Origin of the sequence: Bacteroides sp. AF25-38AC (genome assembly GCF_003602995.1) — a bacterium.
Lineage (GTDB): Bacteria > Bacteroidota > Bacteroidia > Bacteroidales > Bacteroidaceae > Bacteroides > Bacteroides uniformis.
The window spans coordinates 1-41726 of record NZ_QTMD01000035.1; the positions used below are offsets into that span (position 1 = coordinate 1).

A 41726-nucleotide genomic window follows, 5' to 3' on the forward strand; every position below is an offset into this window, starting at 1 on the left:
CGTTTTGAAGTCATAATAGTAACACATTTATTAGTTTGTAAATGTGTCTACCTATATCAAGATAAGACAGCTAAACATATTTACCGGATATTGAAGTCAAGTACTTTCCCTTCCCCAAGATAGCCCTGCAAGTGCTGTCCGATGCTGATGGGACCTACTCCCACAGGGGTACCCGTGAACAGCAAGTCACCGATTTTCAAGGTCATGAAGCGGCTGACATAAGCAATGATTTCATCTACCCGGAACAGCATGTCCGATGTATGGCCACGTTGCACCTCCTTATCATCAATCGTCAAATGGAAGTCCAAATTCTGTACATTGCCGCCCACTTGTTCCAAAGGGACAAAGGTGCCGATAGCTGCCGAATTGTCGAACCCTTTGCAAAGCTCCCACGGATTACCCGCCTCACGGAACTTACGTTGCAAGTCGCGTGCCGTGAAGTCGATGCCCACCGTCACCGCATCGTAATAGCGATGGGCAAAGCGAGGAGCAATATTCTTGCCCAAACGGCAGATGCGCACCACCACTTCCGTCTCATAATGCACCTCGTTGGAAAAATCGGGGATAAAGAAAGGCTTGCCATCTTTCAGAATGGCCGAATCGGGTTTCAAGAAAATAACCGGTTCCTTATTCTCGTGTGTATGTCCCAGCTCTTTGTTGTGCAGAGCATAGTTCATTCCTACAGCAATAATCTTCATTACTTGATCTCATTAAAGTTCAGTCTGTTAAACATCACGGCCAGATGGGCATAAAGGGAAGTGTTCTGCACGACAATGTTCTCGGGAACACGGATACGGAACGGGGTGAAGTTCCATACGGCCTTGATACCGCCCTCTACCATGGAATCCGTTATCTGCTGGGCTATTTCGATAGGTACCGTCAGCACGCCTATATTGACATCGTACTCCTGCATCTTCTGCTTGAACTTGTCCGAGTGATAGATGGGGATGCCGCTCAGTGTCGTACCCACCAGTTCGGGCTTCACATCGAAAGCAGCCACTATCTCCAAACCGAAATGGCTTAGGCCCGAGTCGCGCAGCAAGGCACCTCCCAAGCTTCCGACACCGAACAGAAAGGCTTTGTGTATATTGGTAAATCCCAGGAAGTCCTCCAGTACAGCTATCAGTGTGTCCACCTCATAGCCCACACGCGTACGCCCCGAGATATTGACATACGAAAGGTCTTTGGCAATTTGTGAAGCATCAATATTGATTTCCTTGGAAATCTGGGTGGATGATACGAATCGTTCCCCCTTTTGTTTCAGCAACTTTACATTAGAAAGGTACCACGGAAGCCGGCGCAAGGTAGGTTCCGGCACCTTCATGGTTTCTTTTTTCTGTAACGGACTGCTCATAGTTTCTTATTTAAGTTCTCAATATTGCGATTGGCAAAAGTAGTGCTTTTTTTCTAATCAGTAACACGGATGCAACAAAAGCTTAACATAATTTCTAATTGCATAATTCCACATAATATCGTACTTTTGGGAAGTTTAAAAGAAAGAAGTATGAAGAATAATGATTGGAAAGAACGGTTGAATATAGTCTATTCCACCAACCCGGACTACAACTATGAGATGAATGACGATGAGGAGCAAGCTACCCTCCCCCCTGCACAACAACGCCTGCGTGTACAGCTGGACCGCAAGAACCGGGGTGGCAAAGTCGTCACTCTTGTCACCGGTTTCGTGGGCACCGACAATAATCTGAAAGAACTGGGCAAATTGCTGAAAAGTAAATGTGGAGTAGGCGGAAGTGCCAAAGATGGAGAAATCATCGTGCAAGGCGACTTCAAACAACGTGTCATCGACCTCCTGAAGGCAGAAGGATACACGCAAACCAAGCCCGTGGGATAAACGCATCATCCGTCTCACTGCAACTGTAGAGGCATAAAAAAGTGACCGTTTAGGAATTCAACTCCATATACGGCCACTTCTTTTTATAGAATCGTTTCTAAGCGGAATTATTCAGCGCGCAAAGTAAAACGTTTGAAGTCAACAACCTTCAATTCAGGATCAGCCTCTTTCAAGACTTCTCTAACTGTCTTCTTGCCGTCCATGATGTCTTCCTGGTTTAGCAAGCAAACTTCTTTCAAGAACTTGCCAAGACGGCCCTTAGCAATATTCTGAATCATTTGTTCAGGCAGATGTGCAGCTTTCTCGGCAGAAACAGTAGCAATGATTTCCTTTGCCTTTGCCACGTCTTCAGCAGTAATCCAGCCTTTGGCCATGTTGCTTTCCATGTGGTCTTCGCTGTCCACGTGAGCCGGGTTGATACCAGCCTTCTTCAAAGCGGCCTCAACAGCCTTCTGTACCTGTTCAGCTTTTGTCTTCTCGATAGCAACATCTATTTCCTTCTGCTTGATTTCTTCAGATACGCCATCTTCGTCTACTGCAATCGGGTTCATGGCAGCAATCTGCATGGCAATCTGCTTAGCCAGTCCTTCTTCAACAGCCTTGTTGAAAGCAACAATAGTGCAGAGGCCATTTCTGTTCATGTGGTTATAAACCACAGTGCTTGCACCTTCTACAGTCATGTAACCATCCAACTCCATCTTCTCGCCAGTGATACCGCTACGGTCTGTTACAGCATCCTGTACAGTACCGTTGCCCATCGGCAGAGCTTTTACTTCGTCCAGAGTCTTGCACTTGTTAGCCACGGCAAGGTCCAGAATGTCCTGAGTCAATTTCACGAAATCAGCATTCTGAGCCACGAAGTCAGTTTCGCACTTCAGAGCGATGATAACGGCAAAGTCACCCGTAGTCTTAGCCAGCACACAGCCTTCAGAAGCCTCGCGATCTGAACGCTTAGCTGCAACAGCTTGTCCCTTCTTACGGATAATTTCCATTGCCTTGTCGAAATCGCCTTCAGCTTCAGTCAAAGCATTTTTGCAATCCATCATACCAGCACCGGTCATCTTGCGGAGCTTGGTTATATCAGCCATACTTACAGCCATAATATCTTTTTATTTTAATTGTTAATAATATCCTTATAAAGTAATTGAGAGTTGAGAATAGAGAATTGAGAATTGCCGTAAAGTAACTCTCAACTTTCAATTCTCAACTCTCAACAGTATGATTAAGCCTCTTCTTCCTTCATGAAAGCAGCAGCCTTAGCGGCATTGATTGCTTCCTCGTCGGACTTGTCGAGTCTTGCTTTTGTAGCTTTCTTCTTACCTTTGTTGGCAGGAGCTTCACCGGCAGCTTCCATGTCTACCTTTTCGGCCTTACGTTCTTCCAGACCTTCCTGCATAGCAGCGCAGCAAGCATCAAGAATAACTTCTACTGACTTAGTAGCGTCATCATTTGCCGGGATTACGAAATCGATATTCGTAGGATCGGAGTTTGTATCAACGATACCGAATACGGGAATCCCCAGACGGTTAGCTTCACGAACTGCGATGTTTTCCTTCATTACGTCGATAACGAACAGAGCAGACGGCAGACGAGTCAGGTCAGCGATAGAGCCCAAAGTCTTGTCCAACTTTGCACGTTGACGTGAAATCTGAAGAATTTCTCTCTTGGAGAGGTTTGAATAGGTACCGTCGCTTGTCAACTTGTCGATGGTAGCCATCTTCTTGACAGCCTTACGGATAGTCGGGAAGTTAGTCAACATACCACCCGGCCAACGCTCGATTACATAAGGCATATTTACAGATGCAGCCTTATCGGCAACCACCTGCTTAGCTTGTTTTTTAGTAGCAACAAACAGGACTTTCTTTCCTGATTTAGCGATTTGCTTCAAAGCTTCAGCAGCTTCGTCAATTTTAGCAACCGTCTTGTTGAGGTCAATGATGTGAATACCATTGCGCTCCATGAAGATGTAAGGAGCCATTGCAGGGTTCCACTTTCTTTTCAAGTGACCGAAGTGGCAACCGGCTTCTAATAATGTATCAAAATTTGTTCTAGACATTTTCTTTTAAATTAATCGTTTACTTTCTTTTTTGTTTCTTCTAAACCAACCGCCGGGTAGTCTGAATCTGAAGAGTCCCGGTAGTTTAGATACTAAACGCTTTTTCAGTTGAGAGTTGAGAGGTGAAAGTCGAGAATTAAGCAACTTGTCCGCCCCAACCGTTCTCCAACTCTTAACGTTTACTGAACTGGAATCTACGACGTGCTTTCGGTTGTCCCGGTTTCTTACGTTCAACAGAACGAGGATCACGAGTCATGAAACCTTCAGAACGGAGAGCAGCCTTGTCCTCAGCATTGATTTTCACCAGTGCGCGGGCAATTGCCAAACGCAAAGCCTGAGACTGGCCGGTGAAACCGCCACCGCAGAGATTAACTTTGATGTCGTACTTTTCAGCAACACCCAGCTTATTCAACGGCTGTTTAACTACATACTGAAGAATGCTTGATGGAAAGTACTCTGCGAGGTCTCTCTTATTAATAGTAATCTTTCCAGTACCTTCGCTTACGAAAATACGTGCAATTGCACTTTTACGTCTGCCTAATGCATTTACTACTTCCATTATCTCTTATTTAAGTACGTTAATATCAATCATTTTCGGGTTCTGAGCATCGTGTTTGTGCTCGCTGCCGGCATATACATACATATTGCCCAGCAATTTTGCGCCCAACTTGTTCTTAGGCAACATACCCTTTACTACTTTTCTCAGTAACTTGTCATCACCGTTCGGTTTTGCCTGCAAACGGGCAGGAGTGATTTCTCTCTGGCCGCCAGGATAACCTGTATATGACAGATATACCTTGTCATTCCACTTGTTACCGGTTAATTTTACTTTGTCGGCGTTGATAATGATTACATTATCGCCACAATCTACGTGAGGGGTAAAGTTAGGTTTATACTTTCCTCTCAACAGTTTCGCAACTTTTGCGCCCAGACGACCCAATACCTGGTCTGTAGCGTCAACAATGACCCATTCTTTAGTCACTGTAGCTTTGTTTGCAGAAATGGTCTTGTAACTTAAAGTATCCACTCTTAATTGTTTTTTAAAATGTTACTACTAAAATTTTTTCTTCACCGCAAGCCAGTCATCCCGGACAATGGAAGATTAACTCGCTATGAATTAAATGCTTATCCTTTTGAGATAATAATCGGCTTGCAAAGGTACGGTTTTTCTTAGAACTGGCAAAAGTTTTCCACTTTTTTTTAGAGAGCCACTTGGCTGATATACAACAGACAAAGTTATCCTGCGGAGAAAGGGAAGAATCTCCGCAGAACAACTCTTTATGATGCGGCCTTCATCGGTCGGTGCCGTCATAGAAGGCTTTCAAAGCTGCATGAGAAAGAAACGGGAAAGAGAAAGAAATATCAACGGACAAGGTCTTCGGGAAATTTTGCAGGCATGCCCACCCGCTTCCATGTTTCATGGAACCATGTATTCAGTTCATTACCATTCAAGTCCTTAGCTATAAAATACTTCAGGTACATTACCCCGTCGTCCCCTATTTCAAACTCCAGTATATTGTCTTTATGGTCCAACATGGGCAAATGGATGTTTTTCTCAATGCTTTCCTTATAGGAATTATCCGTCAGCTGCTGATAAGTCCCATATCCAGTGATGATGGCATCTTTGCCTGGAATAATTGTAAAATTGACAATACGGCCGTCATCACTCAGCACTTTAAAGGTGTTACTCGGTTTCAATATCCCGGGAACATCCGGGATTTCAGACACATAATGACATAACTGCCAAATTCCTGCCAGTTCCGCAGGCCTAAACTCTGCGCTCTCCTGCGCATTGGCTCCCGCTACCGCAAGCAGCACCGCTGCCAGCATGGTAAAGAAATAGTTCCGTTTCATATTCGTATGATGTTGGTTAACGTTATGTCGTTCCGTTAGACACAAATATAAAGATTTATTTTGAGATTATAACATTTTTGGGTATAAAAAAACCGCACAAACAACAGAATGTTTGTGCGGATGATTTTATCCAGTTTGTATATTCCGAAACTTAGAACTCGGCGTTGCGCGGCGTACGCGGGAACGGTATGACATCACGGATATTCGTCATGCCCGTAACGAACAGCAGCAAGCGCTCAAAGCCTAAACCGAACCCGGAGTGGGGACATGTACCGAACTTACGGGTATCGAGATACCACCACATATCCTTCATCGGGATGTGAAGTTCGTCAATGCGCGTCATCAGCTTGTTGTAATCCGATTCACGTTCGGAACCGCCAATGATTTCTCCAATCTTCGGGAAGAGTACATCCATGGCACGCACGGTCTTGCCGTCTTCGTTCTGCTTCATATAGAACGCTTTGATTTCCTTCGGATAGTCAGTCAGGATAACCGGACGCTTGAAGTGGTCTTCCACCAGATAGCGCTCATGTTCGGAAGCCAAGTCAACTCCCCAGTACACCGGGAATTCAAACTTATGCCCTTTGGCAACAGCCTCTTCCAATATCTTGATACCTTCCGTATAAGGCAGGCGCACGAAGCTTTCTTTCAAGACACCTTGCAGACGTTCAATCAAGCCCTTATCAAACATGTCATTGAGGAACTTCACATCGTCGGCACAGTTGTCCAAAGCCCACTGTACACAATATTTAATGAAATCTTCCGCCAGGTCCATATTGTCCGTAATATCATTGAACGCTACTTCCGGCTCAATCATCCAGAACTCTGCCAAGTGGCGGGGAGTATTGGAATTCTCGGCACGGAACGTAGGACCGAATGTATAGATGGCTCCCAATGCAGTAGCGGCAAGTTCGCCTTCCAACTGTCCGGAAACAGTCAGGCTGGCCTGCTTTCCGAAGAAGTCATCATCGTAAATAATGGAACCGTTCTCATCTTTCTTCAAGTCGTAAAGGTTCTTCGTAGTCACCTGGAACATCTGGCCTGCGCCTTCGCAGTCGGAAGCCGTGATAATCGGAGTATGAAAATAGAAGAATCCTCTGTCATGGAAGAACTTGTGGATGGCAATCGCCATATTATGACGAATACGGAACACAGCCCCGAACGTATTGGTACGGGGACGCAGATGGGCTATCTCACGGAGGAACTCCATGGAATGACCTTTCTTCTGCAACGGATACGTGTTATCGCAAGTTCCCAGCACTTCGATTTCGCGGGCCTGCACTTCGGCCTTCTGACCGGAACCGACAGATTCCGTCAGCACACCGTTTACGCTCAAACAAGCACCGGTAGTAATCTCTTTCAGCATCTCCTCATCGAAGTTACCCAAGTCTACTACAATCTGCACATTATTTATTGTAGAACCGTCATTCAGCGCGATAAAGTTTACTTGCTTACTACCTCTGCGGGTACGAACCCAGCCCTTCACGTTGACCATAGCGCCAAAATCTTCACGCTTCAGCAGGTCAACAATCTTTGTTCTACTAATCTTTTCCATAAAACAGTTATTATACCTTATTATATATATTACTCAAAAGAACCCATGCGCAGGAAGTTCACCTCTTGTTCCGTGAGGTAACGCCATTCGCCGCGGCGCAGGCCTTTCTTGGTTAAACCGGCAAAATACACACGGTCCAGTTTCATCACCTTGTATCCCAGCGATTCGAAGATACGACGCACGATACGGTTCTTGCCGGAGTGGATTTCAATACCGACATCATCTTTCTTGAAGTCATCCGTATAGCTGATGGCATCTGCATGGATTTCCCCATCATCCAGTTGAATGCCGGCTGCAATCTGCTCCATATCGGCTTTTGTCAGGTTCTTGTCCAAATGCACATGATATATCTTCTTCTTCAGATACTTGGGATGCGTCAGCTTGGAAGCCAGGTCACCATCGTTTGTCAGCAGCAATACACCTGTAGTATTGCGGTCCAGACGACCTACCGGATAAATACGTTCGTCGCATGCGCCCTTCACCAAATCCATCACCGTGCGACGTGCCTGGGGATCATCCGAAGTAGTCACTGTATCTTTCGGCTTGTTCAGCAGGACGTAAATCTTACGTTCGATGCTGACCGTCTGGTCGTGGAACTTCACTTCATCGCCACGCTTAATCTTGGTTCCCAATTCCGTTACCACCTCTCCGTTTACAGAAACGACTCCAGCAGTGATGAATTCATCAGCCTCGCGACGGGAGCAAACACCGGCATTGGCCAGGAATTTGTTCAGGCGGATAGGCTCGTTCGGGTCCACAAACTGCTCCTTATATTCTATCTGTTTCTTCTTGCTGTACTTAGCATTGGGGTCATAATCGGCCGAACGACGGACTGGACGGCTATAGCTGTCTCTGTTGCCGTATCCGCCAGGTCTTCCACCACCCGAATTGAAGCGTGGACGATAAGGACGGTCACCACCCTCATTATTGTAGCGAGGACGCTGCGGACGGTCGCCATCTTCGCTGTTGTAGCGCGGACGATAGGGACGGTCCGTATTATAAGAACGGTCGCTGTTGTAGGAGCGGTCGCCGTTATAAGGACGTTGCGGACGGTCACCACCCTCATTGCCATAACGCGGGCGCTGCGGACGGTCACTATTATAAGGGCGTTGCGGACGGTCGCCACCTTCGCTGTTATAGCGCGGACGGTAAGGACGGTCACCCGAATTGTTTCCATAAGGGCGTTGCGGACGGTCGCCGCCTTCGCTGTTATAGCGCGGACGATAGGGACGGTCGCCATTATCGTTATTGTAACGAGGACGCTGCGGACGGTCACCATTGTCCGCACCAGGATTAAAGCGCGGGCGATAAGGGCGGTCACTGTTATAAGGACGCTGCGGGCGGTCCCCGTTTTCACTGTTAAATCTGGGGCGATAAGGACGGTCGCCATTATCACGGTTGTAAGACGGACGGCTGTAGCCACCTTCCTTGTTAAATTGGTTACCATCGCGGCCGGCACCTGAGTTCTCCTCTGCGGAAGAAGCATCACGCCAAGTTTCGTTTTCTGTACTCATTGTTTTTTATTCGAATAAAATTAAACCTTGGCCTCACGGCCATTCATTGTCTCTATTATACCTTGAATTTTATATGTTTCTATAACAATTGCCGGAGTAAAAAGTTGAAATTCCTCCGGTACACTTCTGTGGTTGCTTAAATTCCCGTATAAGTATGGGGGGTAATCACCCGCAATTCTTTCTTTATCTCTTCACTTACATTCAGTCCCTCTATAAATTCCTTGATAGACGCTTCCGTAATGGCCTGATTGGTACGGGTCAACGCTTTCAACGCTTCATAAGGATGCGGATAGGCCTCGCGGCGCAGAATGGTCTGGATAGCCTCGGCCACCACGCTCCAGCAATTGTCCAGGTCACGGTAGATGGCCGGTTCGTTCAACAGCAACTTACGCAACCCCTTCAAAGAACTTTGTATGGCAATAATGATATGCCCGAACGGCATACCCACATTGCGGAGCACGGTAGAGTCCGTCAAGTCACGCTGCAAACGGGAAACCGGCAGTTTTACCGCCAAGTGCTCAAGAATAGCATTCGCCATGCCCAGGTTTCCTTCCGCATTTTCAAAGTCAATCGGGTTCACCTTGTGCGGCATCGCGCTGGAGCCCACCTCACCGGCTTTAATCTTCTGCTTGAAATATTCCATAGAGATATATTGCCAGAAGTCACGGTTCATATCAATCATCACCGTATTGATGCGCTTCATGGCATCAAAGATGGCAGACAGATTATCGTAATTGGATATCTGGGTAGTATACTCCTCGCGTTCCAAGCCAAGCTTTTCGGAAACGAACTTATTGCCGAATGCCTTCCAGTCATATTCCGGATAAGCCACATGATGGGCATTGTAATTACCCGTAGCGCCACCGAACTTTGCTGTCACCGGACAAGCCTTCAGCGTTGCCAACTGGCGTTCCAGACGGTAGACAAACACCATTACCTCCTTGCCCAAACGGGTAGGCGAAGCCGGTTGTCCGTGTGTCTTGGCAAGCATGGGGATAGCGGCCCACTCTTCCGCATAAGCACGGAGCTGCGCTATCAGTTCCTCTATTTGAGGATAGTACACCTGCTCCAGCGCCTCCTTTACAGACAAAGGAACAGACGTATTGTTGATATCTTGTGAAGTCAGGCCAAAATGGATGAACTCCTTATAGTCGTCCATACCACCCAACTTGTCAAACTCTTCTTTTAAGAAATACTCCACAGCCTTCACATCATGGTTCGTCACGCTCTCAATATCCTTGATGCGTTGCGCGTCGGCTTCGGAGAAGTTACGGTAAATGTTTCTCAAGGTTTCGAAAACGCCCTTATCCACCCCTTTCAGTTGCGGCAAAGGCAGCTCACACAGCGTGATAAAGTATTCTATTTCAACTTGTACACGGTATTTAATCAGTGCAAATTCTGAAAAATAGGCAGCCAAAACATCCGTTTTGCCTCTGTATCGACCGTCAATCGGAGAGATTGCGGTAAGTAAATCAAGTTTCATACGTCGTATTTATGATGATAATTATCGGACTGCAAAATTACTGCTTTTTTCTGAGTAACAAGACATAAAGGATAAAGATTTTAAGAAAAGGAAGTTAACGGATAAAAAAAATGGCCTTACAATCACTTGCAAGACCACCTTCGAATGAAAATTTCCAGTGGGCGTTGACGGATTCGAACCGCCGACCCTCTGCTTGTAAGGCAGATGCTCTGAACCAGCTGAGCTAAACGCCCTTTTGATGAACGAAAGTGCTTGGATTTTGTGTGGGCGTTGACGGATTCGAACCGCCGACCCTCTGCTTGTAAGGCAGATGCTCTGAACCAGCTGAGCTAAACGCCCGTACACTTCCGTTTCAAAAGCGATGCAAAGGTACAGCTTATTTTGACATTACCAAAACTTTTGCATAATATTTTTCGATATTTTTTTAGTCATTTAGCGACACGCTCTGTTTCTCAAGCATTTAGTACGTTCACTTTTTTGCCTCATTTTTCCGGATGACCTTTGCCGGATTACCAACGGCTATGCTATCGGATGGAATATCTTTCGTCACCACACTACCCGCACCGATGATACAACGGTCGCCGATGGTGACGCCTGGACACAAAATGGCACCGCCGCCAATCCAGCAATCCTCTCCTATCGTCACCGGATAGGCATATTCCTTTTCCGTACGACGCTCGATATAATCCATCGGATGATGGGGAGTGTATATCTGTACGCATGGACCGACCAACGTATGGGCACCAATCGTGATATATCCCCCGTCCAGGAAAGTGCAATTGGCATTGACAAAGACATGCTCACCCAGCCGGATACCATCCCCATGGTCGCAATGGAACGGCGGACAGATGACGGACGTGGCGGGAATGCCCGGTACCAGCTCCTCCAGCAAGCTCCGGTAATCCTCATCGTAAGTACTCATCACACGCATTTTTGCCAGCAAGCGCTTGGCATGCTCGAACTTCACCTGTATCTCCGGAACGGACATATCCGCCAACTGGGAGCTACGCATTTTTTCCACTTCATTCATATTGTTTCTTCTTTTGATTCATACAGAGACTCAGCCCCGAACAAAAATACGGAAATAAACGCAGTATACCAAAAGAGCGGAAAACCTTTCGGCTTTCCGCTCCTGCAATCGTTTATAGAGCAAACAATTTATTTGTACTCCTGCCAGCTCTTAATCTGGATATCTTCCAGCTTCATTTCGCAGAATGCCTCGATAAAGGCACTTGCCAGGCGGGCATTGGTAATCAACGGAATGTTGTGGTCGATGGCACCGCGACGAATCTTGTAGCCATTGGTCAGCTCGCGTTTCGTATGGTTCTTCGGAATGTTGACAATCAGGTCGAAGGCATGGTCGGCAATCATCGTCATCACGTTGTTTTCCGCATCCGGGCGTTCATCCGGCCAGTAAACGGCTTCCGTCGTCACGCCATGGGCGTTGAGGAAAGCGGCTGTACCTGCCGTAGCATAAATCTTATAGCCTTTGGCAAAGAGCATGCGGCTGGCATCCAGCAAATCCACCTTGGACTTCATGGCTCCGGAGGAGAACATCACGCCCTTCTCGGGACGGGGGATTCTGAATCCGGTAGCAATCATGGCATTCAGCAATGCTTCGGAGAAGTCGTCGCCAATACAGCCTACCTCGCCCGTAGACGACATGTCCACACCCAATACCGGGTCTGCCTTGTGCAGACGGGAGAAGGAGAACTGGCTTGCCTTCACACCGATACGGTCGATGTCGAATGCCGACTTGTCCGGTTGTGTATAGGGAGCGTCCAGCATGATGCGGGTAGCAGTCTCGATGAAGTTACGCTTCAGCACCTTGGATACGAACGGGAAGCTGCGCGATGCACGGAGGTTACACTCGATAACCTTCACCTCGTTGTTGCGTGCCAGGAACTGGATATTGAAAGGACCGGAAATATTGAGTTCCTTCGCAATCTGGCGGCTGATTTTCTTGATGCGGCGTGCCGTTGCAAAGTAAATCTTCTGTGCCGGGAATACCAGCGTAGCGTCACCGGAGTGTACACCGGCAAACTCTACGTGCTCGGAGATGGCGTATTCTACCACTTCACCGTTTTGGGCAACAGCGTCGAACTCAATCTCCTTGGTGTTCTGCAAGAACTGGGATACCACCACCGGATATTCCTTAGATACCTCAGCAGCCATCTTCAAGAAGTTTTCCAGTTCTTCTTCATCGTAGCATACGTTCATCGCAGCACCGGAGAGTACGTAAGACGGACGCACCAGTACCGGATAGCCCACCTTCTCTACAAAGCCTTTCACATCTTCCAGGCTGGTGAGTTCCTGCCAAGCCGGTTGGTCGATGCCCAGCTGGTCGAGCATGGCAGAGAACTTGTTACGGTTTTCGGCACGGTCGATGGAGATGGGGGAAGTACCCAACACGGGAACTGACTGGCGGTGAAGCTTCATAGCCAGGTTGTTAGGAATCTGTCCACCCACGGACACGATGACACCGCGCGGCTGCTCCAGGTCGATAACGTCGAGCACACGTTCGAAGGAGAGCTCGTCGAAGTAGAGACGGTCGCACATGTCGTAGTCCGTAGAAACGGTTTCGGGGTTATAGTTAATCATGATGGACTTGTAGCCCAGCTTGCGGGCAGTCTGGATGGCATTCACCGAACACCAGTCGAACTCTACAGACGAACCGATGCGGTAAGCGCCCGAACCAAGCACAACCACTGATTTTTCATTCTTATAATAGTTCACATCATAACCCTGAACGGCATACGTCATGTAGAGGTAGTTCGTCAGTTCCGGATGTTCGGAAGCCACCGTATTGATGCGCTTCACGGCGGGCAGGATGCCCAGCTCCTTACGACGGGCGCGTACGGTAAGGTTTTCCTTCTCCATATTGCCTTGCGGATTCAGCACGAAGCGGGCAATCTGGAAGTCGGAGAAGCCAAGCACTTTGGCTTCGCGCAGCACGTCGGCGGGGATGTCTTCCACCTTATTATATTGGGAAAGTTTCTGCTTGTAGTCTACGATGTTCTTCAGCTTGCCCAAGAACCAGGGGTCAATCTTGGTCAGCTCAAAGATGCGGTCGATGGCATATCCCTTTTCCAGAGCCTCGGCAATGGCAAAGACGCGCAGGTCGGTAGGATGTGACAGTTCGTAATCCAAGTCATCGAACTCCACTCCCTCATTGCCCACGAATCCGTGCATTCCCTGACCAATCATACGCAAGCCCTTCTGGATAATTTCTTCAAAGGAACGTCCGATAGACATGATTTCGCCTACCGACTTCATGCTGGAGCCAATTTCGCGGCTGACACCTACGAACTTTGTCAAGTCCCAACGCGGAATCTTGCAAATCAGGTAGTCAAGCTGCGGAGCTGCATATGCCGAGTTGGGAGTTCCCATCTCGCCGATTTGGTCGAGCGTATAGCCCAACGCAATCTTGGCAGCCACAAATGCCAGCGGATAACCGGTAGCCTTGGAAGCCAATGCGGAAGAACGGGACAGACGGGCGTTCACCTCGATGACACGATAGTCGTTTGTCTCGGCGTTGAACGCATACTGGATGTTACATTCGCCCACGATGCCCAGGTGGCGGATACATTTGGTGGAGAGCTCCTGCAACATTTTCACCTGCTCGTCGGTCAATGAGCAAGTGGGAGCCACTACGATGGACTCACCCGTATGAATGCCCAGCGGGTCGAAGTTTTCCATGCTTGCCACCGTGAAGCAGTGGTCGTTGGCATCGCGGATTACCTCGAATTCAATTTCCTTCCAACCCTTCAGAGACTCTTCTACCAGAATCTGCTTGGAGAAAGTGAAAGAGCTTTCGGCCAATTTAATGAAGGCTTCCTCGTCCGGACAAATACCGCTTCCCAGTCCACCCAGAGCATAAGCCGAGCGCACCATCACGGGGTAGCCAATCTCGCGGGCTGCCTTCAGTGCGTCTTCCATGCTCTCCACAGCGTGGCTCTTCGGAGTCTTCATCGGAATCTCGTCCAGCTTCTTCACAAAGAGGTCACGGTCTTCGGTGTACATAATCGCCTCAACGGAAGTACCCAGCACGCGCACGCCATATTTCTGAAGAATTCCGTTCTGATAGAGTTCCGTACCGCAGTTCAGCGCCGTCTGTCCGCCGAATGCCAGCAAAATGCCGTCGGGACGTTCTTTCTTGATGATTTCTTCCACGAAATAAGGAGTTACCGGCAAGAAATAAACTTGATCGGCGATACCTTCCGATGTCTGGATAGTAGCAATGTTCGGGTTTACCAAAACAGAACCGATACCTTCTTCGCGCAACGCCTTCAGCGCCTGCGAACCGGAATAGTCAAACTCTCCGGCCTGACCAATCTTGAGCGCACCAGAACCCAAGACAAGCACTTTCTTTAAATTCTTTTCCATATTCTCTTGTTGTCTATTAAGTTACGAGTTACAAGCTACGAACTACGAGTTGTAGCTATTTCACAAAAAAAATGCGTCACCCAATAAAGGATTAACGCATTACCAAAGAACTAAAAATATCTTTCTCGAAAAAAGAGAAACTGACGGCTCCCAAATGAAATTCATTCGAACGGAGGTTATATTTGCTTCTCATTTCCTGCGATTGCATAGTCTCTTTAAAATTTGTGCAAAGTAACGACTTATTTACGAAAAGAGCAAATTGTGGCATATTTTTTTGTATAAAAGAAACGTCATCCTCCATAATAGAAGAGCGGCCGTCGCCCGCAACCGAAATCTTTTTCCGAAAAATGCGATTCCATATAAAAAAGAAAGACTATATCTCAGTAAAGGCATTTGCGGATAAATATGAAGATTCTCCCCACCAAAACTTGCTTTTCTCGCCACGGAAACTTACCTTTGTGCCTATACAAAAATAGAACAAGGATTCTGTTTCTACAAACAAAGCCTTTATTCTTAAAAATAAAATTTCTATTCCTTGGAATAAAGGCTTTATTCTAAGATTTCTCCGCCACCAAAAGAACTTTGCTCCGCAGGGAAAAGGACTTTGCAACGAAGGAAAGAAAAGAAAGGAGAACGCAACAATGACCACACGCTACCAAATGAAAGAAATGCCCGACTTGCAAGGCACGGGCGAACCAATCACCTACCCCAAGATGGTGATGACCGGACAGACCGGCACGCGCGAACTGGCGGAATACATCGCCATGACCTCGGGATTCTCGAAAGGCGTAACCGAAGGAGTTATCTGCGAGCTGGGCGAAGCCCTGGCCCACGAAATGGGAATGGGACGCTCGGTGAAGATAGAAGGATTGGGCGTATTCACCCCCGCACTGTCCATCTACCCCGACAAAGAACGCGAACAGCCCCAAGAAAGCAGCACGAAGCGAAATGCACGGAGCATCTACGTAAGCGGCGTGAACTTCCGCACGGACAAGGCCTTGATTAGAGAAACCAACCATTGGTGCGAACTGGAACGTGCCTCCTGGAAACCCGCACACTCGTCGAAGAAATACACCCCCGAACAACGTCTGGCTCTGGCGCATCAGTATCTGGACAAGCACGCCTTCCTTACTGTCAGCATCTACCGGCAACTGACCGGACTCGTCCGCTCCACCGCCACCGTGGAACTGCGCAAATGGGCACATACTCCCGGCAGCGGAATCGATACAAGCGGCATCGGAAGCCATAAGGTATACGTGAAAAGGAAAGAAAGCGTCATCCCTTGAGGTTTCGATAATTATAGGTATCTTTGCCGGTCTTAATGGCTTTTATACAATGAAGAAACTAAAAAATACATAATATGGCAAAAGAAAAAATCATCCTTACGGGCGACCGCCCCACAGGACGCCTGCACATAGGACACTATGTAGGCTCATTGAGAAGAAGAGTGGAACTGCAAAACTCCGGCTTATACGACAAGATTTTCATCTTCATCGCCGACGCACAAGCGCTGACGGACAATATGGAGAACCCGGAAAAGGTGCGCCAGAACGTCATCGAGGTGGCATTGGACTACCTGGCTTGCGGACTGGACCCGACGAAGAGTACTATCTTCATCCAATCCCAGATACCGGAACTCTGCGAACTGACCTTCTACTATATGGACCTGGTGACCGTGAGCCGCCTGCAACGCAACCCGACGGTAAAGACCGAAATCCAGATGCGTAATTTCGAGACAAGCATCCCCGTAGGTTTCTTCACCTACCCCATCAGCCAGGCAGCGGACATTACCGCCTTCCGCGCCACTACCGTGCCCGTGGGCGAAGACCAGGAGCCGATGATTGAACAAGCTCGTGAAATCGTACGCCGTTTCAACTATATATATGGTGAAACCCTCGTGGAACCGGAAATCCTGTTGCCCGACAATGCAGCCTGCCTGCGCCTGCCGGGAACGGACGGCAAAGCCAAGATGAGCAAGAGCCTCGGCAACTGTATCTATCTTTCGGACTCTGCCGACGAGGTGCAGAAGAAGGTGAAGAGCATGTATACCGACCCCGACCACCTGCGTGTGCAAGACCCCGGAAAATTGGAAGGCAACACCGTATTCACTTACCTGGATGCCTTTTGCCGTCCGGAACACTTCGGCCTTTATCTGCCCGAATATCCGAATCTGGACGAACTGAAAGCCCACTACCAACGTGGCGGTCTGGGCGACATGAAAGTGAAGAAGTTCCTCAACGAAATTATGCAGGAGACACTGGAGCCTATCCGCAACCGCCGCAAGGAGTTTGAAAAAGACATCCCCGCCATCTACGACATGCTGAAGAAAGGTTGCGAAACTGCCAGGGAAACCGCTGCCGCAACCTTGGACGATGTACGCAAGGCTATGAAGATAAACTACTTTGATGATGCGGAACTGATTGCAGAGCAAGTAAAGAAATTCGGCGGAGAATAAGGGATAGGAGATACGAGTTACAGAAGTTACGAGTTACAAGGAGCTACCTGTTACAAGTTACTGGTTACAAAAAATGAGGGGCATGCGTCATAATAACGCATGCCCCTTCTCATTTCTATAACTCGTAACTCCTTGTAGCTTGTAGCTCGTAGCTTTCTAATTGGCAGATTTCACCAATACCACACGGTTCAGAATCGGCTGTCCGAACTTATCGACACCACCACCGGCATCCACCTTCAGGCGGTCAGCAGGAATTCCGTATTGTTTTACCAATACATCGACCACGGCTTGTGCACGCTTCAAACTCAACTCTTTGTTGAATGCCGGCGTACCGGTTGCAGAGTCTGCATATCCGTTTACAGTGTAAGTGGCGTTCGGGAACTGTTTCATCTGGTCTGCCAGATAAGACAAGTTCATTGCTTCACGTGGAGAGACTTCGGCAGAACCGATATTGAAGAATACGGTACGCGGTGCTATATCCGGATCGGGAACAATCACTTCGGTTTCCGTAACTTCGGCCACCGGCTGGTTCTGTGCAGCCACCAATGCATTCTGCAGCTGCTGGTTGGCAGCTCCCATCTCTGCAAGCTGTGCCTGCATGGCAGCCAGCTCTACCTGAGAAATCAACTGAGGCATCGGGCGACGGAATCCACGGGCGGGGAAACGGTATGTCAACCCTACCGTTGCACTCAGCACGCCATCATATCCATGATCGCCGCCAACTTCGCCATCGAACTTATCTTCAACGCCCATTGCGCTCAGCTCCAGGTTAATATCTATCGCATTGGAAATACGGAAGCGATTGATGATACCCGCGTTTACAGACAGAGCTTCGCGGTGAGGCTTTGTGTAGTTGTGAGTGAAGCCAGCACCTACATAAGGAATGATTTCATACACACGGTGCTGGTTGTATCCTCCAAACAGCGCATTCAGATTGAACATCACATCTCCGTGCAGATTCATATAGTCGAAACGCTGTTTGTAGTAGCCGTCATCCATCTGAGTGCCTTTCACGTAGTCAGCACCTGCATCATATGTATATCCTCTTGCCTGAAGGCCGCTATATTGCAGACGTACTCCCAGTCCCGGGGTGAACCATTTGCCGATGGCAAAATTCAGCGTCGGACTGATACGCTTGCCAAAACTTCCTGCCTTATCATTATCTCCAAAAGTTGCTTCGGCACCACCGCCTATAGAGAAAAACCAATTACTCCAGAACGGATTAGTGATTACCTGATATTTATCCTGAACCTGGATAACACCAAATTCTTCCACAACTTCAGTCTTTTGCTGCGCCATGGCAACAGAAGACACACCAGCTAAAGCCAGTAACATTAGAATCTTTTTCATATACCTTAAAATAGTTAAGTGGTTAATTAAACTCTTTATCATTCAAACTGTCTAATTAACGCCAACAGAACTAAAAGGTTCTGAATATTTGTACTTTTTTTGCCTTGATGCAAAAGAAAGTACTCTTCCTTATTTGGAGAAAAGCTTTTCTATGTCGTCTTCTTTAATGGTCGCCAGCACCGTCTTTCCGTCCGGAGTATAATTCGGGGATGGGCATGCAAACAGATTGTCCACGAGATTGGACATTTCCTCGTTGCTCAGCACTTGTCCATAGACGATGGCCGCAGCACGTGCCAAGGTCGATGCAAGAATTGTCTGCACCTCTTCCTTAACGTCATTCCCTTTTTCCATAGCAGTATGTACCATATTCCGGACCAATTCTACCGGGTTCAACCCCTCTATGCCCGAAGGTATGCCGTTGATGGCATAGCTGCCGCCACCCAGCGGGCTCAAATCGAAGCCTACTGCCGACAAATCTTCCAATATACTTTCCAGTACGGCAGCTTCCGAAGCCGGCAACTGGATAATCTCCGGAAACAATACCCCCTGGGATACGCCTTGTTTCTGTCGAATCTGGCTCATATAGCGGTCGAACAATACCCGGACATGCGCCCGGTGCTGGTCTATCAGCATCAGACCCGATTTAACGGAAGTCAGAATAAAACGCCCCTTGAACTGGAAGTGTTGCGCTCCTTTCTCTACCGTTGCCTCATTGCCATAGAAAGAGGCGCTTGCCCCGGAAGGAACCGTTTCCTGGAAATAAGGAACCCTCTCCTCCTCTCTTGGAGCCGTACCGGTAACCGTATCCTCTACAAAAGGCTCTTCCTCCATCGGCTCGTTCATCCTGCTGGCTTTTTCCAAACCGGAATAAAGCCCCTCCCACTCCACTTTGGGGCGCGAATAATTGCCACCGCCTCCATAGGAAGAAGCGGAAGACGTCTTGAAGGGATTGAAATCCGTGTTATAGTGTACCTTCGGAGGCTCTATCGGACGAGCCTGCTCGAATGCAGGAATATCCGGCATGTCCTCGGTATCAAAATCGATAGTAGGTATAGCGCTAAACTTGCCTAAGGATTCCTTGACCGCAGCCGACAGAATCTGCCAGATAGCCTGCTCATTCTCGAACTTAATCTCCGTCTTCGTCGGATGGATGTTCACATCGATATTGGCAGGGTCTACCTCGAAATAAATAAAGTAGGAGATTTGCTCACCGGCAGGAATCAGCTGCTCATAAGCGTCCATCACCGCTTTGTGGAAATAGGGGTGACGCATATAACGCCCGTTCACAAAAAAGTATTGGTGCGCTCCTTTCTTGCGCGAGGTTTCCGGCTTGGCAACAAAACCGGAAATCTTTATCATCGTCGTATTGACGTCTACGGACAGCAACTGCTGATTCAGTTTCTTTCCGAAAACTGCCATGATGCGTTGCCGCAAAGGCATTACCGGAAGATTGAACAATTCCGTATCATTACTATACAGATAGAAGGCTACCTCAGGATGCACCAGCGCTATACGCTCGAATTCCGTAAGGATATTGCTCAACTCCGTAGAGTTGGCTTTCAGGAATTTACGCCGGGCAGGAATATTGAAGAATAGGTTCTTGATGGAAAAATTGCTTCCCTTAGGGCAGGAAACGGCTTCCTGGCCCTCGACTTTAGAGCCGGCAATCAACAGTCGCGTCCCCAGTTCCTCGCTGGCTGGGCGTGTTTTCAACTCCACTTCAGCTACCGCAGCAATGGAAGCCAACGCTTCTCCACGGAAGCCCATGGTGCGTAGGGCAAACAAATCGGCAGCTTCGCGTATCTTTGAAGTTGCATGGCGTTCAAAAGAAAGACGCGCATCCGTTTCGGACATCCCCTTTCCGTCATCAATCACCTGGATGCAGGTCTTGCCCGCATCGGTAATCAGCACATGTATTTCCTCTGCTTCGGCATCAATTGCATTTTCCACCAATTCCTTCACAACAGATGCCGGACGCTGAATCACCTCTCCGGCAGCAATCTGATTGGCAACCGAATCGGGCAGCAAATGAATGATATCGCTCATGATAATGTTTAATGATTAGAGATTAATGATTAATCATTATTAAATGATTCCGTTACTGATGGCATACCACAGATAAATCAGCACAGCTATGACAACAAGGATTATGCCCAAATGCATCGGCTTACGTCCGCTCTCCTTGCGCCGCTTCAAGTGAGTTGTTCCTTCTATGAATTTGCCCCGTATATCCTCGGGCGAGAATTCCTTTTCCGGCAGCATACCCAGGTCACGCTTGGCGTTTTCTTCCATCTTCGCCAACTTCTCTTTCCGCTCATCCACATAGATATAGCTATGATTGAAGCCACGAGGCTTCCGCATTGCAAACATTCCCATGACGCTACTTATTATTTCGTTTAATATGCATATTCCTTGGCGAAGTTACAGGTTTCCGGTCACTTTTCTTCAATACTTCACCTGCTTTTTTAGCCCTCCACTCGAAGATGTCCTCCTTGTTGAGCGGACGGATGTAGTCGAACCAAACAAAAGAAGGCAGCCTGCTCTTATCTGGTGGAATCTGGTCCAAAGGATAGGCTGTACCGGTAGTCTTTCCAACAAAGACTCCGCGCTCCATTCTTCTCTCCTTCAAGTACATTTTCAAAAGTCCACCTTCCGAATAGTTCATCATAATCAGCGAACTGTCCTTCTCCTCTACCGGATAATACACCACCAATACATTGCCGTTTACCTCCACCAGACGCATGTCTCCATCTATGAAGAAAGCTTTCATCTCCTTACCGGAAACTTGGTTATAGTGAATACTGTCCTTTTTCTCTACCGTCAGGGCCTGATTGATGATATGTGCCCAGTCGATGGTACTATCGTTCATGTAAATTTTAATTTCCTCGCCCAACAACTGTTGTTCCCCGTGCCACAAGATAGGGTCGGTGTACATCGTCATGCAAGAGTCCTTGGAATTATACACCAACGAATCGCATACGGCCTGCACATCCGTGCGATAAGCACGCACCTTATGATAGGCACGCATCTCCCGGTACATGGAATCGGTATTCATATGGTAGGTAATCAGCCGCAAAGTATCACCGTGCATAAACAGACTGTCGCCCTGCGAATAGTCGATAGCTACGGCACGTTTGGTGGCAACGGCGCTTCCGGTCAGTTCGTTGTAGAAACAATAGTCGCCAGTCAACATGTTCCGGTTGACCGTATCATTCATCTGTACATTGTCAAAAGCCTCGCCGTATCCCAAGATGCGGTCGTAGAAAAGGCTGTCACCGGTCAGTTTCTTGCCTTCGTTAGTCAGTACGGAACGGTCGAGCAGTTCTGCCTGCTCAGTAGTCGTATTGTACACGCCACGTTCGGAATAAATATGATTTTGGTCACTCACAATGTCGGAGGGTCCTAAAATTGTGGCAATCTTAGTAGCTGTACTATACTTCAAGGTATCCGAAGTCAAAACAAACTTCGGGTTGACCAGCTTCACGTCGTGGTTGAAGACAGCCAACTTGGTGGCAGGGCTATATTCTCCCCATTCGGAAGTCAGCACATTATCCTCGTCGGTCAGCGTACCGCCTTCGAAGTAATAGCCCAAATCGTACAGACGGTCATAGTTCAAACTGTCGGTTGTCAGCACCGTATTACGATTTATCATACGTACATTCTCACGCAGCATGGCCAGCTGCGACATGCCGTCATAATACAGATAGTCTCCATAGATAAACAAGGTGTCGCCCTGCTCCATACGCACATTGCCGAATGCCTCCACAGAATTTATCTTTTCGAATATCAGCGCACTGTCACAGAACATGTACATACTGTCATGCTTCATCCTCACCGAGCCGATGAGTACCTGCACATCAGGACGCAACTGTTTGTCCGCCTGCGCCTCATCTGCGTACAACAAATCGACGCGCGTCTTCTTCTTTTCCGGCGTCTCCGTCTTTTTCTGTTCAATCGAGTCCACTTTCTTCTTCTCTGGTGCACCAGTACTCTTCTTCTTGTCCTGCGCACTCAGCAGACAGATACCAAACAAGCATAGAATACCTACCAGGAGGTATCTATGCTTGTTCAGGAAATGATTTTTTGTATTCTTCTTTTGCATACAAATCTATGTAAATTCTTCCGGATTATTCTTTAATCCAGCCCGGATACTTGAACGTACAGTTATTCTTCCAATTATCCTTGATACGGACATATGTGTGCTTCTGCTTCTCACGAATCCACTTGTCCAGCACTTCGTCGCGGCGTTTCTCCAACACAATCTCTTTCAAGTTCTGATAGTCATCGGCAATGGTAGCCTTGTGTCCCGTCGTACGGCTCTTCAGTTTCACAATCACACACTCTTCTTTTCCGGTCTTTTGCGGAATCATGGTGAAGGCTTCGGAGATTTCGCCCACTTTCATCTTATCCACCACCTTGGCTATTTCAGGGGGAAGTTCCTGCATCTCAAAACGGGAAGTGTTCGTATTGGGATTCGGCAACAAACCATGATTGTTACGCGTATCCTTATCCTGCGAAAGCACTGAGGCAGCCTCTTCAAAAGAGAACTTGTTATTGCGGATATCATCGGCAATAGAATCCAAACGGGCACAACCGGCAGCCAGAGCTTCTTCCGGAATATGCGGTTTCAACAGAATGTGGCGTGTTTTAATACGGTCACCGCGCTTCTCTATCAACTGAATGATATGGAAACCATATTCAGACTCTACAATCTTGGAAACCTTGCTGGGGTCTTGCAAGTTGAAAGCTACATTGGCATAAGCGGGGTCCAGCATACCGCGTCCCGAAAACTCTATTTCACCGCCACGCATGGCCGAGCCACGGTCCTCGGAGTACAGACGAGCCAACATGGAAAAGCTTTCGCCCTTATTGACACGGTCGGTATACTCACGCAGACGCCTCTTTACATCTTCTATTTCCTCCAAAGGAACCTTGGGCTGCTGAGTGATAATCTGCACCTCCACCTGGGTAGGGATATAAGGAATGCTGTCCTGCGGCAAATCCTTGAAGTAACGGCGCACCTCAGCCGGAGTTATCTTAATCTCACCCACCAGTTTCTGCTGCATCTTCTGAACCTTCAATCCTTCACGGGCATTCTCGCGCAGCGTTTCACGAATCTGGCTGGAAGTCTTGTTGAAGTATTCCTCCATTTTCTCGCGCGAACCGATGTTGGCGATGTACATGTTCGTCATATAGTCCACACGCTGGATAACCTCACTCTCGGATACTTCGATACTATCGAGGGCAGCCTGGTGAAGATACAGCTTCTGCACGGCTATCTCCTCCGGTATCACGCAATAAGGGTCACGGTCAAATTTGCGTCCTTCATACAATGCACTCATACGTGCCTCTTCCACTTCGGACTTCAGTATAGCCTCGTCACCTACTACCCACACTACCTCGTCAATCACGTTGTCTTGTCCATAAACGGTAGAACCGACTAATAGCGTCAAGGCAAATAAAATTACAAACTTAAAGTTCATACACTGTTTCATTCTTGGTGTCTTATTCTAAATAATATTTAATCTTGTCTCTTTTCACCGCCCGTTGGTACAAATCATCCTTCACTTGCTTCATGAATTCCACCTGCTTCACGTTCAGCAGCATATCCTTCACTTGCCCACGGGCAAACTCATAGGGTTCCTGCTCTCCCATCGGGCGATAATCGCTCACATTCAGGAAATAATGGAAAGCCGTATCCTTCAGCTCTACATGGCGATTCTTGTCCAGATACTCGTCCACATCAGGAACCTTCAAGGGCAGCATATCCAGCACTTCCGATACCGGCACCCATTTATCATAAAAATACTCATACTTCACAGCATTCTGCAGACTGTACTTTTCCAGATGTTCCACCGCCTCACGGGTTTCCGTCTTGTACCAGCGACGAACATTACCCAGCTGCGGGGCTGTCAAAGGAACTTTGATGAACAAGCCTTTCATCAACGGACGTTCCACCTTGAAGAGCGCCTGGTTCTTCTCGTAATACTCCGTCAAGTCTTGTTCTGAAATCTCCTCTGATAGCCGCTGATGTATTAAAGCCTGCTGATAGGTATGCATTATCAATGCTTTGCGATAATTCTCCACAAGTTTATCAATCTCACCGTTATTGGGAATATTGCTCTGCGCTTTATCGTACAGCAAAATATCTTCCACCCAATTACGGATATAATGTTCTGCAAACAACAGACTGTCGTCTTTGGACAAACCGGCAGGAAGTACCGATTGCAAATCTTCCCGGTAAAGGAAATTGCCGTCCAACTCCACTAACGGTGTCCGCCCTTTATGGTCGTGCTGCTCGCTGCACGCCGCACAGAGAAGGAAAATTAAAAGCCCAAAGCAGGTTGTTCGCATCACCAACTGATATTTACTTCGTTTTGAGGTACGAAGATAGTGTTTTAATCGGTTGCATCAGTGATTATTAACGGTTTTTAAAACCTCTTGGTCAATTTCAACCTTACCGGCAGCACGCAACTTTGCCACCCAATGCGTTTCCAAATAGTTCCGATAAGCGGTTACGAGCGGCTCTCGCACCTCTTGCCAACTATCTGGTCCCTTCTGCTTACGACCTTGTACAGCAGTAAAGGGAAATGACAAAACCGGGGTTGCATTCTTCCCTTTGAACACCAATTCATCCACATATGCATTATCACCGGGAGCAAATAATCCTTGCTCTGCCCGCACCTTGGGAGTATCGCCGGCATTGAAAGTGAGACGGATGGCATCCATCCACTCCTCTTCCGGAATCTGTTTCAGAAATTTCCGTACTTGCTTCGCCACCCGCTTGGTAGTACAATGCAGCACAATACCCTTATAACGCGGTTCGTCCCAATGGAAGTCCGAACGGTGCGCCTCAAAATATGCTTTCAATCCCGCTTCATCCACCACACTCCTCTTTCCCACTTCACGGTCAGTGATTTCGGCAAGCAACATGCTGTCACGATACCCCTGCACCAACGCACAGAATTCGGGATGCTTCAATTCCAGACGGGAGTTTTCATAGTCCAGAATCGTTTTTACTGTAAAAGCCTCCAACTGTCTGCGCGTCCCTGCCGGATAAACAGCGGCAAATCCGGCAAACTCTTTTCCACCGTATGCCTTGCCATCCAGTGTAAACAATACACGGGAAGTGCTTCCTTTGGCCAGCAGTTCGTCGATACCGGCTTTATCCGGCATATAGTGATATTCTTTCTTCAGTTTATCCACAAAAGCCCGCGTTCCTTTATCCATTCCATGACGACGGGTTTGACAACGGATTATCTTGTCCTTCATCCTCTCAAAAGGAAGGATTTCCTGCTGTTCGAGTACTTTCACGATATGAATGCCTTGAGGAGTGAGGAACGGACGGGAAATCTCTCCGGCATTCAACCCGAATACAATATCCTCAAACTCCACCGGCATCTGCAGCCAACCCACCCAAAACGCTTTCTTCTCATCGGAAAATTGCTCGACGCAAGCATCGAAAGACGGCACAGCTCCCCCTTCCTTTGCAAGAGCCCTGTAGATAGAATCCATCCTGGACTCCATCTCACGCAAGGTATGACCGGAAATATTCTGGGGGAGATATTTAAAAATATGCTTCACATATACCCGGCCCGCACGCCGGCCGGATTTCATCTTGTCATAATACTGCCGTGCCTCCTGCTCTGCCGTCTCCTCATCTGTCAAGTATGATTTAATCAGACAGCGGCGATACTCATCCTGCTCCTTCTGGAAGACACGGGAAGTATCCAATCCCACAACTTCGGCAGCCTCTATTTTCAGCCTGAAGTCTATAAACTTATTCACATATGCATCCAATGCCTTCCGGCCTGCACCGACAGAGGTACCGCCCTTATTATAGCTACGTTCGAATTCAGAACGGAGGACCTCCTTTCCATTGATACGCATCAGTACCGGATCGTCCTGGGCCGAAACAGCCAATCCGAACCCGAGGAAGAAAAACACCCAAAACAATCTAACCATAAGCACCATCCGTTCTTTTTATACGGCTGCAAATATAAACAAAATGCCCGGAAAGCGGCAATCTCTCTCCGGGCATTCACTATTATTTTGTTATTATCTTACTCAGGACGGCTATAGTTCGGTGCCTCACTGGTTATAGACACATCGTGCGGATGACTTTCCAGTACACCTGCATTAGTAATGCGGGTAAACTTGGCATCGTGCAGTTTCTCTATATTGGCTGCACCGCAATAGCCCATACCGGCACGCAGACCGCCAACCAACTGATAAATCACTTCATACAAAGTACCTTTATAAGGAACGCGGGCAGCAATGCCCTCTGGAACCAATTTCTTCACGTCACTGGTACCGCTTTGGAAGTAGCGGTCCTTGGAACCATTTTCCATAGCTTCCAGCGACCCCATACCCCGATAGGACTTGAACTTACGACCGTTGAAAATAATCGTATCGCCCGGAGACTCTTCCGTTCCGGCAACCAGCGAACCGATCATCACGCTGTAACCACCGGCAGCCAACGCCTTCACCACATCGCCCGAGTAACGCAAACCGCCATCGGCAATCAAAGGAATACCCGTGCCCTTCAGTGCCTTTGCCACATCATAAACCGCAGACAACTGAGGAACACCCACACCGGCAACTACACGGGTAGTGCAGATGGAACCCGGACCGATGCCCACCTTTACTCCATCAGCACCAGCCTCGACCAATGCCTTCGCAGCTTCACCGGTAGCAATATTACCAACAACAATATCAATATGAGGGAAGTTAGCCTTGGCTTCTTTCAATTTTTCAATAACCCCCTTGGAATGTCCGTGAGCCGTATCAATGACAATGGCATCCGCCCCTGCATCCACCAAAGCCCGCATGCGCTCCAAAGTGTCATTCGTCACTCCCACTCCGGCAGCAACGCGCAGACGACCTTTGCTATCCTTGCACGCCATAGGTTTATCCTTTGCCTTGGTAATATCCTTATAGGTAATCAGACCTACCAATTTGTTGTCTTTATCTACTACCGGCAACTTCTCGATTCTATGTTCTTGCAGAATTTGAGAAACAGCCTCCATATCCGTCGTAGGATTGGTAGTAATGATGTTCTCCTTAGTCATTACCTCATCGATACGCTTATTCATATCTTTCTCAAAACGAAGGTCACGATTGGTAACAATGCCTACCAAATATCTTTCATCATCTACCACCGGAATACCACCAATCTTGTATTCAGCCATCAAAGCCAGCGCATCAGCTACCGTAGAACCTCTCTTGATAGTCACCGGGTCATAAATCATACCGTTTTCGGCACGCTTCACAATAGCTACCTGACGTGCCTGCTCCTCAATGGACATATTCTTATGAATAACTCCGATACCACCTTCGCGGGCAATGGCAATAGCCATCTTCGCTTCGGTAACCGTATCCATGGCAGCAGTTACAAACGGGATTTTTAACTCAATGTTTCGTGAAAACTTAGTCGAGAGTTCGACTGTTTTGGGCAAGACTTCAGAATAAGCGGGGATTAACAGTACGTCGTCATAAGTTAATCCATCCATTACAATCTTATCAGCAATAAATGACATAGGGCTATGCGTTTAAAATTTATTGCGTGCAAATATACGGTTTTTATTCCATTCCGTATACTTGCACGCAACATTTTTTTCTTTTTTATCAACTAAAACCAATCAGTTTGCCATCTCTGAAATAAACTTGATGCGTACCAAACGTACCTCTTCTTCCGTAAAGTCATCACCCAACTCATCCAGAGCATCGTCAATCTTATCAGTGGTAGATTCCTTGAAATAATCATAGATATCCAGCAAGTGGTCTTCATCCATAATATCCTCCAAGAAATAGTCGATATTCAATTTCGTTCCGGAGTAGACGATAGCTTCTATCTCATCCAGCAGCTCTTCAAACTCAATGCCCTTTGACATGGCAATGTCATCCAATGCCACCTTACGGTCAATGGCCTGAATGATGGCCACCTTCATTTTTGACTTATTGGCCACAGTACGCACACGCAAGTCCTCGGGACGTTCAATCTCATTCTCCTCACAGTGCCGCTTAATGAGTTTACAGAATTCCTCGCCGTAGCGTTTTGCCTTTCCGGCTCCTACACCCGGTATGTTCTGCAACTCGTCCAAAGTCACCGGATATATGGTCGCCATCGCTTCCAAAGACGGGTCTTGGAAAATGACATAAGGAGGCACTTCCAACTTCTTGGACAACTTCTTTCGTAAGTCCTTCAACATGGAGTACAATGCCGGGTCTACCGCACACGCACCGCCTCCACGTGCAGGTGCTTCCTCTTCCACATCCTCAAAGTCATTGTCTTCCACTATTTTGAATGATTTGGGATGTTTAAGGAACTTCTTACCGTCATCTGTCACTTTCAGCAAGCCATAGTTTTCGACATCCTTACTCAGGTAACCGGCAATAAGTGCCTGACGGATCACAGCATTCCACGTTTTGTCTTCTTCGCCCATACCAGAGCCGAACACTTCGAGATCTTCATGCAGATGCGCCTGCACTTCTGAAGTTTCCTTACCTTGTATTATGTCTATAATATAGTCCGCTTTAAAATTTTCTTTCACCGCGAGAATAGCTTCAATCACGGTACACAATAATTCTTGAGCTTCCACTTGTTTTTTCGGATTTAAACAATTGTCACAATTACCACAATTTTCTTCTATATATTCTTCGCCGAAGTAATGAAGCAATGCTTTTCGGCGGCATACGGAAGATTCGGCATACGCAGCAGTCTCCAGCAGAAGCTGCTTGCCAATTTCCTGCTCTGCTACAGGTTTGCCTTGCATAAACTTCTCGAGCTTCTGCAAGTCTTTATTGGTATAGAAAGTAATACACTGCCCTTCTCCTCCATCTCTTCCGGCACGTCCGGTCTCCTGGTAATATCCTTCCAGACTTTTGGGTATATCGTAATGGATGACATAGCGCACATCCGGTTTGTCAATCCCCATACCAAAAGCAATGGTAGCTACAATCACATCAATTTTTTCCATCAGGAAATCATCCTGGTTCTGTGTTCGTGTAGCCGAATCCATTCCGGCATGATAGGCACGGGCATTGATTCCGTTTGCCTGCAGGATTTCAGCAAGTTCCTCCACTTTCTTCCGGCTCAGGCAATAGATAATGCCTGACTTTTCGGGATTGTTCTTAATGAACTTGATGATGTCCCGGTCTACATTTGCAGTCTTGGGGCGTACCTCATAATAGAGATTCGGGCGGTTGAACGATGACTTGAACACCTGCGCATCCACCATACCCAGATTCTTCTGGATGTCATGCTGCACTTTCGGTGTAGCCGTCGCAGTCAACGCTATCAGAGGGGCTTTTCCTATTTCATTGATAATGGGACGGATGCGGCGATACTCAGGACGGAAGTCATGACCCCATTCAGAAATACAATGGGCTTCGTCCACGGCATAGAACGAAATCTTCACCGTTTTCAGAAACTCCACATTCTCTTCCTTCGTCAGTGATTCCGGAGCTACATACAACAGCTTTGTCTTACCACTGAGTATGTCGGACCGGACCTGGTCTATCGCGCTCTTGTTTAGGGAAGAATTGATGAAGTGGGCTATCCCATCCTCTTCGCTGAAGTTACGCATCGCATCGACCTGATTCTTCATCAAGGCAATCAGAGGAGAAATCACGATACCCGTACCCTCCATCAACAAGGACGGCAGTTGGTAGCACAAAGATTTTCCACCACCGGTAGGCATCAACACGAATGTATCATTACCCGCCAACAGATTCTCTATGATTGCTTCCTGATTTCCTTTAAATGTATCGAACCCGAAGTATTTCTTCAGCTGGTCTATCAAATTAATCTTCTTCCCTGCCATGATTCATTAGGTTGTTGTTTATTGAGTTAACTTTTAATAGTGGTACTCCGCCTTGTTTTCACAAAGAACCCTAACAAAGTTATAAACAACTTCTTAAATTTCAAGCATAATCCATCGAATATTTTTCAATAAAAAGTAAAATAGTCGGTTTTACCCCGTATTACCATCTGATTCTTAAGCACTTTGCAGTCGTGCTATATTTGCCTTTTCAAGCTGGCGCTTGGCGTAGTCCAACGTCACAACAAAATTGTCCTTCTGTTCTGACGGAATTTCGAACATGGCATCCATCATAATTGTCTCCACAATGGAACGCAAGCCGCGGGCTCCCAACTTATATTCTACCGCTTTATCCACGATATATTCAAATACAGCATCTTCAAACGTCAGCTTCACATTGTCCATCTCAAACAGTTTGATGTATTGCTTGATGATGGAATTCTTCGGTTCCGTAAGAATGGAGCGCAATGCCGCACGGTCCAACGGATTCAGATAAGTCAGCACCGGAAGGCGGCCGATAATCTCGGGAATCAGTCCGAACGACTTCAAATCCTGCGGAGCAATGTACTGCATCATGTTGCTCTTATCAATGGTTGCCGTATTGCGTACAGCGCTATACCCGACAACGTGCGTATTCAGCCGCTGGGCAATTTTCTTTTCAATGCCATCGAAAGCCCCACCGCAAATGAACAGAATATTCTTGGTATTGACCGGAATCATTTTCTGGTCGGGATGCTTGCGCCCACCCTGGGGAGGCACATTCACCACAGAACCTTCCAGCAGTTTCAGCAATCCCTGCTGCACGCCTTCACCACTCACATCACGGGTTATGGAAGGATTATCACCCTTGCGCGCTATTTTGTCTATCTCATCAATAAACACGATACCTTGCTCTGCCTCGGGCACGTTATAATCCGCCACCTGGAGCAGACGTGTCAAAATGCTTTCAATGTCCTCACCCACATAACCTGCCTCTGTCAGAACTGTTGCATCTACAATAGTAAAAGGAACATGCAGCAACTTTGCGATAGTACGCGCCAATAACGTCTTTCCCGTACCGGTACTGCCTACCATGATGATGTTCGATTTTTCAATCTCCACATCATCACCGCCGTCCTTCTGGAGCAGACGTTTGTAATGGTTGTACACCGACACAGACAAGAAACGCTTGGCATCGTCCTGACCAATGACATATTGATCGAGGAACTTCTTTATTTCTACGGGTTTAGGAAGTTCTTTCAGATTCAGCTTCGTGGCACTTGCCTTCTTGCCAGCCCCCAAAGCCTCCTGAGTAATCTCATAAGCCTGGGTGGCGCAACTGTCGCAGATATAGCCATTCATCCCCGTTATGAGAAATCCGACTTCATCTTCGGTGCGACCGCAAAAACTGCATCTATTTTTATTCTTTCTTGAATCTGCCATATTTATTTTTTAATCAAAACCTCATCTACCATACCATATTCTTTGGCTTCCTGGGCTGTCATCCAGTAGTCACGGTCAGAATCTGCCCATACCTTGTCAAAGGGAGTGTGGGAGTGGTCGGCGATAATGGTATAAAGTTCTTTCTTCAACTTCTGGATTTCACGTGCCGTGATTTCAATATCCGAGGCCTGCCCCTGGGCACCTCCCATCGGCTGGTGTATCATCACGCGGGAGTGGGTCAATGCGGAGCGTTTGCCTTCGGCACCGGCAACCAGCAATACGGCTGCCATGCTTGCCGCCATTCCAGTACAGATGGTAGCCACATCACTACTGATGAACTGCATGGTATCATAAATACCCAGACCGGCATATACCGAACCGCCCGGCGAATTGATATAGATGGAAATATCCTTACCCGGATCCACCGAATCCAGATAAAGCAACTGAGCCTGCAAAGTATTGGCTGTATAGTCATCAACCTGCGTACCGAGGAAAATGATGCGGTCCATCATCAGACGGGAAAACACGTCCAACTGCGTTACATTGAGCTGGCGTTCCTCGAGGATATAGGGATTCAAATAGCCGGCTTGTGATTTAATCACATCGTCCAGCACCAAACTGTTCATACCAAGATGCTTGGTAGCGTATTTTCTAAAATCATCCATTTCTTTCTATTTTTTAATTTATAAGGATACAAAGAAACAAAAAAGAACACAGAGACACAAAAAAACACAGAGTTATAGTTTGTCAAACTCTGTGTTTCTTTATAAATTTTAGCCGTAGGCTCACATTACTCTTATGCAAACATCTTATTGAACTCTTCAGCAGAAACGTTCTTATGCTCCAGTTCCACCTGAGACTTCAATGCTGTAGCCAATTTAGATTCAACCACACGATTAACCAAGCCTTCTATGCTCTCTTTCTTCTTAAGCATTTCCTTTGAGTAGTTTTCCAGGATTTCTTCAGGCACACTCATCATACCATATTGTGCAAACTGTGCGCGGGTAGCTTCCTTAGCCATGTTTGTGATGTCTTCCTGCTCAACCTTGATATCATTGGCTTTCACCAGCTGTTCTTTAATCAGGTGCCAAGTCAGCTCTTCGATGCTCTTGTCATAGTTGTCCTCTACAAAGCTTTCTTCCTTGTCAGGATTGTTCAGACGCATAATGCGCTTCAGTAATGCATCCGGGAATTCCAGCTTGCCTACTTTCTCTGTCAGCATCTTACGTGCGTCAATCAAGAACTTATAGTCACTGTCTGCCACGAACTGGTTGGCAATAACTTCCTTCACTTTGGCACGGAATTCCTCTTCCGTTTTCACATTACCTTCGCCAAATACCTGGTCGAAAATTTCCTGAGTCAAGTCACCCGGAACGAAACGTGTGATTTCTTCTACCTGGAAGCTGAAATTGGATTTTACTTCGGGAGCAGCTTCCTTGTCAATCTTCAATAAAGAAGACAATTCGGCAGCATTTCCGTCCCAAGCAGTATTCGGATTGAATACAAGCACATCGTTCACTTTTGCACCGGCAAAGATAGCTTTCTGTTCATCATTTTTCATGTACGAAGGCATCATTACAGCACCTTCCACCTGAATACCACCCTCTTTGGTATTACCTTCTTCATCCAGTTCAGCAAGCAAACCTTTCAGCATGTCATTGTCCTCGTAAACGTCTACCTTGTCATACTTGCCGTTACGTTGAGTGTAAGCCTTGACCTGGTTATCCACCATTTCGTCTGTAACTTCAATAGTATAGTAATCTACCTTATCTTTTGCACTGACTTCAGCTTTAAATTCCGGAGCCAAAGCAATATCAAACAAGAATTCGAACTCTTCCATAGTATCGAAATCAATTTCCTGCTGCTTGTCTTCGTTGGGCAAAGGCTCGCCCAATATATTTACCTTATTGTCCTGGATATACTTATATACTGTTTCTGAAAGCAGCTTGTTCACCTCTTCAGCCAATGCAGACTTACCATACATTTTCTTAACTAAGCTCATAGGAACCATTCCCTTACGGAAACCGGGAATCTGTGCCTTCTGACGGAAGCTCTTCAATGATTTGTCTACTTTTTCCTGATAATCTGCTTTCTCAAGCTTTACAGTAAGCAGTGCGCTTACTTTGTCAATGTTTTGTAATGAAACGTTCATTCTGACAATTATTTATTTGATTTATACTTTGTTCCATATCTCAAATGGGCGTGCAAAATTAGCGTTATTCTTTCAATTATCAAAAGAACATTGCCGATTTATTTCAGTTTAATTCTTGGATAGAGCGGTAGAAGAGCCCAACCATCGGACTGACAACGGAGGACGTTTATGGGAAAGATACTCAGGGAAAAGACGATGATAAACCGAACCGTCCAGTTTCTATGAAGAGAAATGGGAGTTGCCCGAAGGCACGACAATCTACAAAAATAATTAAGGAAAAACATTGTTTATCCGAATTTTATGCGTTTCTTTGTCGCGGAATGATGGCGCATTAGTTTTTCGATTTCCATTACATGGTTTTTACTTCCGTTTTCAAGAACGCTTTTGTAAACTCTCTGTCGTTGTAATCCATTTATTATTCAGCCTTCCTTCCAAGAGAGTTTTATTCATTATATTTATTTTATCAATTTCATTATGAACATTTATGTTGGAAACCTTAACTACCGCGTTAAGGAGAGTGACCTGCAGAAGGCAATGGAAGATTACGGCACAGTATCTTCTGTAAAATTTATCAATGACCGCACCACCGGACGTTTCAGAGGCATCGCTTTTGTAGAAATGGAAGATGACGCTGCTGCAGCTAAAGCTATTGCCGAACTAGACGGTGCTGAATTCTTCGGCCGCCAAATGGTAGTGAAAGAAGCAAGACCTCCAAAATATTAATCATAGAGATTTAAGGAGAAATAAAAAAAGGCCACTGAATGAGTGGTCTTTTTTTATTTCTATCAATCGACAGTATCCGGGATTACTTCATAAAATCCTTGCGACGAAGTACGAAGCTATTACTCAGATACTTTTCACGTACAATCTTATTCTCGGCCAACTCTTCCGGCGTACCCTGGAACAAAATTTTTCCTTCAAATAGCAGATAAGCACGATCGGTAATGCTCAGCGTCTCCTGCACATTGTGGTCAGTAATCAAAATGCCGATATTCCTATCTTTCAACTTCCACACAATCTGCTGAATATCCTCCACTGCAATCGGGTCTACACCGGCAAAAGGCTCGTCCAACATAATAAATTTGGGGTCAATGGCCAGACAACGGGCAATTTCTGTACGGCGCCGCTCGCCACCTGACAACTGGTTACCCTTGTTCTTCCTTACCTTCTGCAAGCGGAACTCTGCAATCAGGCTCTCCAGCTTGTCTTTCTGATACTCCAAAGGCTTGTCGGTCATTTCCAGTACAGATGCAATATTGTCTTCCACACTCATTTGACGGAACACGGAAGCCTCCTGCGCCAAATAACCGATACCCGTCTGCGCACGCTTGTATACCGGATATTTCGTTATATCCAAATCATTCAAGAAGATACGTCCCTCATTGGGAGTAATCAGCCCTACGGTCATATAAAACGAAGTTGTCTTACCGGCGCCATTCGGCCCCAGCAAACCGACAATCTCCCCTTGCTTCACATCAATGGACACATGGCTCACTACCGTACGCTTTCCGTACTTTTTCACCAAATCCTCCGTACGCAGCACCATGCTACCTTCCTCCCGTGGCTCTGCCCCAGCAGTCAAGCTTGGTCCGGCCTGCAGATTTTCCTTAACTTCCTCTACATTGTCCTTTATGCCTTTTTCTTCTTCCATACTCTAAAGGTTTTCGCCGCAAATGTAGCAAAAATAAGCCGAAATAGTGTACATTTGCATTCAAATACTTATATGTTATGTTTAAAGCACTTAAGACAGTGGGACGATATATCATACTGATGGGACGCGTATTTGCCCGTCCCGAACGTATGCGTATGTTTTTCCGCCAATATGTCAACGAGTTGGAACAGCTCGGCGTGAACTCTATCGGCATCGTATTGCTGATATCGTTCTTCATCGGAGCTGTAATCACCATACAGATAAAGTTGAACATCGAGAGTCCTTTCATGCCTCGATGGACAGTGGGATATGTAACCCGAGAAATCATGCTGCTGGAATTCTCCTCCTCCATCATGTGTCTGATTCTGGCAGGAAAGGTCGGGTCAAACATCGCCTCGGAGCTGGGCACCATGCGAGTCACCCAGCAGATAGACGCCCTTGAAATTATGGGTGTCAATTCTGCCAACTATCTCATCCTACCGAAAATTGCCGCTATGGTGACAACCATTCCACTGATGGTGACGTTCAGTATATTCGCCGGTATCATAGGTGCCTTCTGTACTTGCTGGTTCGGCGGCATCATGTCGGCGGTAGATTTAGAATACGGCTTGCAGTACATGTTTGTCGAATGGTTTATTTGGTGCGGCATCATCAAGTCGCTGTTCTTTGCCTTTATCATTGCCAGCGTATCGGCATTCTTCGGTTACACCGTCGAAGGCGGTTCCATCGAAGTGGGCAAGGCGTCCACCGACTCCGTAGTATGCAGCAGCGTACTTATCTTATTCGCCGACCTAATATTAACTCAACTTTTAATGGGATGATTGAACTGAAAGGACTTTGCAAATCATTTGAAGAAAAAGAGGTACTGAAAGATATCAATGCCACTTTCGAGAATGGAAAGACCAACCTAATCATAGGGCAGAGCGGTTCGGGAAAAACCGTACTCATGAAATGTATCGTGGGTCTGCTGACACCGGACAAAGGAGAATTGTTGTATGACCACCGCAACTTCCTCGCCATGGGAAAGAAGGAAAAGAAAGCGCTCCGCCGGGAAATGGGAATGATTTTCCAAAGTGCCGCGCTGTTCGATTCCATGACGGTACTGGACAATGTGATGTTTCCACTGAACATGTTCAGCAACGATACCCTGCGCGATCGGACTCGTCGTGCCATGTTCTGCTTGGAGCGTGTAAACCTGATTGAAGCCAAAGACAAATTTCCCGGAGAAATCAGCGGCGGTATGCAGAAACGCGTAGCCATTGCCCGTGCCATTGCCCTAAACCCGCAATACTTGTTCTGTGACGAGCCGAATTCAGGACTTGACCCCAAGACCTCGCTTGTCATCGACGAACTGATACAAGATATAACCCGAGAATACAATATGACTACTCTCATCAACACTCATGACATGAACTCTGTAATGGGTATCGGAGAAAAAATCATCTATATTTACGAAGGACACAAAGAATGGGAAGGCAATAAAGACGATATCTTCACTTCCACCAACGAGCGGTTGAACAGTTTCATATTTGCATCTGACCTATTCCGGAAAGTCAAAGAAGTGGAGATACAGAACCTTGAAGGATAAAACCACACCTCATTTTCTAACCTATTACATAAGAAAGCGTCCGGAAGCTATGTTCCGGACGCTTTCTCTTCATAAAACCAGTTAATAGAATCGACTATATCATCACGATATATTTTACTTCTGCCGGATATAGATATTTATCGGAGTTCCGGTCAACTTCCATTTCTCACGCATCTTATTTTCCAGGAATCGTCTGTAAGGCTCTTTCACATATTGTGGAAGATTTGCAAAATAAACAAATGACGGCACCTGGGTATTGGGCAACTGCGTAATATACTTTATCTTGATATACTTACCCTTAATTGAAGGGGGTGGATACGCCTCGATAAGCGGCAGCATTTCCTCGTTCAAACGAGCTGTCGGAATACGCGTCATACGATTTTCGTACACATCACGCGCCTCTTCCAATACCTTCAGAATACGCTGTTTGGTCAGTGCCGAAGCAAAGATGATAGGAAAATCCACAAACGGAGCGAAACGGTTGCGGATAGCATCTTCGAAAGTCTTCATCACCTTCACAGTCTTGTCCTTCACCAAGTCCCACTTGTTCACCACAACCACCAGCCCCTTGGCATTCTTCTGTATCAAGGAGAAGATATTCAAATCCTGGCTTTCGATGCCACGCGTAGCGTCTACCATCAAAATACATACATCTGCATTCTCAATGGAACGAATGGAACGGATTACGGAGTAGTACTCCAAATCCTCATTCACCTTGTTCTTCTTACGGATACCCGCCGTATCTACCAGGTAGAAATCAAAACCGAATTTATTGTAGCGGGTATAGATAGAATCGCGCGTGGTACCGGCAATCTCCGTCACGATGTTGCGGTCTTCTCCAATAAAGGCATTGACTATGGAAGACTTTCCGGCATTAGGGCGTCCCACTACTGCAAAGCGGGGAATATCCTCGTCCAGAATTTCATCAGATTCCTTCTTGAACTTGCTGACGATAAGGTCCATCATATCGCCCGTACCGCTACCCGTTACAGCAGAAATACAATAAGGGTCACCCAAACCCAAACTGTAAAACTCAGGAGCATTGTATTGCAGTTCATGATTATCAGTCTTATTGGCAACCAGCAACACAGGCTTCTTGGCACGACGCAAGATGGCAGCCACCTGCTCGTCGAGGTCCGTAACCCCGTTCATCACATCCACCACGAACAGAATCACGTCGGCTTCATCCACCGCCATCAATACCTGCTTACGAATCTCCTCTTCGAAAATATCATCAGAGTTCACTACCCAACCGCCGGTATCTACCACGGAGAACTCACGTCCCAACCATTCGGTCTTTCCATATTGGCGGTCACGGGTGGTTCCCGCTTCCTCATTCACAATTGCCTGACGTGTCTTGGTCAGACGGTTAAATAATGTAGACTTTCCCACATTGGGACGTCCTACGATTGCAACTAAATTTCCCATAGTTCACACTCTTTGTTTTTTGCGACTGTCACAGTCGTATGAATAACTCTTAATCCAGCTGATAACCAAAATTACGCAGTTCCTTGTCCGAACTCCGCCAATCCTTATCAACTTTCACAAACGTCTCCAGGAATATCGTTTTCCCGAAAAACCTCTCCAAATCACGGCGCGCTTCAGTAGCCACTTTCTTCAAAGCCTTCCCCTGCTTGCCTATGATAATACCTTTTTGCGAATCACGCTCCACATAGATTACGGCACTGATATGAATCTTCTTTGCCTCCTCCTTAAACTGTTCTACCATCACCTCCACCGAATAAGGGATTTCCTTATCGTAGTACAACAGAATTTTCTCACGGATTATTTCGGTCACGAAGAAACGCGCCGGCTTGTCCGTCCACTGGTCCTTGTCGAAATAAGGAGGTGAGTCGGGCAACAGCTCCTTCACCCGCTTCATGACATAATCCACATTAAATTTCGAAGTAGCAGAGATAGGAATAATTTCCGCCTTCGGCAGCAATTCCTTCCATGCTTCCACCAGTTCCACCAGCTTTTCCTGGTTGCTTAAATCAATCTTATTGATAAGCAGCAATACCGGAACGTCCAAGTGTCCTACTTTCTCCACAAAGTCATTATGCTTGTCGGGAGTCTCAACCACATCTGTCACATACAGCAACACATCCGCATCCGTCAATGCCGAAGTGGAGAAATTCAGCATGGACTCCTGTAACTTATAGTTTGGCTTCAATACACCCGGAGTGTCCGAAAACACAATTTGCATGTCATCCGTATTATAGATGCCCATAATCCGATGACGGGTGGTCTGCGCCTTGAAAGTGGCGATAGAAATGCGCTCACCTACCAAAACGTTCATCAATGTGGATTTGCCCACATTCGGATTTCCCACGATATTTACAAAACCTGCTTTGTGCATGACTTCAGTATTTGAATTGAGACAAAAAAACGCATCGAATCGAAATAGGATGCGTTTTTATCATATTATATTTAGCAATAGTATGTTACTGCTTCTTTCCGTCGTATCCCCACTTCACATACACGGCTCCCCAGGTAAATCCTGCGCCGAATGCAGTGAAAATAAGGTTGTCGCCTTTCTTCAGCTTATCTTCAAAGTCCCAGATGCAAAGAGGCAACGTAGCAGCACTGGTATTGCCGTAACGTTCGATATTAATCAGTACTTTCTCACGAGGAACTTCCAGACGATGTGCCACAGCATCAATGATACGAAGATTGGCCTGGTGCGGAATCACCCAGTCAATGCTATCCTTTGTCAGACCGTTTTTCTCGGCAATGGCCGCGCTAACATCCGACATATTGGATACGGCATACTTAAACACAGTACGTCCTTCCTGATAAATGTAATGCATGTGGTTGTCTACAGTAAAATAAGAGGGAGGACAAACCGACCCACCCGCTTTCATATGCAGGAAAGGCAAACCTTTGCCGTCGGTTCTCAGAATAGCATCCATAATACCTACATCTTCTGTTGTCGGCTCGAGCATGAAAGCTGCAGCGCCGTCTCCAAAGATAGGACAAGTAGCACGGTCTGTATAATCAACCATTGACGACATCTTGTCGGCTCCCACAATGATAACCTTCTTATATCTTCCAGAACGGATGAAATTGGCCGCCGTCTCCATCAGATAGAGAAATCCGCTGCAGGCTGCCTGCAAGTCAAAAGCATATGCATTTTTCAGCCTTAGCTTATCACATAAAATAGAAGCTGTAGAAGGGAAATGATAATCCGGAGTGGAAGTAGCTACAATCACCAGATCTATATCATCCGGATCCGCGCCAGTACGTTGCATCAGCTGTTTGGCAGCTTTACGCGCCATATAGGAACTACCTAACCCTTCTTCATTCAGGATACGTCTTTCCTTTACTCCGATACGAGTCATAATCCATTCGTCATTGGTATCCACCATTCTTGAGATTTCGTCGTTTGTCAAGACGTAATCAGGTACATAACCGCCGACTCCTGTAATTACTGCATTTATTTTTTCCATTAAAATCTTGTTTACTTATAGAACTACTGAAACAACGGTAGTCTAAAAAGGTTTGCTTATTAAATTACAAATCTTTTTAGACGCCCGATATTCAAGTATAAGTTTTAGTCAAACTGACCGTAATTATACGGCAGCTTCCTTTTCAACTGCAAGCTTACCTCTATAGTAACCACATGCACCACATACAGTGTGATATACATGCCACTCACCACAATTCGGGCAAATAGCCAGTGTAGGAGCTACTGCTTTATCATGAGTTCTTCTCTTCGCAGTTCTTGTTTTTGACTGTCTTCTCTTAGGATGTGCCATTTTCTTTAATCTTTAATTGTTATCTAATATTTTCTTTAATTCGTCCCAACGCGGGTCTACCTGCGTTTCTTCTTCATTCATCAGCTCCACCTCTTCTTCCGGAGCAAATGTGTCCTCAGCCATATCATCATCCGGAGTAGTGCGCATATGCTTACTCAATTTGCTGGTCATTGCCTTGTTACACTTACCCGGAGCATGCACATGCTTCATGGGGATGGCCAAAGCTACAAACTCGTACATAAACCATGCTACATTAATCTCACCTTCCTCTTCGGGAATTACAATGAGATTGTCACCTTCTTCGGCATATTCATGACCGAACTTAACCAGCAGCTTATCTGTCGAGCTGACAAGCTGTTCCATATCGTCCAAACAACGGTCACATGGCACCCACACCATTCCGTCTGTCTGGAAGTTCAATTCGAAAGCACGAGATGTTTTCTTTACAACTAACACCACATTGACTTTACCCTTCTGCACTTCCGGTCCATCAATATTGGCAAAGAAAAGGTTGTCTAGCACAAACTCATATTTGCATGAATCTGCTTGCATACCTTTCAGGTCTATTTTGTATTTATCAAACTTTCCCAAAGCTTCTTTTGTTTATTCGGGCGACAAAGATACGAATAATTATCCTCATTATGTAGTATTTAGAGTAAAATATTCATTTTTTTATGTTCATTTCACCCTGATATCACTACAAATCAGCAGAAAACTCATGGCCTAAAACACAAGAACAATCCATGCCGGCATCTAAGTATATGTAAAGATATAAAACGAACAAAGCCTCCGTATCCTTATCAGACACGGAGGCTTCTTCTGAAAACG

General features: G+C 46.6%; 36 protein-coding genes and 2 tRNA genes. 6 read left to right on the top strand and 32 right to left on the bottom strand.

The window, feature by feature from the left end:
• Positions 1-80: 80 nt before the first annotated feature.
• Together DWY55_RS18375 and DWY55_RS18380 are read right to left on the bottom strand one after the other, a co-directional pair.
• Complete coding sequence (locus DWY55_RS18375; protein ID WP_117879233.1) at positions 81-698, bottom strand: fumarylacetoacetate hydrolase family protein; 618 nt, start codon at positions 696-698, stop codon at positions 81-83.
• Positions 698-1354 (bottom strand): redox-sensing transcriptional repressor Rex, encoded by a 657-nt coding sequence (locus DWY55_RS18380; RefSeq protein ID WP_016274430.1) that lies wholly within the window; start codon positions 1352-1354, stop codon positions 698-700. The genes DWY55_RS18375 and DWY55_RS18380 overlap by 1 nt, the downstream gene beginning before the upstream one ends.
• Positions 1355-1504: 150 nt before the next feature.
• Here DWY55_RS18380 and DWY55_RS18385 point away from each other — a divergent pair, with 150 nt between their 5' ends.
• Positions 1505-1852 carry a translation initiation factor gene (locus tag DWY55_RS18385; RefSeq protein ID WP_005833443.1) on the top strand — a complete coding sequence of 116 codons (348 nt, stop codon included), beginning with the start codon at positions 1505-1507 and terminating at the stop codon, positions 1850-1852.
• 107 nt (positions 1853-1959) lie between these two features.
• On the opposite strand, the gene tsf is transcribed toward DWY55_RS18385, so the two are convergent.
• The 12 genes from tsf to carB all read right to left on the bottom strand — a co-directional run bounded on the left by tsf (position 1960) and on the right by carB (position 14700).
• A complete protein-coding gene (gene tsf, locus DWY55_RS18390) occupies positions 1960-2952 on the bottom strand; it encodes a translation elongation factor Ts (RefSeq protein ID WP_005829605.1) in 993 nt (330 codons plus the stop codon).
• Positions 2953-3074: 122 nt separating this feature from the next.
• Entirely contained in the window at positions 3075-3908 is an 834-nt protein-coding gene (rpsB, locus tag DWY55_RS18395; RefSeq protein WP_005829604.1) for a 30S ribosomal protein S2, read from the bottom strand.
• Between the two features lie 172 nt (positions 3909-4080).
• Entirely contained in the window at positions 4081-4467 is a 387-nt protein-coding gene (rpsI, locus tag DWY55_RS18400; protein ID WP_005829603.1) for a 30S ribosomal protein S9, read from the bottom strand.
• Positions 4468-4473: 6 nt separating this feature from the next.
• Positions 4474-4935, bottom strand: coding sequence for a 50S ribosomal protein L13 (gene rplM, locus DWY55_RS18405; RefSeq protein WP_005829602.1), 462 nt, complete (start codon positions 4933-4935; stop codon positions 4474-4476).
• A 335-nt stretch (positions 4936-5270) separates the two neighbouring features.
• On the bottom strand, positions 5271-5762 hold the full coding sequence (locus DWY55_RS18415; RefSeq protein ID WP_035450126.1) for a DUF4488 domain-containing protein: 492 nt from the start codon (positions 5760-5762) through the stop codon (positions 5271-5273).
• A 151-nt stretch (positions 5763-5913) separates the two neighbouring features.
• Positions 5914-7317, bottom strand: a complete 1404-nt coding sequence (asnS, locus tag DWY55_RS18420; RefSeq protein ID WP_005829597.1) for an asparagine--tRNA ligase — start codon at positions 7315-7317, stop codon at positions 5914-5916.
• 29 nt (positions 7318-7346) lie between these two features.
• On the bottom strand, positions 7347-8831 hold the full coding sequence (locus DWY55_RS18425) for a pseudouridine synthase (RefSeq protein ID WP_008664272.1): 1485 nt from the start codon (positions 8829-8831) through the stop codon (positions 7347-7349).
• A 136-nt stretch (positions 8832-8967) separates the two neighbouring features.
• Positions 8968-10314, bottom strand: coding sequence for an adenylosuccinate lyase (purB, locus tag DWY55_RS18430; RefSeq protein WP_005829591.1), 1347 nt, complete (start codon positions 10312-10314; stop codon positions 8968-8970).
• Positions 10315-10472: 158 nt separating this feature from the next.
• Positions 10473-10547 (bottom strand) — tRNA-Val (locus tag DWY55_RS18435).
• 31 nt (positions 10548-10578) lie between these two features.
• Positions 10579-10653 (bottom strand) — tRNA-Val (locus DWY55_RS18440).
• A gap of 130 nt (positions 10654-10783) precedes the next feature.
• Entirely contained in the window at positions 10784-11344 is a 561-nt protein-coding gene (locus DWY55_RS18445; protein WP_016274434.1) for a sugar O-acetyltransferase, read from the bottom strand.
• Between the two features lie 128 nt (positions 11345-11472).
• Entirely contained in the window at positions 11473-14700 is a 3228-nt protein-coding gene (gene carB, locus DWY55_RS18450) for a carbamoyl-phosphate synthase (glutamine-hydrolyzing) large subunit (protein WP_005829587.1), read from the bottom strand.
• 641 nt (positions 14701-15341) lie between these two features.
• Between carB and DWY55_RS18465 the strand changes: the two genes are divergently transcribed.
• The gene (locus tag DWY55_RS18465; protein WP_022401787.1) at positions 15342-15986 is read left to right on the top strand and encodes an HU family DNA-binding protein; all 645 of its coding nucleotides are present in this window, start codon (positions 15342-15344) and stop codon (positions 15984-15986) included.
• 74 nt (positions 15987-16060) lie between these two features.
• The gene (gene trpS / locus DWY55_RS18470; RefSeq protein ID WP_005829577.1) at positions 16061-17155 is read left to right on the top strand and encodes a tryptophan--tRNA ligase; all 1095 of its coding nucleotides are present in this window, start codon (positions 16061-16063) and stop codon (positions 17153-17155) included.
• Between the two features lie 156 nt (positions 17156-17311).
• On the opposite strand, the gene DWY55_RS18475 is transcribed toward trpS, so the two are convergent.
• The 12 genes from DWY55_RS18475 to tig form a co-directional block, all read right to left on the bottom strand.
• Positions 17312-18505, bottom strand: a complete 1194-nt coding sequence (locus tag DWY55_RS18475; protein WP_009037822.1) for an OmpA family protein — start codon at positions 18503-18505, stop codon at positions 17312-17314.
• A gap of 129 nt (positions 18506-18634) precedes the next feature.
• Entirely contained in the window at positions 18635-20551 is a 1917-nt protein-coding gene (mutL, locus tag DWY55_RS18480) for a DNA mismatch repair endonuclease MutL (protein ID WP_005829573.1), read from the bottom strand.
• 39 nt (positions 20552-20590) lie between these two features.
• On the bottom strand, positions 20591-20881 hold the full coding sequence (locus DWY55_RS18485; RefSeq protein WP_005829571.1) for a hypothetical protein: 291 nt from the start codon (positions 20879-20881) through the stop codon (positions 20591-20593).
• Positions 20882-20885: 4 nt separating this feature from the next.
• Positions 20886-22607, bottom strand: coding sequence for an OstA-like protein (locus DWY55_RS18490; protein WP_022401785.1), 1722 nt, complete (start codon positions 22605-22607; stop codon positions 20886-20888).
• A 25-nt stretch (positions 22608-22632) separates the two neighbouring features.
• A complete protein-coding gene (locus tag DWY55_RS18495; protein ID WP_005829568.1) occupies positions 22633-24000 on the bottom strand; it encodes a peptidylprolyl isomerase in 1368 nt (455 codons plus the stop codon).
• A gap of 10 nt (positions 24001-24010) precedes the next feature.
• A complete protein-coding gene (locus DWY55_RS18500) occupies positions 24011-24859 on the bottom strand; it encodes a peptidylprolyl isomerase (RefSeq protein WP_022401784.1) in 849 nt (282 codons plus the stop codon).
• A 57-nt stretch (positions 24860-24916) separates the two neighbouring features.
• Positions 24917-26479: a peptidylprolyl isomerase gene (locus tag DWY55_RS18505; protein WP_022401783.1), complete on the bottom strand. Its 1563-nt coding sequence runs from the start codon at positions 26477-26479 to the stop codon at positions 24917-24919.
• An 89-nt stretch (positions 26480-26568) separates the two neighbouring features.
• Entirely contained in the window at positions 26569-28044 is a 1476-nt protein-coding gene (guaB, locus tag DWY55_RS18510; protein WP_005829561.1) for an IMP dehydrogenase, read from the bottom strand.
• A gap of 102 nt (positions 28045-28146) precedes the next feature.
• Positions 28147-30330 carry a DNA helicase RecQ gene (gene recQ, locus DWY55_RS18515; RefSeq protein WP_005829559.1) on the bottom strand — a complete coding sequence of 728 codons (2184 nt, stop codon included), beginning with the start codon at positions 30328-30330 and terminating at the stop codon, positions 28147-28149.
• Positions 30331-30504: 174 nt separating this feature from the next.
• Positions 30505-31749, bottom strand: a complete 1245-nt coding sequence (clpX, locus tag DWY55_RS18520; RefSeq protein WP_005829557.1) for an ATP-dependent Clp protease ATP-binding subunit ClpX — start codon at positions 31747-31749, stop codon at positions 30505-30507.
• Positions 31750-31751: 2 nt separating this feature from the next.
• Complete coding sequence (clpP, locus tag DWY55_RS18525; protein WP_005829555.1) at positions 31752-32414, bottom strand: ATP-dependent Clp endopeptidase proteolytic subunit ClpP; 663 nt, start codon at positions 32412-32414, stop codon at positions 31752-31754.
• A gap of 131 nt (positions 32415-32545) precedes the next feature.
• Positions 32546-33901 (bottom strand): trigger factor, encoded by a 1356-nt coding sequence (gene tig, locus DWY55_RS18530; RefSeq protein WP_005829551.1) that lies wholly within the window; start codon positions 33899-33901, stop codon positions 32546-32548.
• 474 nt (positions 33902-34375) lie between these two features.
• Here tig and DWY55_RS18535 point away from each other — a divergent pair, with 474 nt between their 5' ends.
• The gene (locus DWY55_RS18535) at positions 34376-34624 is read left to right on the top strand and encodes an RNA recognition motif domain-containing protein (RefSeq protein ID WP_005829545.1); all 249 of its coding nucleotides are present in this window, start codon (positions 34376-34378) and stop codon (positions 34622-34624) included.
• An 82-nt stretch (positions 34625-34706) separates the two neighbouring features.
• Here the strand turns inward: DWY55_RS18535 and lptB are convergent, their stop codons facing one another.
• Positions 34707-35447: an LPS export ABC transporter ATP-binding protein gene (gene lptB, locus DWY55_RS18540; RefSeq protein WP_034523256.1), complete on the bottom strand. Its 741-nt coding sequence runs from the start codon at positions 35445-35447 to the stop codon at positions 34707-34709.
• Positions 35448-35629: 182 nt separating this feature from the next.
• On the opposite strand from lptB, the gene DWY55_RS18545 reads away from it, so the two are divergent.
• Positions 35630-36373 (top strand): MlaE family ABC transporter permease, encoded by a 744-nt coding sequence (locus tag DWY55_RS18545; protein ID WP_005829541.1) that lies wholly within the window; start codon positions 35630-35632, stop codon positions 36371-36373.
• On the top strand, positions 36370-37140 hold the full coding sequence (locus DWY55_RS18550) for an ABC transporter ATP-binding protein (protein ID WP_005829539.1): 771 nt from the start codon (positions 36370-36372) through the stop codon (positions 37138-37140). The genes DWY55_RS18545 and DWY55_RS18550 overlap by 4 nt, the downstream gene beginning before the upstream one ends.
• 114 nt (positions 37141-37254) lie before the next feature.
• On the opposite strand, the gene der is transcribed toward DWY55_RS18550, so the two are convergent.
• The 5 genes from der to DWY55_RS18575 all read right to left on the bottom strand — a co-directional run bounded on the left by der (position 37255) and on the right by DWY55_RS18575 (position 41489).
• Entirely contained in the window at positions 37255-38568 is a 1314-nt protein-coding gene (der, locus tag DWY55_RS18555) for a ribosome biogenesis GTPase Der (protein WP_005829538.1), read from the bottom strand.
• A gap of 49 nt (positions 38569-38617) precedes the next feature.
• Positions 38618-39499, bottom strand: coding sequence for a GTPase Era (era, locus tag DWY55_RS18560; RefSeq protein ID WP_005829536.1), 882 nt, complete (start codon positions 39497-39499; stop codon positions 38618-38620).
• 85 nt (positions 39500-39584) lie between these two features.
• Positions 39585-40589, bottom strand: a complete 1005-nt coding sequence (locus tag DWY55_RS18565) for a beta-ketoacyl-ACP synthase III (RefSeq protein WP_005829534.1) — start codon at positions 40587-40589, stop codon at positions 39585-39587.
• 123 nt (positions 40590-40712) lie between these two features.
• Positions 40713-40898: a 50S ribosomal protein L32 gene (gene rpmF, locus DWY55_RS18570; protein ID WP_004288267.1), complete on the bottom strand. Its 186-nt coding sequence runs from the start codon at positions 40896-40898 to the stop codon at positions 40713-40715.
• 12 nt (positions 40899-40910) lie between these two features.
• The gene (locus DWY55_RS18575) at positions 40911-41489 is read right to left on the bottom strand and encodes a DUF177 domain-containing protein (protein ID WP_005829530.1); all 579 of its coding nucleotides are present in this window, start codon (positions 41487-41489) and stop codon (positions 40911-40913) included.
• Between the last annotated feature and the right edge of the window lie 237 nt (positions 41490-41726).

Bases quoted from the DNA above. Each gene is read 5' to 3' on its own strand.
- DWY55_RS18425 (WP_008664272.1), bottom strand. From the start codon at position 8,831: ATGAGTACAGAAAACGAAACTTGGCGTGATGCTTCTTCCGCAGAGGAG.
- guaB (WP_005829561.1), bottom strand. From the start codon at position 28,044: ATGTCATTTATTGCTGATAAGATTGTAATGGATGGATTAACTTATGAC.
- tig (WP_005829551.1), bottom strand. From the start codon at position 33,901: ATGAACGTTTCATTACAAAACATTGACAAAGTAAGCGCACTGCTTACT.
- DWY55_RS18565 (WP_005829534.1), bottom strand. From the start codon at position 40,589: ATGGAAAAAATAAATGCAGTAATTACAGGAGTCGGCGGTTATGTACCT.
- asnS (WP_005829597.1), bottom strand. From the start codon at position 7,317: ATGGAAAAGATTAGTAGAACAAAGATTGTTGACCTGCTGAAGCGTGAA.
- DWY55_RS18445 (WP_016274434.1), bottom strand. From the start codon at position 11,344: ATGAATGAAGTGGAAAAAATGCGTAGCTCCCAGTTGGCGGATATGTCC.
- DWY55_RS18490 (WP_022401785.1), bottom strand. From the start codon at position 22,607: ATGCAAAAGAAGAATACAAAAAATCATTTCCTGAACAAGCATAGATAC.
- rpsB (WP_005829604.1), bottom strand. From the start codon at position 3,908: ATGTCTAGAACAAATTTTGATACATTATTAGAAGCCGGTTGCCACTTC.
- DWY55_RS18550 (WP_005829539.1), top strand. From the start codon at position 36,370: ATGATTGAACTGAAAGGACTTTGCAAATCATTTGAAGAAAAAGAGGTA.
- DWY55_RS18380 (WP_016274430.1), bottom strand. From the start codon at position 1,354: ATGAGCAGTCCGTTACAGAAAAAAGAAACCATGAAGGTGCCGGAACCT.
- DWY55_RS18545 (WP_005829541.1), top strand. From the start codon at position 35,630: ATGTTTAAAGCACTTAAGACAGTGGGACGATATATCATACTGATGGGA.
- era (WP_005829536.1), bottom strand. From the start codon at position 39,499: ATGCACAAAGCAGGTTTTGTAAATATCGTGGGAAATCCGAATGTGGGC.
- DWY55_RS18505 (WP_022401783.1), bottom strand. From the start codon at position 26,479: ATGGTGCTTATGGTTAGATTGTTTTGGGTGTTTTTCTTCCTCGGGTTC.
- rpsI (WP_005829603.1), bottom strand. From the start codon at position 4,467: ATGGAAGTAGTAAATGCATTAGGCAGACGTAAAAGTGCAATTGCACGT.
- DWY55_RS18495 (WP_005829568.1), bottom strand. From the start codon at position 24,000: ATGAAACAGTGTATGAACTTTAAGTTTGTAATTTTATTTGCCTTGACG.
- tsf (WP_005829605.1), bottom strand. From the start codon at position 2,952: ATGGCTGTAAGTATGGCTGATATAACCAAGCTCCGCAAGATGACCGGT.
- DWY55_RS18535 (WP_005829545.1), top strand. From the start codon at position 34,376: ATGAACATTTATGTTGGAAACCTTAACTACCGCGTTAAGGAGAGTGAC.
- DWY55_RS18375 (WP_117879233.1), bottom strand. From the start codon at position 698: ATGAAGATTATTGCTGTAGGAATGAACTATGCTCTGCACAACAAAGAG.
- lptB (WP_034523256.1), bottom strand. From the start codon at position 35,447: ATGGTGCTGCGTACGGAGGATTTGGTGAAAAAGTACGGAAAGCGTACG.
- DWY55_RS18465 (WP_022401787.1), top strand. From the start codon at position 15,342: ATGACCACACGCTACCAAATGAAAGAAATGCCCGACTTGCAAGGCACG.
- mutL (WP_005829573.1), bottom strand. From the start codon at position 20,551: ATGAGCGATATCATTCATTTGCTGCCCGATTCGGTTGCCAATCAGATT.
- clpP (WP_005829555.1), bottom strand. From the start codon at position 32,414: ATGGATGATTTTAGAAAATACGCTACCAAGCATCTTGGTATGAACAGT.
- trpS (WP_005829577.1), top strand. From the start codon at position 16,061: ATGGCAAAAGAAAAAATCATCCTTACGGGCGACCGCCCCACAGGACGC.
- DWY55_RS18415 (WP_035450126.1), bottom strand. From the start codon at position 5,762: ATGAAACGGAACTATTTCTTTACCATGCTGGCAGCGGTGCTGCTTGCG.
- purB (WP_005829591.1), bottom strand. From the start codon at position 10,314: ATGAAACTTGATTTACTTACCGCAATCTCTCCGATTGACGGTCGATAC.
- der (WP_005829538.1), bottom strand. From the start codon at position 38,568: ATGGGAAATTTAGTTGCAATCGTAGGACGTCCCAATGTGGGAAAGTCT.
- recQ (WP_005829559.1), bottom strand. From the start codon at position 30,330: ATGGCAGGGAAGAAGATTAATTTGATAGACCAGCTGAAGAAATACTTC.
- DWY55_RS18475 (WP_009037822.1), bottom strand. From the start codon at position 18,505: ATGAAAAAGATTCTAATGTTACTGGCTTTAGCTGGTGTGTCTTCTGTT.
- clpX (WP_005829557.1), bottom strand. From the start codon at position 31,749: ATGGCAGATTCAAGAAAGAATAAAAATAGATGCAGTTTTTGCGGTCGC.
- DWY55_RS18385 (WP_005833443.1), top strand. From the start codon at position 1,505: ATGAAGAATAATGATTGGAAAGAACGGTTGAATATAGTCTATTCCACC.
- DWY55_RS18485 (WP_005829571.1), bottom strand. From the start codon at position 20,881: ATGGGAATGTTTGCAATGCGGAAGCCTCGTGGCTTCAATCATAGCTAT.
- carB (WP_005829587.1), bottom strand. From the start codon at position 14,700: ATGGAAAAGAATTTAAAGAAAGTGCTTGTCTTGGGTTCTGGTGCGCTC.
- DWY55_RS18500 (WP_022401784.1), bottom strand. From the start codon at position 24,859: ATGCGAACAACCTGCTTTGGGCTTTTAATTTTCCTTCTCTGTGCGGCG.
- rpmF (WP_004288267.1), bottom strand. From the start codon at position 40,898: ATGGCACATCCTAAGAGAAGACAGTCAAAAACAAGAACTGCGAAGAGA.